The 57,671-nt window shown below is 64.6% G+C and carries 33 protein-coding genes and 1 pseudogene (1 of these 34 running past the window's edge); 24 read left to right on the top strand and 10 right to left on the bottom strand.

What is annotated here, in order from left to right; genetic code table 11:
* Nucleotides 1-1,425 carry the 5' portion of a serine/threonine-protein kinase gene (locus tag WD012_RS02615; RefSeq protein ID WP_339562229.1) on the bottom strand. The gene continues 9 nt to the left of window position 1, outside the view, so only the first 1,425 of its 1,434 coding nucleotides appear in the window; its start codon is at nt 1,423-1,425; its stop codon lies beyond the left edge, outside the window.
* Nucleotides 1,426-1,546: 121 nt separating this feature from the next.
* Complete coding sequence (locus WD012_RS02610) at nt 1,547-2,692, bottom strand: quinone-dependent dihydroorotate dehydrogenase (RefSeq protein ID WP_339562228.1); 1,146 nt, start codon at nt 2,690-2,692, stop codon at nt 1,547-1,549.
* A gap of 94 nt (nt 2,693-2,786) precedes the next feature.
* Between WD012_RS02610 and WD012_RS02605 the strand changes: the two genes are divergently transcribed.
* The 6 genes and pseudogenes from WD012_RS02605 to WD012_RS02580 all read left to right on the top strand — a co-directional run bounded on the left by WD012_RS02605 (nt 2,787) and on the right by WD012_RS02580 (nt 9,701).
* Nucleotides 2,787-3,563 carry a polyprenol monophosphomannose synthase gene (locus WD012_RS02605; RefSeq protein WP_339562227.1) on the top strand — a complete coding sequence of 259 codons (777 nt, stop codon included), beginning with the start codon at nt 2,787-2,789 and terminating at the stop codon, nt 3,561-3,563.
* 207 nt (nt 3,564-3,770) lie between these two features.
* A pseudogene (locus WD012_RS02600) lies at nt 3,771-4,553 on the top strand (DeoR/GlpR family DNA-binding transcription regulator); the annotation flags it as partial.
* 324 nt (nt 4,554-4,877) lie between these two features.
* Nucleotides 4,878-6,143 carry a galactose-1-phosphate uridylyltransferase gene (galT, locus tag WD012_RS02595; protein WP_339562226.1) on the top strand — a complete coding sequence of 422 codons (1,266 nt, stop codon included), beginning with the start codon at nt 4,878-4,880 and terminating at the stop codon, nt 6,141-6,143.
* A gap of 52 nt (nt 6,144-6,195) precedes the next feature.
* On the top strand, nt 6,196-7,485 hold the full coding sequence (gene galK, locus WD012_RS02590) for a galactokinase (protein ID WP_339562225.1): 1,290 nt from the start codon (nt 6,196-6,198) through the stop codon (nt 7,483-7,485).
* 511 nt (nt 7,486-7,996) lie between these two features.
* Nucleotides 7,997-8,269, top strand: coding sequence for an ACT domain-containing protein (locus tag WD012_RS02585; protein WP_015449974.1), 273 nt, complete (start codon nt 7,997-7,999; stop codon nt 8,267-8,269).
* 67 nt (nt 8,270-8,336) lie between these two features.
* Nucleotides 8,337-9,701 (top strand): PFL family protein, encoded by a 1,365-nt coding sequence (locus WD012_RS02580; protein WP_339562224.1) that lies wholly within the window; start codon nt 8,337-8,339, stop codon nt 9,699-9,701.
* 1,384 nt (nt 9,702-11,085) lie between these two features.
* Here the strand turns inward: WD012_RS02580 and WD012_RS02575 are convergent.
* Nucleotides 11,086-11,760 (bottom strand): tRNA (cytidine(34)-2'-O)-methyltransferase, encoded by a 675-nt coding sequence (locus WD012_RS02575; RefSeq protein WP_339562223.1) that lies wholly within the window; start codon nt 11,758-11,760, stop codon nt 11,086-11,088.
* An 81-nt stretch (nt 11,761-11,841) separates the two neighbouring features.
* On the opposite strand from WD012_RS02575, the gene WD012_RS02570 reads away from it, so the two are divergent.
* The 14 genes from WD012_RS02570 (at nt 11,842) to WD012_RS02505 (ending at nt 42,037) form a co-directional block, all read left to right on the top strand.
* Nucleotides 11,842-12,867 (top strand): HhH-GPD family protein, encoded by a 1,026-nt coding sequence (locus WD012_RS02570; RefSeq protein WP_339562222.1) that lies wholly within the window; start codon nt 11,842-11,844, stop codon nt 12,865-12,867.
* A 48-nt stretch (nt 12,868-12,915) separates the two neighbouring features.
* Nucleotides 12,916-13,578 (top strand): hypothetical protein, encoded by a 663-nt coding sequence (locus WD012_RS02565; protein WP_339562221.1) that lies wholly within the window; start codon nt 12,916-12,918, stop codon nt 13,576-13,578.
* A 1,102-nt stretch (nt 13,579-14,680) separates the two neighbouring features.
* Nucleotides 14,681-18,250 (top strand): DNA-directed RNA polymerase subunit beta, encoded by a 3,570-nt coding sequence (gene rpoB, locus WD012_RS02560; protein ID WP_339562220.1) that lies wholly within the window; start codon nt 14,681-14,683, stop codon nt 18,248-18,250.
* Between the two features lie 93 nt (nt 18,251-18,343).
* Nucleotides 18,344-22,414 (top strand): DNA-directed RNA polymerase subunit beta', encoded by a 4,071-nt coding sequence (locus WD012_RS02555; RefSeq protein WP_339562219.1) that lies wholly within the window; start codon nt 18,344-18,346, stop codon nt 22,412-22,414.
* Nucleotides 22,415-23,091: 677 nt separating this feature from the next.
* Entirely contained in the window at nt 23,092-27,543 is a 4,452-nt protein-coding gene (locus tag WD012_RS02550; protein ID WP_339562218.1) for a PD-(D/E)XK nuclease family protein, read from the top strand.
* Nucleotides 27,540-31,682, top strand: a complete 4,143-nt coding sequence (locus WD012_RS02545) for an ATP-dependent DNA helicase (RefSeq protein WP_339562217.1) — start codon at nt 27,540-27,542, stop codon at nt 31,680-31,682. Before WD012_RS02550 ends, WD012_RS02545 begins: the two co-directional genes overlap by 4 nt.
* A 142-nt stretch (nt 31,683-31,824) precedes the next feature.
* On the top strand, nt 31,825-32,766 hold the full coding sequence (locus WD012_RS02540) for a GNAT family N-acetyltransferase (protein WP_339562216.1): 942 nt from the start codon (nt 31,825-31,827) through the stop codon (nt 32,764-32,766).
* Between the two features lie 6 nt (nt 32,767-32,772).
* The gene (locus tag WD012_RS02535; protein WP_339562215.1) at nt 32,773-34,158 is read left to right on the top strand and encodes an MFS transporter; all 1,386 of its coding nucleotides are present in this window, start codon (nt 32,773-32,775) and stop codon (nt 34,156-34,158) included.
* Nucleotides 34,159-34,262: 104 nt separating this feature from the next.
* Nucleotides 34,263-35,015 (top strand): 4-hydroxy-tetrahydrodipicolinate reductase, encoded by a 753-nt coding sequence (dapB, locus tag WD012_RS02530; protein ID WP_339562214.1) that lies wholly within the window; start codon nt 34,263-34,265, stop codon nt 35,013-35,015.
* A 150-nt stretch (nt 35,016-35,165) separates the two neighbouring features.
* Complete coding sequence (dapA, locus tag WD012_RS02525; protein ID WP_339562213.1) at nt 35,166-36,071, top strand: 4-hydroxy-tetrahydrodipicolinate synthase; 906 nt, start codon at nt 35,166-35,168, stop codon at nt 36,069-36,071.
* A gap of 60 nt (nt 36,072-36,131) precedes the next feature.
* The gene (locus tag WD012_RS02520; protein ID WP_339562212.1) at nt 36,132-37,991 is read left to right on the top strand and encodes a ribonuclease J; all 1,860 of its coding nucleotides are present in this window, start codon (nt 36,132-36,134) and stop codon (nt 37,989-37,991) included.
* A gap of 449 nt (nt 37,992-38,440) precedes the next feature.
* Nucleotides 38,441-41,041 (top strand): aminopeptidase N, encoded by a 2,601-nt coding sequence (gene pepN, locus WD012_RS02515; protein ID WP_339562211.1) that lies wholly within the window; start codon nt 38,441-38,443, stop codon nt 41,039-41,041.
* Nucleotides 41,042-41,147: 106 nt separating this feature from the next.
* On the top strand, nt 41,148-41,669 hold the full coding sequence (locus WD012_RS02510) for a nucleotidyltransferase domain-containing protein (protein WP_339562210.1): 522 nt from the start codon (nt 41,148-41,150) through the stop codon (nt 41,667-41,669).
* A complete protein-coding gene (locus WD012_RS02505; protein WP_339562209.1) occupies nt 41,669-42,037 on the top strand; it encodes a HepT-like ribonuclease domain-containing protein in 369 nt (122 codons plus the stop codon). The genes WD012_RS02510 and WD012_RS02505 overlap by 1 nt, the downstream gene beginning before the upstream one ends.
* Nucleotides 42,038-42,197: 160 nt before the next feature.
* Here WD012_RS02505 and WD012_RS02500 read toward each other — a convergent pair whose 3' ends face one another.
* The 4 genes from WD012_RS02500 to WD012_RS02485 form a co-directional block, all read right to left on the bottom strand.
* Nucleotides 42,198-43,562 (bottom strand): aspartate aminotransferase family protein, encoded by a 1,365-nt coding sequence (locus WD012_RS02500; protein ID WP_339562208.1) that lies wholly within the window; start codon nt 43,560-43,562, stop codon nt 42,198-42,200.
* A 541-nt stretch (nt 43,563-44,103) separates the two neighbouring features.
* A complete protein-coding gene (locus WD012_RS02495; RefSeq protein WP_339562207.1) occupies nt 44,104-46,839 on the bottom strand; it encodes a bifunctional amino acid transporter/iron-containing alcohol dehydrogenase in 2,736 nt (911 codons plus the stop codon).
* Nucleotides 46,840-46,857: 18 nt separating this feature from the next.
* The gene (locus WD012_RS02490; RefSeq protein WP_339562206.1) at nt 46,858-47,460 is read right to left on the bottom strand and encodes a cytidylate kinase-like family protein; all 603 of its coding nucleotides are present in this window, start codon (nt 47,458-47,460) and stop codon (nt 46,858-46,860) included.
* Entirely contained in the window at nt 47,457-47,600 is a 144-nt protein-coding gene (locus WD012_RS02485; protein WP_339562205.1) for a hypothetical protein, read from the bottom strand. Before WD012_RS02485 ends, WD012_RS02490 begins: the two co-directional genes overlap by 4 nt.
* Nucleotides 47,601-48,185: 585 nt before the next feature.
* Between WD012_RS02485 and glmM the strand changes: the two genes are divergently transcribed.
* On the top strand, nt 48,186-49,586 hold the full coding sequence (gene glmM / locus WD012_RS02480; RefSeq protein ID WP_339562204.1) for a phosphoglucosamine mutase: 1,401 nt from the start codon (nt 48,186-48,188) through the stop codon (nt 49,584-49,586).
* A 1-nt stretch (nt 49,587) separates the two neighbouring features.
* The gene (locus WD012_RS02475) at nt 49,588-50,244 is read left to right on the top strand and encodes a peptide deformylase (RefSeq protein WP_339562203.1); all 657 of its coding nucleotides are present in this window, start codon (nt 49,588-49,590) and stop codon (nt 50,242-50,244) included.
* A gap of 289 nt (nt 50,245-50,533) precedes the next feature.
* Here the strand turns inward: WD012_RS02475 and WD012_RS02470 are convergent, their stop codons facing one another.
* The gene (locus WD012_RS02470) at nt 50,534-51,625 is read right to left on the bottom strand and encodes a hypothetical protein (protein WP_339562202.1); all 1,092 of its coding nucleotides are present in this window, start codon (nt 51,623-51,625) and stop codon (nt 50,534-50,536) included.
* Nucleotides 51,626-51,777: 152 nt separating this feature from the next.
* Here WD012_RS02470 and WD012_RS02465 point away from each other — a divergent pair, with 152 nt between their 5' ends.
* The gene (locus WD012_RS02465) at nt 51,778-52,818 is read left to right on the top strand and encodes an endonuclease/exonuclease/phosphatase family protein (protein WP_339562201.1); all 1,041 of its coding nucleotides are present in this window, start codon (nt 51,778-51,780) and stop codon (nt 52,816-52,818) included.
* A 192-nt stretch (nt 52,819-53,010) separates the two neighbouring features.
* Here WD012_RS02465 and WD012_RS02460 read toward each other — a convergent pair whose 3' ends face one another.
* Both WD012_RS02460 and xseA read right to left on the bottom strand, forming a co-directional pair.
* The gene (locus tag WD012_RS02460) at nt 53,011-53,316 is read right to left on the bottom strand and encodes an exodeoxyribonuclease VII small subunit (protein ID WP_339562200.1); all 306 of its coding nucleotides are present in this window, start codon (nt 53,314-53,316) and stop codon (nt 53,011-53,013) included.
* A 94-nt stretch (nt 53,317-53,410) separates the two neighbouring features.
* Nucleotides 53,411-54,751: an exodeoxyribonuclease VII large subunit gene (gene xseA / locus WD012_RS02455; protein ID WP_339562199.1), complete on the bottom strand. Its 1,341-nt coding sequence runs from the start codon at nt 54,749-54,751 to the stop codon at nt 53,411-53,413.
* Nucleotides 54,752-55,156: 405 nt separating this feature from the next.
* On the opposite strand from xseA, the gene nrdD reads away from it, so the two are divergent.
* Nucleotides 55,157-57,589: an anaerobic ribonucleoside-triphosphate reductase gene (gene nrdD / locus WD012_RS02450; RefSeq protein WP_422614339.1), complete on the top strand. Its 2,433-nt coding sequence runs from the start codon at nt 55,157-55,159 to the stop codon at nt 57,587-57,589.
* The last annotated feature ends 82 nt before the right edge of the window (nt 57,590-57,671 follow it).

Below are 57,671 nucleotides of genomic sequence, written 5' to 3'. Positions count from 1 at the left end.
AGTGACGCACGCGATCGCGGGAGTGTCGGACATCTGCCGGTTCTTGCGGACCAGACTCACCTGGATGCAGGTCTGCGCGCCATCCGAGGCGTCGACCTCGACGCTCGTGGACTCCGTGACCGCGCCGGTACCTTGCGCGGCCGCCGAACCGGACGCATCGCCGACCGGTGACCACGCGTACGCGTCACCGTCCTGCGGCGACGGATTCGTCCATGTGAACGTCACCGTATCCCCCGAGGCGGCATACGTGCCGGTCAGATGCTCGACACTGGGGACGCTACCGGAGGTGATCGCCGAATCCGGGCTGTCACCATGCCGCGTGGAAGCGCCGCCGGCCCCCGAACCGCTCACCTGCACCCTGGTGCCGTTGGACGCGGCATCCATATGCGGCGCCACCACGGTGGCAAACACCACCGCAAGCGCCGCGATCGCAGCCGCCGCCGCGAGCGCGACAGCCAGCGGCCTCGTCCACGACGGCCGGGCTTGCGGCTCTACGGCAGGCCTAGATACGGCAGCCGGCTGCCGCAGCAGGTCCGGCGGGAAATCAGGCACGCCTTCGACCGTGGTCCTGGTGGTGTGCCCGTACACCTCGCGCTGCACGCGCTGCATGGCGCGCGCGAATTCCAGCGCGGAATAATACCGGTCCCCGGGCGTCCGGCTCAACGCCTTGCGCAGCACCCGCTCCACCGGCGCGGGAATGCCGGGGCAATCGAACGCCGGCAACGGCTTATCCAGCACAATCGCCTGCAGCCGCTTCGCCCGGTGGGCCCCACGCAGATCGCCCAACAGGTCGGCATACGCGTACTCGTACGGTGACCTGCCCGTCACCAGCGCGAACAGCGTCGCCCCCAGCGAATAGATGTCGGACGATTCATTGCCGCCACCGCTGCGGGCAAGCACCTCCGGCGGCGCCCAGGCGATCGTGAACCCTACGCCAGGGCCTGCGTAGACCGACCCGGCGATGCCGAAATCCGCCAGCAACGGCATATGCTGCGCGTTGATCAGAATATTGCTCGGCTTGATATCACGGTGGACGATGCCCTTGCGGTGCGCGGTGAACAGTGCGCTCGCCAGATCGATGCCGACCGTGAGCATCTGGTCCGCGTCGAGCCGGTCATGGTCGAGAAACGTCTTGAAATTGCCGCCCGGAGCGTATTCGAACACGGTGTAGCCATGGCCGTCGGAGGTCACCCCGCTGTCGAACACGGAAAGGATGTACGGGTGCGCCGAAACCTGGCCCATGAAATTCGCCTCGGTACGGAAACTGGCGGCCGCCCGCGGGTCGAGTGTCCTCTTGCTGATCTTGATGGCCACCTGCCGGGTGGGGGAGTGCTGCTGGTAGAGGTACACGTCGGCTTCGGATCCGGCGCCCAGCCGTGTGATGGGCGTATACCCGGGGATATGGGCTGGGGCATGGGGTTGCATCGCCGGTCCCTCCTTGACTCTCCCTGACTCTATCTACTGTCCTCGCCGATCGGTGCCATGCTCGGCGGTCCCGTCTCGGGCGGTTTCGCGTCGGCGCCGTCGCGACCGTAACGCCGTACGCTCAGGCGTCGACGCCGACCGCCTCGCTGACGTGCTCGAAGCCGTCCTCGCGCAGCAGCTCGGCCAACCCGCGCTTGAGCACGGTGATCTGCTGCGGCCCGCGGTACATGAGCGAGGAGATGAACATGACCAGGCTTGAGCCCGCGCGGATCTTCTCGTACGCCTGCTTGGGCGTGAACACGCCGCCGATGCCCGCGATGGCGAAGCGGTCGCCGTATTCGCGGTAGGCCTGGCGGATCACCGCATTGCTCGCCCGGTACGTCGGTCCGCCGCTCAGTCCGCCCTTCCATGCCGCCGGGATCTCCATGCCGCTGCGGTCTTTCTGCAGGTTCGCGATGCTGACACCTTGCACGTTGTGCTCTGCCAGCACGTCAAGCAGCTCTCGGAATTGCGGCCATGTCTTGTTCAGCGGCATCTTGACGAGCACCGGCTGCGGGCGGTCGATCTTGTCCAGCGCGGTGAACAGCCGGTCGAGGTTTTCCGGCTCGCCGAATGGTTCGCCGACATGCGTGTTCGGGCAGGAGATGTTGACTTCGATCATCGCGGTGCGGCCCGCCGCCCGGCGCATCGAGGTGCAGTAATCCTCGATGCCTTCGTCGATGTCGCCGCACAGGTCGTCGTTCGTGCGGGCGATCGACACCGACACTTGCATGGTCTTCGCCTTGTCCCACGCGCGTTCGGCCCGCGGGATCACGGTCTGGCTGCCGTCGTTGGCGAGTCCGACATGGATCATCATCGAATCGTATTCCGGGAGCCGGTGGAACCACGGCCGCGGGTTGCCGGCGCAGGGGCGGGCGGTGGTCGAGCCGACCGTCTCGAACCCGAACCCGGCGTTGTCGAGGAGCACCGGCATGTCGCAGTTCTTGTCCAGCCCGGCGGACAGGCCGAAGGGATTGCCGAAATGCACGCCCATGACATCGGTTTCGAGGATCGGGTCGGTGTAGTCGAGCATTTCGCGCAGCAGCCACATCAGCGGCGGTATGTTGCGGGTGACCCGGCAGAATTCGATCATCTGGTCGTGGGCCGTGTCGGGCGTGTGGTTGAACACGAAGAACGGTTTGACGATGTGCTTGTAGCCGAATGTGAAGAGGTCGGTGGTCGCCTTGTTGACGGCGTCGTGCAAAGGCTGTTCGGAAACGTAACTCATAGTGCATATTGTGGCACTGTTGTCAGCGTGTTCGCAACAAACGCGGGTACAGTAAGCTCAAGGTCACAAGCCTGGATGGCATGAAAGGGGAAGCATGACGGCACTTGCGCAATCGGCTGCGGCGGTCGCAGGACGCGTGTGCGTGGTGATGCCCACGTACAACGAACGCGAGAACCTGCGCACTACGCTGGACGGCGTGTTCGCGTACAACCCCGATATCGACGTGCTGGTGGTCGACGACGGTTCGCCGGACGGCACCGGTGAGCTCGCCGAGCGCATGGCGGGGGAGAACAGCCGGCTTCATGTGATGCACCGCGAGGGCAAGGGCGGTTTGGGTCCGGCGTATCTGGCGGGTTTCGCCTGGGCGCTGGACCGTGGGTATGACGTGGTGTGCGAGATGGATATGGACGGTTCGCACCGGCCGCAGGATCTGGCGCGGATGCTCAAGGTGATGCGGTTCGACCGCGGCGTTGACCTGGTGATCGGCTCCCGGCGTGTGCCGGGCGGGCGCACGGAGGGGTGGCCGTGGTACCGCGACCTGATTTCCCGGGGCGGATCATGGTATGCACGCACGATGCTGGGGTTGGGCGTACATGACATGACCGCCGGGTTCCGCGCCTACCGGGCGGACCTGCTCAGGCGTATGGATCTGCGGTCCGTGCAGGCGAACGGCTATGTCTTCCAGATCGATATGACCAGGCGCGCCGCTGCGGTCGGCGGCAGGATTCTCGAGGTGCCGATCGTGTTTCCCGAGCGTCGCCGTGGCGTCTCGAAGATGGATTCGGCGATTGTCATCGAAGCGATGCGATGCGTCACCGTGTGGGGCGTTGAGCGGATGCGTGCCGCGCATGGTCGCCGTCCGGCGCGGTGACGGTACGGTATCGGTGCCGTGCCGTGCCGGCATGGTGCAGACATGGTGCCGACACGCCGGGCGTAGCCGTCTGCGTGCGTTCGGTTATGTTCGCATCTCCGCGCAATACGCGGAAAATTAGCGTTTTTGTTCACTTTTCCTGATTGATGGTGCGCTTGACGTTCATGTAAGTCACTTGTGTGCGCAAATATGTGCGATAATGTTCATATGATTTCGTCACAACGTCAGCATCTGATCCTCAGCAGACTACGCACCCGCGGCGCGGTGCGCATCACCGCGCTGTCCAAGGAGCTCGGCGTGTCAGCCATGACCGTCCGCCGGGACATCGCCGAACTCGCCGACAAGGGCCTGCTCAAACGCGTCCACGGCGGCGCGGTCACCACCAGCACCCTGCTGAGCGAACCCCTGTTTTCCGTCAAATCGCAGATGGATATCGGCCTCAAGGACGCCATTGCCCAAGAAGCGGTCAACTACGTGTCCCCGGGCGACGTCATCGCCATCGGCGGCGGCACCACGGCCTACGTGTTCGCCCAGCACCTGCTCGAATCCCAGCAGTCCAGCGGCATCACCATCCTCACCAACTCCATCCCCGTGGCCGAACTCGTCCAGGCGCTCGAATCCAAGGATGTCGAGGTGATCGTCACCGGCGGCGTCATCACCCGCTCCAACTCCCTGGTCGGGCCGATCGCGGACAAGGTCGTCCAGTCCCTGCGCGTGAACACCGTGTTCCTCGGCACGCATTCGGTGTCCATCCCACGCGGCTTCCTCATGCCCAACTCGCTGGAAGCGGCCACCGACATGGCCATGATGGACATCGCCGACCGCACCATCATCCTCACCGACCACACCAAATGGAGCAGCACCTCGCTGTCCCTGTTCGCCAGTTTCGACCAGGTCGACACCGTCATCACCGATGACGGGCTCGACCCCGATTCCGTCGCCAAAACCCGAGATCTGGTCAAGGAGCTCGTCCTCGCCAAGCAAGACGAACCCGATGACGCCGCCCGCCCGCACCACCATGCGCACCCGACGGAAAACAGCGTCGTAGCCGAGCACGTCGGCAGCCATGCCGCAGCCGGGGGAGCGGGATACGCCGCCCCGCTCGACGACGAAGACGATTTCGCCGCGCTTGCCGACGCCTCCCGCAACCGTTCCCCGCGCACCGGCCGTACGGCGGCCATGCGGGCGTCCACCGCAGACTGACCCTCGTCCGACGGCAGACGTCGCCGCCTGCCATCGGCACGGACCGGCATCCCGCCCGCCACGCCGGCCATGACACCATACCGGGCGCATCACCATCAAAGGAGACCCACGATGACCACCCCAGCACCATCCACATGGCAGTACTACCAGCCCGGCGCCTATGCAAACGCCAACATCCGTATCACGCCGACCACCCTCGCCGACGGGCGTGACTTCTTCTATCTTGACGACGACCCCGCATACGTCAGCGGCGAGAAAACCCGCGAATTGCAAGACCCGCGCCATCTCGCCTACCGGTTCGCCCCGCATCTGGACGCCGACGGCAACGAGGTGCCGTATGCCGCGCCGCAGATGCGCCGCGACCCGCTGACCGGCGATTGGATCCCCATGGCCACCGCGCGTATGAACCGGCCGATCACCGCGGGTCCGGGGGCCACCGCGAAGGGCAATCCGCTCGCCGCTCGCAAACCCGGCGACCCGTATCAGGACGGCGAAGTGCCCGACACGGATTACGACGTCGTCGTGTTCGAGAACCGGTTCCCCTCCATGGTGCGCGTGCCCGGCGTGCCCGACACGGTGACATATGTCGACGGCAACCCGCTGTGGCAGCAGAACATGGCCGGCGGCAGGTGCGAGGTCATCTGCTTCGACCCCAACGAACACGGTCTGCCCGCCGACTTGCCGGTGCGCCGGCTGCGAACGGTCGTCGAGGCGTGGGCCTTCCGTACCGCCGAGATCTCGCATATCGAGGGCATCGAGCAGATCTTCCCGTTCGAGAACCACGGCCAGGAGATCGGCGTCTCGCTCGCCCACCCGCACGGCCAGGTCTACTGCTATCCGTTCATCGCGCCCAAACTGGAGACCGAACTGCAGCACACCGAAGCGTATCATGAGCGTACCGGCGGCAACCTGCTGCGCGACCTCATGAACGCCGAAATCGAGGCGGGGGAGCGGGTCGTCATGCGCAACCACAGCTGGGTCGCCTACGTGCCCGCCGCCGCGCGCTGGCCCTTGGAAGTGCATGTCGCCCCGGTGCGCGACGTGCTCACTATCGACGAACTCGACGACCAGGAACGCTGGGATCTGGCGCAGATGTACTCCACGCTGCTCAAACGCGGCAACGCCTTCTTCGACAAGGGCGACGGCAAGGGCATGGATCTGCCGTATATCGCCGCATGGCACCAGGCGCCGATCCATGACGCCCGCCGTGCGAACTACCGGCTCAACCTCCAGTTCTTCTCCTTCCGCCGGGCGGCGAACAAGATCAAGTATCTGGCGGGCTCGGAATCAGGCATGGCGGCATGGGTGTCCGACACGACGCCGGAGCTCATCGCCAAGCGCTTCCACGAGCTCGGGCCCATCGATATCGACGACTGAACGCAACGCACCAGCAAACAACACCGCACAACACCATCCGAAAGGACCAATCATGACAACAGCAATCCAGCAGCATGCAACGAAGGATGCCGCCGGTGACATCCCGTTCATCGACGCGATGGGCGACACCGAAGGCGCACAGGCGGCACGCGACCTGTTCGAACAGGCATACGGCGAGACGCCGGAAGGCGTATGGGCGGCCCCCGGACGGGTCAACCTCATCGGCGAGCACACGGATTACAACGCCGGCCTGTGCCTGCCGATCGCGCTGCCGCACCGCACGTACATCGCGTTGAAACCGCGTGAGGACACACTCGTGCGCGTGGTATCGGACGTGAGCCCCGACAAGGTCGCACAGGCGAATCTGGACGGTCTCGCCGCCGGAGGCGTCGACGGGTGGGCGGCCTACCCGGTCGGTGTCGCATGGGCGTTGCGCGAGGCCGGATTCGGGCAAGTCAAGGGCTTCGACGCGGCCTTCGCCTCATGCGTGCCGCTCGGCTCGGGCCTGAGCTCCTCCGCCGCGATGACCTGCTCGACCGCCCTCGCCCTCGACGACGTGTACAGGCTCGGCTTCGGCTCCAGCGATGCCGGACGCATCACCCTGATCAACGCGGCCATCGCCGCTGAAAACGATATGGCGGGCGCCTCCACCGGCGGGCTCGACCAGAACGCGTCCATGCGATGCACGCCGGGGCACGCGCTGCTCCTGGACTGCCGGCCGGGCCTGAGCGCCCTCGAGAGCGTGTCTCAGCAGACCTTCGACCTCGACCAGTACGGGCTTGAGCTGCTGGTCGTGGACACCCAGGCACCACATCAGCTCAACGACGGGCAGTACGCCCAGCGTCGCGCCACCTGCGAGCAGGCGGCGGCCAGGCTCGGCGTGGACAACCTGCGGGTGATCGCCGACCAGGTCAGTGCCGCCGCCGACCCCGATGCCGCCCTGGCGGACGTGCTCGGCAAGCTTGACGACGAGGTGTCCCGCCGTCGTGTGCGTCACGTGATCACCGAAATCGGCCGTGTCGGGCGGTTCGTCGACGCGTTCGCCGCAGGGGATATCAAGCGTGCCGGCGAACTGTTCAACGCCTCCCACGACTCGCTGCGCGACGACTATGAAGTCACCGTACCGGAACTCGATGTCGCCGTGGACACCGCGCGGGCCAATGGCGCGTACGGCGCCCGCATGACCGGCGGCGGCTTCGGCGGCTCGATCATCGCGTTGGTGGACAAGGGACGCAGCCGCGAAGTCGCGCAGAAGATCGCCGACGCGTTCGCAGCGCATGGATTCCGCCAGCCGCGGGCGCTCGCCGCGGTCGCATCCGCCTCGGCGCATCGCGTCGACTGAGTGTTTGGTCGTGCCGGAACACCGTACAGCCGGCAACGGCCCCAGGTGACCGAATTCGGCCGGAAAATCCACGGTATGGACAGCAACCAAGGCCTGTCGGGGGATCCGGATGCCGCGCGGGTAAGGAGAACGTCGCAATCATGCGGTTTTCCCAGCGGCCTTCCCGCCGGCGGCTCCCAGCGGGCCACGGTTACTTTTCCATACGGTGTACATCGGTGCATGGAATCGCAGCCGCGGAGCGTAATCGGCCGTCGCGGCGGAACGGCCGGGTCTGGGGGATTCCAACAGTGGCGGAATATCAGGCCTCCTGTCCACGCCGCAATTCGGCAGCCGTCCCTGTGCTCTCCATGCCGCGAAGATCGACCCCTGAAATCACACCCGTGGTACCGTCCCCATCGGCATCCGGCATACCCAAACCGCCGGAACGGACACCGACAGGCATGATGACGGGTGCATTCCCTATACTTGTATCCATCTGGATACCATCGCACCGATTTTCCAAGGGAGATCCATGAACAAGGCAATCATCACCGTCGTAGGCCAGGACACCGTCGGCATCATCGCCCGCGTCTGCACATACCTTTCCGGTCACCATGTCAACGTCCTCGACATCTCGCAGACCATCATCGACGGGTTCTTCAACATGATGATGATTGTCGATTACAGCAACGCCGACAACGAATTCGGCACCATGGTCAACGACCTCGACAAGCTCGGCGAGGAGATCGGCGTGCGCATCCGCTGCCAGCGCGAAGAGATCTTCACCAAGATGCATCGCGTCTGAGTCCAGCCATCACGCGGATCGCCGCGCAAGAACGCAACCGAACGAATCGAAAAGGACAGACACGACCATGCTGAATATCATGGAGGTCCACGAGACCAACAAGATGATCGAGCAGGAGAAGCTCGACGTGCGCACCATCACCATGGGCATCAGCCTGCTTGACTGCGCGGCCGACACCGTGGACGAGGTGTGCGACAACATCTACCGCAAGATCACCACCTACGCCAGGGACCTGGTCTCCACCGGCGAAGCCATTGAACGCGATTACGGCATCCCGATCGTCAACAAGCGCATCACCGTCACACCGATCTCGCTGGTCGGCGCGAGCGCCTGCAAGAGCTCCGAGGATTTCGTGCGCATCGCCCACGCGCTTGACAAAGCCGCGAAAACCGTCGGCGTGGATCTCATCGGCGGTTACTCCGCGCTCGTCTCCAAATCCATGACCCCTGCCGAGGAGATGCTCATCCGATCCCTGCCGCAGGCGTTGAGCGAAACCGACATCGTGTGCTCCTCGGTGAACGTCGGCTCCACCAAGACCGGCATCGACATGAACGCGGTCTACCTGCTCGGCCACATCGTCAAGGACGTCGCCTACGCCACCCGCGAGACCGACAGCGATGGCTGCACCAAGCTTGTGGTGTTCTGCAACGCGCCGGACGACAACCCGTTCATGGCAGGCGGCTTCCACGGCGTCACTGAAGGCGACGCGGTCATTAATGTCGGCGTTTCTGGCCCCGGCGTGGTTTCCCGCGCGCTTGACGAGGCCAAGGGCAAGGATTTCGAATTCCTGTGCGAAACCATCAAGCGCACCGCCTTCAAGATCACGCGCGTCGGCCAGCTGGTCGCCCAGGAGGCGTCGCGCCGGCTCGGTATCCCGTTCGGCATCATCGATCTGTCGCTCGCCCCGACCGCCGCTGCCGGCGATTCCGTCGGCGAAGTGCTCGAGAAGTGCGGGCTTGAGCAGGTCGGCGCGCCCGGCACCACGGCGGCGCTCGCCATGCTCAACGACCAAGTCAAGAAGGGCGGCATCATGGCGTCCTCGTACGTTGGCGGCCTGTCCGGCGCGTTCATCCCGGTGTCCGAAGACAAAAACATGATCGACGCGGCGGCGTCCGGCTGCCTGCGCATCGAAAAGCTCGAGGCGATGACCTGCGTATGCTCGGTCGGCCTCGACATGATCGCGATCCCGGGCGATACCACGCCGTCCACCATCTCCGGCCTGATCGCCGACGAGGCGGCCATCGGCATGGTCAACCAGAAGACGACCGCCGTGCGCGTGATCCCGGTCATCGGCAAGGGTGTCGGCGAATCCGCGGAATTCGGCGGGCTCATGGGCTACGCGCCGATCATGCCGGTCAACACCGCCAGCTGCGAGGCCTTCGTGTCGCGCGGCGGCCGAATCCCGGCGCCAATCCACAGCTTCAAGAACTGAGCTGGAACAAGGTTCCATCCAGCGATATCTGGTGTGTCCGCAACGGGCCGTGCCACCGGTTTCAGCCCGGTGCGCGGCCCGTTCGCGATACGGGCTGATGGTGCAAAGCGTGGGTTGTAAGCCGACACGTGTGTCTGGTGGTGGGGTGTGTGGGAGCCGGGAGTTATTGTTCCGGTCTCCGTGCACGTCGTGTGTGCCGTGGCAAGCGCGGCTGAACAGATCTTGATGGAAGGTGGCCGTATCGGTCTGTGTCCTGCGGTGTGCGCATGCCGGGGCATACGAAAGCCGGCATTACGGCTCCCGGGCGGGGCTGGAGGTTTTCTATCTGGTGCGTGATGCGTGCCGGGTCGTGCGCGGCGCGGCATATTCGAGCCGCCCGCATGCTATGAGCCGCTACGGGGCCGCTGGTTTCGGACACGCATTCTGGAAAATACCCAGATATTTCAGACGGGGTGCGATTCGTCGGTCCGCTTTCACCTTCTGCCGACGCTGAGGGGTGCCTGAGCATCGGCAGAAGGTGAAGAGCGTGGGGATTTCGTTGCGCGAACACGGAACAAGTCGTGTCGATATACGGTTCATCTGCGCCAACGGGGGTCGCTGGAAATCCGTTGCGGGAAATCTGTGGTGAACCGGCCTTAGACGAATAATCTCCCGCTTCCTGGCGGGAGATTACTGCGAATATGTCATTCTGCTGTTGTTCTCCCGCGAACCGTTTCTGGGTTGAATTTCAAGAATCGCGGAATTTCAATGTTTCTGATGGGAAATCATCCGTGGAGAGGGCGGATTCTCATAAACTCCCATGGGTTGTGCGGGAACATAGCCACGGATTGCGAAATCCGCGATTTCTCCCGGGAGAACAGTCGGGGATTTCGCAACCCGTTGACTTCTCCCGGGAGAAAGCGACCGGCATGCCGATTCCGGTCCGGACTCCCACCAGTGCCCTGACAGCGGTAGTCTCCTAGTGAAGACGGCACCGCTGCGAAGTGCCGACACGGCGGATGCACTGGGGATCGGGACGATTGATCAAGCTCATGCAATCACGCGCTGGGGTTGTGTTGTTCTGTTGTCGGCTTCGCCGGCTGTTTTTCTGCTTCTGCCCTCGATACAATCGGGCCTCAGCGGCGCTACGAAACGGCCCACTGGGCCATTTCGCTTACGCGCCGGGCTTGTATTATTTTTTGGTGCGCTTCGCGCCGTTTTTTCTGCTTCGGGCCTCGATACAATCGGCCCTCAGCGGCGCTATCAAACACCCCCTGGGGTGTTTGATTTACGCGCCGGGCTTGTTTTGTGATTTTGTCGGCTTTGCCGGCTGTTTTTTCTGCTTCGGGCCTCGATACAATCGGCCCTCAGCGGTGCTACGAAATGGCCCATTGGGCCATTTCGTCTACGCGCCGCCCTTGAATTTGAGTTGGCGCCAGGCTTCGTAGATGGCTATGGACGCGCAGTTGGTCAGGTTCAGGCTTCGCAGGCTCGGGCGCATCGGCAGTCGCACCTGCTCGGCGACATGCGGGCCGAACATGATATCCGTCGGATCGGGAATATTGCCCGGCTCAGGGCCGAACAGCAGAATGTCCGTCGGCCGGTACTCGACCTCCGTGTACAGCTTCGTCGCATGCGCCGTAAACGCGATGATCCTTGAATTCGGCATCGATTCAACCAGATTGTCAAAATCCGGGTGCAGCACCACATGCGCCATGTCATGGTAATCAAGGCCGGCGCGGCGCAACTTCGTATCATGCAGATTGAATCCAAGCGGCTCAACCAGATGCAGGATCGTCCCCGTCACCGCGCACAGACGGATCGCCGACCCCGTATTGCCGGGGATACGCGGCGAGTAGTAGCACAGGTGCGGCGTGCTCGTCTCGGCCTTCGCCGCATCCTCGGCGCTCATCATCGCATCCGTCACATTGATCGGATTGCCGTGCGCGTCGGTGACGAGCTCATCCGGCCCATAATTCGACTTGCGATACCCGTATTCGAACATCGACTCGACCTTCGCCTCCGGATCCGCCGACGAGCCGGCGGCCTGAGACTGCTGCGGATTGGCTTCATGTGTCATACGCTCCAACCTAACCCGCTCAACCGACAGCCACGCCACACGCCAACCACACCCCAGCCGGATGCTAAGATACGGCACACGATGAACACCAACCGACCTGACACCCCGCATACGCCAGACGCACCATCCGGCCGCGCCAAGCCGGCCGCCGCAGACCACACGCCCCAAATCCACCACACGCCCCAAATCCAGCGCACGCTCGCCCTGTGGTGGCACGCGAATGCCCGCGACCTGCCATGGCGGTTCGGCCGTACCACCCCGTGGGGCGTCCTCGTCAGCGAGGTCATGAGCCAGCAGACCCAGATGAGCCGGGTCGTGCCCTACTGGACCGCGTGGATGCGTCACTGGCCGGACCCGGAAGCGCTCGCCGCGGCATCCACCGCGGAGGTCATCACCGCTTGGGGGCGTCTCGGCTATCCGCGTCGTGCCTTGCGCCTCCAGGAGTGCGCCCGCGAGGTCGCCACGATGTATGGCGACCAGCTGCCTCGCAGCTACGACGAGCTGGTCGCGCTGCCCGGAATCGGCGATTACACGGCGAGCGCGGTTCTGAGCTTCGCATTCGGCGAGCGGATCGCCGTCATCGATACGAATATCCGGCGTGTCCTGACGCGGCTGTTTGTCGGCGAGGAATCCTTGGGTGGTTCCACGTCGGCGAAGGACCGGGACCTGGCTTCGCGCGTGCTTCCCGAAGACCGGGCGGCCAGCGTCGTATGGAACGAGGCGGTGATGGAGCTCGGCGCGCTGGTGTGCGCGGCAAAATCGCCGGCTTGCGAGACCTGCCCGGTCGCGTCGGTCTGTGCATTTCTTGCTGCCGGACGCCCGGGGCTGGGGCAGCGTCGTACCCGGCCCCGGCAGCGGTTCGCTGGCACGAATCGGCAGGTGCGTGGCATTGTGCTGGCCGCATTGCGAGCGCTGCCCGGGGACGCCCCGGTGTTGCCGCGCGCACGGGTGGCGGCGCTATGGCCTGACCGGGTGCAGCTTGACGCGTGTGTCGCCTCGCTTGACGAGGACGGGCTCATCGAGATCATCGGTGATGAGGGGATTCGCCTGCCCGCCGGGCGTGCCGCCGATGCCGACACCCCGCAGTCCGATGCGGCGTCCGCGTGACACGTCACCGCCGGCATGATTGCACTGGGCATGATTACACTGGGACGTATGTCATCGAGCAGCCAGCGCACCCCCAGCAAGCCGCGGAATCGTCGCCCCCGTCGCAAGCTGTCCAAACGACAGCGGCAGATCTACCGCAGGCGGCGTATCGTCGCGCTTATCGCTCTGGTGCTGGCACTCGCGCTGACCGTGTTCTGCGTGTACAGTCTCGGGCGCGGCATGATGGCCATCGACGCGGCGGTCAGGCATGACGATCTGATGGCGTTGTCGCGCAAATCCGTGCCGACGCCCATGCGCAAAAGCACGGTGAAGGACTGCACGGCGTCGGATGTCAAGCTGTCGCTCCAGTCGGATTCGCAGTCCGTGGCCGTCGGAGGGGCCATGAAATTCACCGCGACCATCACGTATCTGCAGAAAGGCAAGAGCAGCTGCTTGATCGACGCGGCGGATGATTCACGTGTCCTGACCATCAAGTCGGGCGACGATACGGTGTGGCGCTCCGATGCCTGCGATGTCGATTCGCGCAGGCTGCTGCTCGCGGTGGGTGACACCGATACGCAGACGATCACGTGGAACACGAACCGCATCGGGGGCTCCTGCGCCGAGGATTCGACGCTGCCGAAGGTCGACGCCGGCACGTACACCGCGCAACTGTCCATGAAGGACCACCCGAAGATCGTGAGCAACAAGGTGACGGTCACTGTTGAATAGGCACTGCTGAGTAGACACTGTTGATAGGTGCTGCCGAACAAACGGACGGGCTTTCCGGGTTTGGAGGCGTGTAATCGGGCGGCTTGTGAATCCGACCGATGATGGTTGCGCCGGCATACGCAGCGTGGCGTATGTGCTGTGAGACCGGTCGGGGGAGCGGCCGGTGCGCGATGTGCCGGGTTGTGTATGCGCCGGCACGCGGGATGTGCGGTTTGCGGGTGTGGGGGCGGCCTATGGGGTCTGATCCGCTGGAGGGTGTATGTCGTGGCACCCATGATCCGCAGGTTCAGGGCGTGAATCGGCAGGCCGGACGGTGATAGGCCGGGTTTCGTATGTGCGGGTATGCGCGGATGGCGGTGGTATCTGATGGCGTGTCAGACCGATGCGACTTGTGTGAGGGTCTGCTCACACGGTGGGCGTTTCGGTGGTCATGGAACGGTGATTCGACTGGGTGGAGTGCGGCTGTGTGAGGATTGGTTCACACAATGACAGAATCGGTCGCAGTAGAGCGGCAGTCCGGTTGGGTAGGGGGGCTGTTATGTGAGGATTCGTTCACATGATGACCTGGTAGGCGGTCTTGGGTCGGTGGTTTGGCTGTGCCGGGGGCGGTTGTGTGAGGATTGGCTCGCGCAATGGCGGAACCGGTCGCGATGGAGTGGCAGTCCGGTTGGGTAGGGGGCTGTTGCGTGAGGATTGGCTCGCATGGTGGCGGGTTGGCTGGCTGGTGTTGGCCGGTTTGGTGGCCCCTGTTGGTCATTGTGCGAGGATCGGCTCACACACGATTGGCCTCGACACGACCAGCCCGTCGCCCGGGCGCTCGCCTCGGCCTCGCCCTTGTCTCTGCCTGCCCCCATCCTGTCTCGTCCCCGTCCCGTCTGACTTTTACCAGGCCCGGCCCCGAATCCGCCCTCGCGCCCATCCGCCCGGCCAAGCGTGTCGTAGTTGCGACAGGCGTCATTATCGACTAAAGTATGGAATTTGCGTAAAGTGTGTCATATTGCGGGCACGCTGACAGTGAAGAAGCGCCCGCGAACAGCATATAGTGGCCGTCCGCCAGCGTTTCCGGGGAACCAACGACAAAGCGAGCGATAAGGAACGTCCATTGGCTGCTGAACAAGCTACGACGAACACCACCAAAGTCATCGCACGTGCCGACGAGCATGACATCAAACTGCACAAGGCGTCGGATCGCGTGAATTTCGGCTCCATCCGCGAGCCCATCGATGTACCCTACCTGCTGGGCGTGCAGACCGACAGCTTCGACTGGCTGATCGGCAACGAGCGCTGGCAGAAGCGCGTCGAGGAAGACGAGAAGAACGGCACCAACACCGTGCCGCACGTTTCCGGTCTTGACGAGGTCTTCCAGGAGATCTCCCCGATCGAGAACTTCGCCCAGACCATGAGCCTGACCTTCTCCGACCCGTACTTCGAGGAGCCGCGCCACACGATCCAGGAGTGCAAGGAGAAGGATTACACCTATTCCGCGCCGCTGTACGTGAACGCCGAGTTCGAGAACGGCGACACCGGCGAGATCAAGAGCCAGACGGTCTTCATGGGGGACTTCCCGCTGCAGACCCCGCACGGCACCTTCATCATCGGCGGCACCGAGCGCGTCATCGTCTCGCAGCTCGTGCGCTCCCCGGGCGTGTACTTCGACCGCCAGCAGGACCGCACCTCCGACAAGGAGGTCTTCGGCGCGAAGATCATCCCGAGCCGCGGCGCATGGCTCGAGTTCGAGATCGACAAGCGTGACGTCCTCGGCGTGCGCGTCGACCGCAAGCGCAAGCAGTCCGCGATTGTGTTCCTCATGGCCATCGGCATGACCAAGCAGGAGATCGCCGACTCCTTCAAGGACTACCCGCTCGTGATCGACGCCCTGGCGAAGGAAACCTCGATCAACACGCAGGACGAGGCCCTGGTCGACCTGTACAAGAAGATCCGTCCGGCGGACACCCCGACCCCCGAGGCCGGCAAGAACCTGCTGGATTCCTTCTACTTCAACACCAAGCGCTACGATCTGGCGCGCGTCGGCCGCTACAAGATCAACCGCAAGCTCGGCCTCGAGCGCGACTACAACGACCGCAGCCTGAGCCGCGAGGACATCATCGCCACCATCAAGTACCTGGTGACCCTGCACTCCGGCGCCAAGACCTTCCCGGGCATGCGCGACGGCGAGCCGGTCGACCTGCGCGTGGACGTGGACGATATCGACCACTTCGGCAACCGTCGTATCCGCCAGGTCGGCGAGCTGATCCAGAACCAGCTGCGCACAGGCCTGAGCCGTATGGAGCGTGTCGTGCGCGAGCGCATGACCACGCAGGACGCCGAGGCCATCACCCCGCAGTCGCTGATCAACATCCGCCCGGTCAACGCGACCATCAAGGAGTTCTTCGGCACCTCCCAGCTGTCCCAGTTCATGGACCAGAACAACCCGCTGGCCGGCGTGACCAACAAGCGCCGTCTGTCCGCCCTGGGCCCCGGCGGCCTGTCGCGCGACCGCGCGTCCATGGAAGTGCGAGACGTGCACCCCTCCCACTTCGGCCGTATGTGCCCGATCGAATCCCCTGAAGGCCCGAACATCGGCCTCATCGGCTCGCTGGCGACCTTCGGCCGCATCAACCCGTTCGGCTTCATCGAGACCCCGTACCGCAAGGTCGTCAACGGCCATGTGACCGACGAGGTCGTCTACATGACCGCCGACCGCGAGGCCGAGCACGTGATCGCGCAGGCCAACCAGGAGCTTGACGAGAACGGCAACTTCGTCTCCAAGGAAGCCCTCGTGCGAGACGCGCAGGGCGAGGCGGAGGATGTCCCGGTCGAGATGGTCGACTACATGGATGTCTCCCCGCGCCAGATGGTGTCCGTCGGCGCCTCCCTGATCCCGTTCCTCGAGCACGATGAAGGCCACCGAGCGCTCATGGGTACCAACATGCAGCGTCAGGCCGTCCCGCTGGTCAAGTCCGAGCGCCCGCTCGTGGGCACCGGCTCCGAATGGCGTGCCGCGGTCGATTCAGGCGACGTGATCCTCGCCGAGAAGGACGGAGTGGTCACCTACGTGTCCGCCGATATCATCCGCACGATGAACGACGACGGCACGCAGTCCAGCTACAAGCTCGCCAAGTTCCAGCGTTCCAACCAGACGACCTGCTACAACCAGGTCCCGCTCGTCAAGCACGGCGAGCGCGTGGAGAAGGGCACGGTCCTCGCGGACGGCCCGGCCACCGAGAAGGGCGATCTGGCACTGGGCAAGAACCTGCTCATCGCATTCATGCCGTGGAACGGCTACAACTACGAGGACGCCGTGATCATCTCCCAGCGTCTGGTGCGTGACGACACCCTGTCGTCCATCCACATCGACGAGTTCGAGATTGACGCGCGCGAAACCAAGCTGGGCGCCGAGGAAATCACCCGCGACCTGCCGAACGTCGGCGAGGACGCGGTGGCGAACCTTGACGAGCGCGGCATCATCCGCATCGGCGCCGAGGTCGAGGCCGGCGACATCCTGGTCGGCAAGGTCACCCCGAAGGGCGAGACCGAGCTGACCCCGGAGGAGCGCCTGCTGCGCGCGATCTTCGGCGAGAAGAGCCGCGAGGTGCGCGACACCTCGCTGCGCGTGCCCCACGGCGAGACCGGTACCGTCATCGCGGTCAAGGAGATCACCCGCGAAGACGCCGAGGAGGACGGCGACGAGCTGCCCAACGGCGTCAACCAGATGATCCGCGTGTACATCGCGCAGCACCGCAAGATCACGCAGGGCGACAAGCTCTCCGGCCGCCACGGCAACAAGGGCGTCATCTCCCGGATCCTTCCGGAAGAGGACATGCCGTTCATGGCGGACGGCACGCCGGTCGACATCATGCTCAACCCGCTCGGCGTGCCGAGCCGAATGAATCTGGGCCAGGTGCTCGAGCTCCATCTCGGCTGGATCGCGCACGCGGGCTGGGATATCAGCATCGACCCGGATGTCGAGGCCGCCTGGAAGAAGTACGTGCCGCAGGGCGCTGAGAAGGGCGCGCCGGGCACCCCGGTCGCGACCCCGGTCTTCGACGGTGTCCGTCCTGATACCTTGAAGGGCCTGCTCAAGTGCACGCTGCCGGACAAGGACGGTAACAAGCTCGTGGGCGAGGACGGCAAGGCGCAGCTGTTCGACGGCCGCACCGGCGAGCCGTTCCCCAAGCCGATCTCCGTAGGCTACATGTACATGCTCAAGCTGCACCACCTGGTCGACGACAAGATCCACGCGCGTTCCACCGGCCCGTACTCGATGATCACGCAGCAGCCGCTCGGCGGCAAGGCCCAGTTCGGCGGCCAGCGCTTCGGCGAGATGGAGGTGTGGGCCCTCGAGGCCTACGGCGCCGCCTACACGCTGCACGAGATGATGACCACCAAGTCCGATGACGTCGACGGCCGCGTCCGCGCCTACGGCGCCATCGTGAAGGGCGAGAACCTGCCGCCGGCAGGCATCCCGGAGTCCTTCAAGGTGCTGCTCAAGGAAATGCAGTCGCTCGCCCTGAACGTCGAGGTGCTCAACGCCGACGGCCAGGCGATCGACATGCGCGAGGAGGACGACGACCCCGCTTCCAACTCGAACGACCTCGGCTTCAACATCGGTGCCCGCCCGGACGCCTCCGCCAAGGAGGACCAGGCCGCGGAAGAGCCCGAGTACAAGTGACGACACAGCCGTCCGCGTCCCGCCTATAGCGGGCCGGGGCGCGGACGGCTCCCGCAAACGTGATGGAACCAATTTCAAAGACAGGAATCAAGAGTGCTGGACGTCAACGCATTTGACAAGCTTCGCATTGGCATGGCCACCGCCGACGACATCCGCGGCTGGAGCTATGGCGAGGTCAAGAAGCCTGAAACCATCAACTACCGTACCCTCAAGCCCGAGAAGGACGGTCTGTTCGGCGAGCAGATCTTCGGCCCGACCCGCGACTGGGAGTGCGCGTGCGGCAAGTACAAGCGCGTGCGCTTCAAGGGCATCGTGTGCGAGCGCTGCGGCGTGGAGGTCACCCGCAGCCGCGTGCGCCGCGAACGCATGGGCCACATCGAACTGGCCGCGCCGGTCACCCACATCTGGTATTTCAAGGGTGTTCCGAGCCGTCTGGGCTATCTGCTGGACATCGCCCCGAAGGACCTCGAGAAGGTCATCTACTTCGCGGCCTACATGGTCACCGAGGTCGACGAGGAGCAGCGTCACCAGGATCTGCCTGACCTGCAGGCCGAGTTCGATAACGAGATCGCGAGCCTCGAGCGGCGCCGCGAAAGCGAGATCGACGCACGCGCCAAGAAGGTCGAGGAGGATCTGCACGCCCTCGAAGAGGCCGGCGAAGCCAAGGGCAGCGCCCGCGCCAAGCTGCGCAGCAGCGCCGAGCGCGACCTGGCGGCGATCCGCCAGCGCTACGACGACCAGATCCAGCGTCTGACCGCCGTGTTCGACCGTTTCAAGAGCCTCAAGCCCGGCGATATGGAAGGCGACGTCGACCTGTGGCGTGAGATGAAGGACCGCTACGGCGACTACTTCGACGGCTGCATGGGCGCCGAGGCCATCAAGAAGCGCCTGCAGGACTTCGACCTGAAGGCCGCTGCCGAGGAGCTGCGCGAGGAGATCGACAAGGGCACCGGCCAGCGTAAGGCCCGCGCGCTCAAGCGTTTGAAGGTCGTCAACGCGTTCCTGACCACCGACAACAAGCCGGAGGCCATGGTGCTCGACGTGATCCCGGTCATCCCGCCGGATCTGCGCCCGATGGTCCAGCTGGACGGCGGCCGTTTCGCGACCTCCGACCTCAACGACCTGTATCGTCGCGTCATCAACCGCAACAACCGTCTCAAGCGCCTCATCGAGCTCGGCGCCCCGGAGATCATGCTCAACAACGAGAAGCGCATGCTCCAGGAAGCCGTCGACTCCCTGTTCGACAACGGCCGTCGTGGCCGCCCGGTCACCGGCGCCTCGAACCGCCCGCTCAAGTCCCTGGCCGACATGCTCAAGGGCAAGCAGGGCCGCTTCCGCCAGAACCTGCTCGGCAAACGCGTCGACTACTCCGGCCGTTCCGTGATCGTCGTCGGCCCGAGCCTGCGCATGCACCAGTGCGGCCTGCCCAAGCCGATGGCGCTCGAGCTGTTCAAGCCGTTCGTCATCAAGCGTCTTGTGGACCTCAACTACGCGCAGAACATGAAGAGCGCGAAGCATCTGGTCGACCGCGCCGACCCGGCCGTGTGGGGCGTGCTCGAGGAGGTCATCTCCGAGCATCCGGTGCTCCTCAACCGTGCGCCTACGTTGCACCGTCTGGGCATCCAGGCCTTCGAGCCGATCCTGGTCGAAGGCAAGGCCATCCACCTGCCGCCGCTCGCCTGCGCCGCGTTCAACGCGGACTTCGACGGCGACCAGATGGCCATCCACCTGCCGCTGAGCGCCGAAGCGCAGGCGGAGGCCCGTACGCTCATGATGGCGTCCGACAACATCCTCAAGCCCGCCGACGGCCACACCGTCACCATGCCGAGCCAGGACATGATCCTCGGCCTGTACTATCTGACCACCGTGGTCGAGGGCGCCAAGGGCCAGGGCCGTGTGTTCGGCTCGCTGGACGAGGTCATCATGGCGCTGGACAAGCATGACATCGACATGCAGGCCGAGGTGCTCATCCGCATGCCGAAGGACTTCGTGCTGCCGACCGGCTGGGAGCCGGGCGAGCTCAAGGTCACCGACCCGGAGCCGGGCAGCCCGGATGTCGTCAAGGAGGAGCGCTTCTCCGACGGCACCTACCTGTTCGCCACCTCGTACGGACGCATCCTGTTCAACGGCACCCTGCCGGTGGACTACCCGTTCATCAACGAGCAGGTCCCCAAGGGCCGCCTCGCCAAGATCGTCGACGACATCGCCACCCGTTACTCCACGCAGCAGGTCGCCGCGTCCCTCGACGCGCTCAAGGACCTCGGCTTCACCCGCGCACCGTGGTCGGGCGTCACGATGGCCTTCTCCGACATCGTCGAGCCGCCGGATCGCGAGACGATCATCAAGGATTACGAGGACCAGGCCGCGAAGGTCAACTCCCAGTTCGACCTCGGTCTGTTGACCGACGAGGAGCGCCGCCAGGAGCTCATCAACCTGTGGACCGAGTGCACCGACAAGGTCGCAGGCGCCATGCGCGACAACTTCCACGATGACAACAACGTGAACATCATGGTCCAGTCCGGCGCACGAGGCAACTGGATGCAGATCCGCCAGATCGCCGGTATGCGAGGCCTCGTGGCCAACCCGAAGGGCGAGATCATCCCGCGTCCTGTCAAGTCCAACTACCGTGAGGGCCTGTCCGTGCTCGAGTACTTCATCTCCCAGCACGGCGCGCGCAAGGGCCTGGCCGATACCGCACTGCGTACCGCGGAATCCGGTTACCTGACCCGTCGTCTGGTCGACGTCGCGCAGGAGGTCATCGTGCGCGAGGAAGACTGCGGCACCAAGCGCGGCCTGCCCATGAAGGTCGCCGAGCGTGACGAGAACGGCAATCTCGTGCTCGTCAAGGCGGCCGACGGCGGTCCGTACTCCCGCCTGCTCGCCGAGGACGTGCTCGACCCGAAGACCGGCGAAGTGCTGTACAAGCGCGACGAGGCCATGTCCATGGACGTGCTGCGCGACATGGTTGCCCACGGTGTGGAGGAGGTCAAGGCGCGTTCCGTGCTCACCTGCGAATCCAAGCGCGGCGTGTGCGCGAAGTGCTACGGCTGGTCGCTGGCCACCAACACGCTGGTCGATGTCGGCGAGGCCGTCGGTATCGTCGCCGCCCAGTCCATCGGCGAGCCTGGTACCCAGCTGACGCTGCGTTCCTTCCACTCCGGCGGTGTCGCTTCGGCGTCCGATATCACGCAGGGTCTTCCGCGTGTCACCGAGTTGTTCGAGGCCCGTACCCCGAAGGGCGAGGCGCCGATCACCGAATATGCCGGCACCGTCAAGGTGCAGGACACCGACCGCGGCCGCCAGGTCACGCTGTCCCCGGATGACGACAGCGTCGAACCGATCGTCTACCCGGTGTCTCGCCGCGCCCCGCTCATGGTCAAGGACGGCGACCACGTGGCCGCCGGCACCCAGCTGTGCGAAGGTTCCGTCGATCCGAAGAAGATCCTGCGCATCCTCGGCCCGCGTGCCGCCCAGGTCAACATCGTGGAGGAAGTGCACAACGTGTACCGCTCCCAGGGCGTGGACATCCACGACAAGCACATCGAGGTCATCGTGCACCAGATGCTGCGTCGCGTGACCGTGCTTGACGCCGGCGACACCTCGCTGCTGCCGGGCGAGCTCGTTGACCGCCAGAAGTTCCAGGAGATCAACAAGCAGACCGTCAAGAACGGCGGCAAGCCGGCCACCGGCCGTCCGGAGCTCATGGGTATCACCAAGGCTTCGCTCGCCACCGACTCGTGGCTGTCCGCCGCATCCTTCCAGGAGACCACGCGTGTGCTCACCGAGGCCGCCCTGAATGAGAAGGAAGACGATCTCAAGGGCCTCAAGGAGAACGTGATCATCGGCAAGCTGATCCCGGCCGGTACCGGCCTGGCGCGTTACCGTAACGCGACGGTCGAACCGGACAAGGCGATCCGTGACACCATCTACCCGAACTTCGGGCTGGGTGGCGACACCGACGCCCCGCTCGACTTCGGCGACGAGAACGGCGACATCGACCTTTCCGGCATCGATTTCGGCGACATGAAGCTCGGCGATGACTTCAACCCGGACGACTTCAACCCGGACGACTTCCTGGATGACCAGGGCGGCCAGGAGGATATCGACGGTGAGGTCGACGGCGACGGGCCGGACAACACCGGGGATGACGATACGCAGGCCTGACCCCATTCAGGCTTTCGTTCCGGCTGACTGATGCATTCGGGCCGGGCGGTTGCGGGATTGCGCAGCCGCCCGGCCCGAATGCTGTCTGTGCGGTGTCGGTGGTGTCGGTGGTGTCTGGGGCCGGGACCTTCCACAGTTGCGAAATTGCCCGCCGAATGCAATGGTGCGGAAAGGATACCGTGGGGTGGCGGGGAGCGGTCCGATGGTCTGGGATGCCTGCGGCATGGGGAACGTTGGAATTTCGCGGTTGTGGATTGAGCTCGCCTCAGTCGGATGGCGTTGCTCGGGCACGGGGCGTTCCACGGGTGCCATCACGCCGGTCGATTCGTTTCGTGTGGAAATGATACCGTGGCCGGTGGCGTCTTGGATCGGATGATGGGGGATCGGCACGGATTCAAATCGGCGGGATTGCGCGGTTTTGAATGATCGGGTTCCATCCGTGGCCGTGTGGTAGGCGCTTCGGGACTCCACGGTCGCGATTCGGGATGCAGGAATCAAGAGCGTGGAAAGGATACCAAAGGGTGTTGGTATCGAAAGGCCCGGCTGGGCAGGCTGGAAGGGCGTGCGATGGGCCGGACCATTGGAACCATGCGGCATCGGCGACTGGCCCATCCCGGATGCCGCCAACGCGCGACGGGGCGGTGGCCGCGGCGTGTCGGCCGCATATCATGGGAACCATGGACGGTACATCGAAACAGGACGGCACGGTCTTCGGCAGGGGGACGACCTCGTACAAGGCGTTGGCGCAGTCATTGCTTGACGACACGCTGACGGTTGACGGGCAGGGGCAGCCGACCCGTACGCTCGTGGCGCTGGGGGCGCCGTGCACCGGGAAAACCACCTTCGCACGGGACATGCTGCTCGCGGGCATCCGCCGCTTCGGCGGCACCCGCGTGGCGATGACGGTATCCGGCCGTGTCATGGCGGACCGGCTCGGCAACGATATCATCCGCGAGCTCGGGGCGGTGTCCCAGGCACGCCCGGTGACCACGATGTCCGCACTCGCGTTCAGGGCGATCACGGCTGTGAGGTCGGCAGAAGGCAAGGCGTTGCCGCGGCTCCTGAACGGCGCCGAACAGGACGCGTTGCTGCGTCTGGTGGTCGCCCGGCATATCGAGCATGCCCGCAGCGGCGACGAATGCGACACCTGCGCCCTCCTGCGCGAATACTTCGCCCAAGACCAGTGGGCGGACATGGTCTGCGGCCCGGTGCCCCCGGCGGCGGCGCCCGGCAACGTCCCGACGCCACGCCCGCTGCCGGACACGACATCGCTGGCGATGTTCACCAAAGGCATCAGCGACGCATTCATCATCCAGCTGCGCGATATCATCTCCCGGATCAACGAGCTCGGCCTGCGCTCGCAGGACGAGCGGCCGCTGATCGGGCGTCTGCACTCGATCGCCGGGGCGACAGGGACTTCCGGCGCGGGTATGGAACCGCAGGCGAAACGGCTCGATGTCCAGTGGCGGCTGGCTTTCGCGTTGCGTCGGGAGTATGCGACGGCGGTGGGGGCACACTATCCGGGCCAGTACCGGCTTGACCCGTCCATGCTGCTGGTCGAGGGCACACTCGCGGTGCCGTGCCTGGGCGAGGAGGACCTTCCCGAGCTCATCGTGGTCGATGACGCGCAGGATCTGACGCTTGCCGGACTCGCGTTCCTCGAGCAGGCCGTCACCGCCGGGTCGCGGCTGCTTGTGGTCGCCGATCCCGACGAATCCGTGCAGGCGTTCCGCGGATCCCACCCTGAATACGTGCTCAAGCGGCTTCTGGCATCCGACGGGGCGTTCCATGCCGCTTGCACGGCTCTGGACCGTCCGCGACAGGCGACATACCGTGATTTGGTGATCGCCCGCGTCGGTCTTGATATCGATTCCGACGAGCATTTCGATCTGCCGGTCGCGCAGCGTCCATGGAAAAGCGCGGTACTGCCGGGCAGCTATCCGATCTGCACGGTCAACACACAGGCCGGGGACGGCGATATCGAGGACACCACGCGTGACGGCAGCGTGGACACCCGGTTGTACGCCTCCTCGAACGATGAACTCGAATCGACGGTCACCGCCATCAAGGCCGAGCATCTTGACCATGGCCGCCCGTGGAACGATATCGCCGTCATCGCGCACGACAACGCGACCGTCCGTACGTTCGGTGAACGGTTGCGGCGCGACGGCGTTCCCGTACGGTATTCGTCGGTGACCAGGCCGCTCAAGGACGAGCTGTTCGTCCAAGGCCTGTTCGCCCTGGTCGAACTCGCCCAGATCCGCATGCTCGGGCCCGCGGCGGTTACGGACCCGAGGTTCGCGGGAACAGCCGATATCATGTCCGACGATGGGGATGCCGCCGCTCGCCTCGCCTCATTCGTCCGTTCCCGTGTGCGCATGGCGATGGGTTCCCCGCTGATTGTCGCACGCCGGGGGAGGGAGCAGTTCCCGGCCCGTCTTGAGCCGGTGGAACTGGCCATGCAATCGTTGGTCTCGCTGTCCGCCATCAGCGGGCAACAGCCGGACGGTGCCATCGGCGACGCCCCATCCGACGGGCAAGCCGACGATTCCGCCTTACGGCTGCTGCAACAGCGGTGGGAACGCCTGCACATGGCGCTGTCCCGGGCACAGAGCAGCCAGAGCAGCCAAGACAGCCAGGATAGTCAAGACAGTCGCAACAACCAGGGCGATGCCGCCGCGCAACGGCGGGAGCCGATCGCGCAGTCCGGCGATGAGACGGAACCACAATCGGGAGTACCCGTTCACGGCATTGAAGATCGTGCCGAGGAGGCTCCCACATTGACGCTCGACGCGATGTACCTGCTGCTCGCCTGCCCGCAACCGTTGGACACGGCCGGGCAGATGCACGGTGACACCACCGGTACGGATGCCGATCTCATGCTCGACACGCTCGGCTCGCTGTCCCGCCATGACGCGGATATCCGCGCGTTCGCGGCAATGTGGCGCACGGTCGGGGCAATCGCCTCACGCATCGCCAAGCTTGCCGACACACGACCGGTGTACGTGCTCGGGGCGGCATGGGATGAATGCCGCGTCGCCACCGCCTGGCAGACCGCGGCGCTCATCAACTCGCAGGAGGGCCGTGCCGCCAACGACCGGCTGGATGCGGCGATGCGCCTGTTCGACTATGCCTCCGGTACCGGGGCCGGCCAGGATATCACCGCGTTCTTCCGCGCTGTGCGCTCGATGCGCATCGAAGCGGATTCACTGGCGAAGGTCGCACCCATCGACCAGGCGGTCACTCTGACCACGCCGGCCGGCTCCGGCGGAAGGCATTGGCCGTTGGTCTGGATCGTCGCCGTGCAGCAGGACGTGTGGCCGAACCTGGTGCCACGCAACACGATGTTCGGTGGCGAGGACCTCGCCGACCTCATCCTGCACGGTACCATCCCCTCGCTCGATCACGCGCCGCATCGCGATGCGCGGCTCACCACCGTCCTGCACAGCGAGCAGCGCGGCCTGCTGGTCGCCCTGACCCGGGCGGGCGAACGCGTGACCGTCACCGCGGCCGCGTCGGACGATCTTATCCCATCGGACTTCCTTGTACGCTACCTGCCCGAACGCTTCGATGCGCACCAGGCCGCCGGCCCGGTCGGTCCTGGCGTGTCCCCGTCGCCGGAACATGCCGCAGACGGCCAGGTCGCGCCGGATATCGCCGGCATGTGTACCGACGTGCGCGGGCTGGTCGCGGCGGCACGCATCACGCTCGCCCGCAATACCGGTGACAGCGAGCGCGAGCGGCAGGCCCGCGAGGACGCGTATCTGGCCTTGGAACAGCTTGATGACGCCGGCGTCTCATCCGCCGACCCGCGCAACTGGTCCTTCCTGACCGTGGCCCCGACCATGCCGGGGCCGGCCGGGGACCATGCCGCGGCATCGTCGGCGCAATCGGACGGCGACCGCGACAACGGCGCAGCACCGTCCGCAGGGGATGAGGTCAGGCTGTCACCGTCCTCGGTGGACGGTTTGTGGGCGTGCCCGGTGTGCTGGATGATGGACCACCAGTTCGCAGGGCCCCGCCCCGGCGGCGTGCAGGCGAGCATCGGCACCATCGTCCACCAGATCGCCCAGGAAGCCAGCCAGGAGGGGCTCGACAGGCCCGACTACCATGCCGACACGCCGGCTGATGAACGTATCGCCGCCATCAGGGGGCGCATGATGGCCCGCTACCGTCAGTTGCGTGTCGACCCGGCGACCGTCAACAATCCCGCCGACCGGTACACCCTGCTGTACAAGGACGCGCAGGTCGATACCATGCTGGGCAATATTGCCTCGTATTTCGTGCAATCCAATAGCGCGGACTACCTTCAAGGCAACAGCGACAACATCAAGGTCGGCGTCCTGGATTCGGCGGAATGCGAGAAGGAATTCGACGCGCGGTTCACGCTCGATGACATCGCGGCCGCATACAACCGGATGCCGTCCGTCCAGGTGTCGATGACGTCCGAGGCGATCGGCGCCATCATGGGGGCCATGGTCGGCGGATGGCCCGAAGGCATGGACGACGATCTGGCGATCCGTCTGACCGGGCGCATCGACCGCGAGGAGCATCGGCATACCGATGACGGCGACCAGGTCAGGCTCGTGGACTATAAGACCGGCAAAAAGCCCGATGTGAAAGGGGTGTTCAACGATTTGCAGCTGGTGTGCTATCAGCTCGGGCTCGCCTTCCCGGTCGGTGGCGGCGGACTGGGACAGGCCGGCAGGCCGCCGGTCGCGCAAAGCGTCCTGTTCCATGTCAACGAGTCGCCGGCCCCGGCGACAAGCTACGCGCCGGAAAGCCTCTACCAGCCGCCGCTGTTTCTTGACGGGCATCTCAACGACCAGCCGTTCAACCCCCGCAGGGGATACCCCCATACCGGCCGTCTGTACGACTCCGCCGACATCATACAGCCCGACGCCGTGCCTGACAGGCTATGGAAGGACTTTACCCACGTGACGGAGAACACCCAGGCCGCCTGGGCATTGGCCATGATCGCCCGCGTGTTCTACGCGGGGGCGGCGGTGCGCTCCGAACAGATCGTCGCGCACCCGCAGAACACGCATCTGAAATATTGCGACGGCCATGGCATCTGCCCGGCGTGCGCAGGACAGATCGACACCGTGTTTGAAACGAGGACAGCATGAGCGGGACGAATACAGGCGCGGCAATCCGCCTGAGCGAGGAACAGGGCAAGGTCGCCAACGCGCCAGCCGACGACGACGTGCTGGTCGTCGCCGGCGCGGGCAGCGGCAAGACCACGACCATGACCGAGCGTGTGAACCATCTCATCGCCTCCGGCGTGCCGCCGGAGCGGATCCTCGGCCTGACATTCACCAAGAAAGCGGCCGCGGAACTGTCCGGTAGGGTTTCCAGCGGCGCGTCAGGTGGCACCGGCATGCTGCTCAAACCCACCGTCATGACCTATGATGCGTTCTTCCAGTCGATTGTCCGGCAATACGGCCTGCTGGTCGGTTTCGACCAGGACGCGCAACCGTTGAGCGACGCCGGGGCGTTCCAGCTGGCCTCCAACGTGGTCGACGCCCATCTCGATCGGCTGTTCGCCGCCGTGGGACAGGTCACTGATGGCGACACCGACGGCGATCCGGCAGGCGGCGACACCCCCGACGGTACGCAGCAGGGGGCGTTCACCACGCTCGTGGGCCGGTTGCTCAACCTGTCGCACGCCATCAGCGGGGCGATGATCGGCGGGGACTGCGATTCGCTCGCCGAAGCGGTGCGTCGCATCAGACGCTGGGACGACGCGTTCATCGACCGGTTGCAGCGCATCACCGACGCCGATACCGCGGAACGCGCCGTGACCATTCCTGTGGGCGATCCGCTGGAACACGGCGCCCCCAAACCGCCCAGGAGGCTGAAAAAGGACACCGATGAAACCTACGCCGGCAAGGTCAGGCAATATCAGGCGACATTGCGCAACCAGCGTGACGATTCCGCGCTGTTCCATTGCGCACAGCTGCTGGCCGTGACCCGGCAGCGCAACGTCCTGCTCGACCTGGTCGAAGCGTACGAACAGGCCAAACGCGAGGCCGGCATGGCGGAATTCAGCGACTTCACCATCGCCGCCTACCAGCTGGTCAGGAGATTCCCCTCCATCGGCCAGCAGTACCGCCACCGCTACACGCACGTCCTGCTCGACGAATACCAGGACACGTCCACCACGCAGGCCGAACTCATCGCCGCCCTCTTCCACCCCGATACCGCACCTGCATCCGGCGCCCCGGCGCCTGACACCGCTGCGGGCCGGTCAGCGGTGACAGCGGTAGGCGACCCCTACCAATCGATCTACGCGTGGCGTGGGGCAAGCCCGGGCGCGCTGCGTATCTTCCAGCGCGCGTTCGGCCTGGAGCAGCCCGGGTACCGGCCGTTCCCGATGACCATCAGCCGCAGGAACCCGCGTGCGGTACTGCGCATGGCCAACAACCTCACCCTGGAACTGCGCCGCCCGCACCGCAGGCCGAGCAGCTCGCGCATGGCCGAAGTCGAGGTCCTTCCCCTGAACCCGGCGCCGGACCGTGACGAGATCGGCACCGTCGGCGTCCAGGAATACGAGACGCTCGGCCAGGAGATCGACGCGGTGGTACGGTTCGCGAAACTCGCCATCGCACGCCACACGCCGCACGGTGCCGCCGACCAGGCACGCCCCCATGTCGCCGTCCTGTTCCGCAGCAAGCAGCGGATGGCCCAATACGAGCAGGCCCTGCGGCATGCCGGGCTGAGCGTGCAGATGGTCGGATATTCCGCGCTCCTGGAACGTGCGGACGTGCGTGACGTCCTCGCCCTCCTGCACGTGGTATGCGACCCGACCGACTCGCAGTCGCTCATGCGCCTGCTGGCGACACCGCGGTTCCACATGGCGGCCGGCGACCTGACCGCATTGTCCGCGCTCGCCAACCGTCGGGACACCGACCTTCGATATCAGGCGCTCATCCAGGCCGGCTATGCGACCGGTGGCGAAGGGACGCATGAGCGCGCGGCCATCGTGCGTGAGCATCGCGAACAGCTGCCGCACATGGTCTACCTGTCCGATGTGGTCTGTCAGGCGCAGACGGCGGACGACCTGTCCGGCGCCGGGCTGGGCGGTGCCGCGGTGGACGCCGTACTGCACGCCGGGCGTATCCTGCGCCAGGTGCGGCAAGCCATGGACCTGCCGCTCGACCACGTGGTCCGTGCGGCGGTCCGCGCGCTCGATCTTGACATCGACACCGTGCTCGCCCAGGCGTTCGCCTCCCCGGACGCTCCGGTCGATCCGTCGCTCGCCCACGCCCCGGTCGAGTCGATCATCGACCTGGTCGGCACCTACACCCAGGAAATCACCCAGGGCAGGCAGATCACCCTGCGCGGCTTCGTCGCATGGGTCGATTCGCTGCGGCAGGTGGACGACCCGACCGCGGCCATCGCCACGGAGCCGGTCGACGTCATCCTCATGACGGTCCATCAGGCCAAAGGCCTGCAATGGGATGCCGTCGCCGTCGTCGATGTCAACGAGAAGACCTTCCCCAGCAACCAAGGCGACTATCTCAGCGTCAAACCCGCGGACGACGGCACGACCGCATCCGGCTCGCAGGATGCGTCCGGGCCATGGCAGCCGCCAGAGTACACGGAACAAGCCAACACGTGGCTCGACTGCGCCGACATGGTGCCCGCCCCCGTGCGCGCCGACGCCGACATCCTGCCGCGCTTCCCGCACGACGCGACGGTAGGTGGCGACCCGGTCGAGGCGCTCGACGTCTTCGATGACACGCTCACCGTCGCAGACGAGGTGTTCGGCACCGGACGCGACCTGCCGTTGGACGACATGGACACCGTCGACAGGAACCGGCTGTTCCTCACCCAACGTGAGGAATACGGCCGTCGCCTCCACGAGGACGAGCGTCGCCTGGCCTATGTGGCCGTCACCCGGGCCAAACACGAGGTGCTGGTCACCGCAGCGAAGTACAGCACCGCCGACATGGTCGCCTCAGGCGGCAGGGCTACCCCAGGTTCAGTGTTCTGGCGGGAGATGTACGACTCCATGCTTCATGACGCGCACGCAGCCGTCTTAGGCGCCGCATCAGGCATCGCGGCGCTGCCCTCATGGGCGGACAGCCGCAAGCTCGACGCGGACCCCGGCACGGACACCGAGGACGGGCGGCCCCACTCGCTGGCATCGGCAGGCCAGGACCTGCCCACGGGCTTCTTCATGGGCGATGACGCGCGGACCTTCGAAGACACGGTGGTCGGCCAGGCATGGCAGACGCCGGTCGAACTGACCCACACCGATGAGCACCTGCCATGGCCCGGCGAGCTGGGCGAACAGACGCGCCAAAGGCTCGACCGGTCGGCTCAGGAGGCGCTCGACTGGATCTGCACGGAGCGCGGCAAGTCCCAGGAACCGCGGGAAATCAAGGATACCGACGTGCTGTCACGCAAGACGCGCGCCCTGCTCGACGACATCGACCTGCAACCGCAGGAATACCAGCTGGACATCGACCGCAACGGCCTTGACGAGCAGGTCAGGCAGGCCGCGCAACGCCTCATGGCCAACAGCCGGCGTTCGGTCACCTCGCTGCAGGCCCAGAGCGGACAGACCGACAGCCACAAGCTGCAGCAATACTGGCGTGGCATGGTCCGCCCGATCCCGCATGTCGCCTCGCCGGATGCCGAAGCCGGCACCATGTTCCACGCGTGGGCCGAACGGTTCATCAACGCCTTCAATGACATGGTCGACCCGGACGGCACCGCGGATACGCCTGCACTTGGCGCGATGGTTTCACGCCAAGCCATGGTCCAGGATCTGCAAGCGCGGGAGCAGAAGCTTTCCGGCACCGACGCTGGCGCATCCGTTGACAGGCGGCTCGCCGTATGGGAACGTCGGCTGGTCGAATCACGGTGGGCGTTCCGCCGCCCCCAGTCGGCGGAACGCCAGATCGTCGTCTCGCTGCCGCAGCTGGACGACATCATCGTCCACGGCAAACTCGACGCGGTCTTCTACGGCGGCCTTGACCCGCAGGAGCGCGCAAAACGGTTCACCATCGTCGACTGGAAAACAGGCGCCAAGCCGCGCAAGCCGGCGGATATCAACGAGAAGCTCGCCCAGCTGGATATGTACCGGCTGCTGCTTTCGCGTATCGAGAACGTCCCGTTGGACACCATCGACGCCACCCTGTACTATCTGAATGAGCCCCAAGAGGCTGACCGCGAGCTTCACGCGCGCGGGAAAACAGAACAGGATATCCTTGCCGAGCTGAGCTCCGGAATCCCCGAAGAATCTGACAACGACTGACCTGCGCGAGGGCGTGGGTGGCGGTCCACGGACTTGAAAACGCGTCCGGGACGGTCATGCCAGCGGGGCCGCGACCCTCGAGCAGCATGTGTGGGCGGGCACACGTGCCGGATGCTGATTCGAAGTGAAAGTGAGGAATATCATGGGCGCGACCCGCGACCATACCCAAAGTGCCAAGACATCATCCCGTAACCGTACCGATGGTGCATGTACCGACCAGCGCAACCACACGTCACGCTCCCATTCGCCGCAGCCCATCGTCGTGCAGCACGCCCAGCGGCCCCATGCCGGATCCGCCGCATCCGCGGCACCCACCCCAAGCTTTGCGACCGCCGTTGCCGCCGCTGCTACTGTCGCGCAGGCAACGGAAGGCATGGTGACCTACCGGCCGCTGGAGGCTGCGGATCTGCCGTCGATCATCGACGAATACGACCAGACCTGGGGATTCCGTCCCCTGTCCGCGCGCCGTCCGTTGTCGCAGATGGTCTCGAAACGATTTGTCGTGCACTATCTTGAAGGCACCACCCGCGCCGAAATCGCCGAACTTGACGGCCAGGTCCTCGGCCTGACCTTCGCCCAGGTCGAGGGCGAACGCCCGCTCTACCCGCAGGCCCGGGAGACGCTCGCGGACATCGATGACTTGCTGCGCGCCGACGACACCGGCTCGGTCGCCCTGCGTGAGGTCACATACTGGCATCGCGCCGAAAACCGTCTTGAACGCATCAGCCAGATCGGCAACGTCACCCAGGCCGAGCTCCGATTGTTCCTCGTTTCGCCCAAGGCGCGCGGCCATGGCGTGGGCGGAGGTCTGTGGCGGCGTCTGATGGCCTACTTCCAGCGTCAAGGTGTCAAACGCTACTTCCTGCATACGGACAACAGCTGCGATGTCGGCTTCTATGACCACCAGGGGCTGGTGTGCAACGCGAAACGCATCGCCGCCGACCATCCGGAAGACCATGTCGAGAAGATGTACGGGCGGATGAACGACCTGTATATCTATTCCGGCGAACCGTCCCGCACCGTACGGCACCGTCGGCGCGGCGGCAGGCCCGCCGCGGTCGTGCAGCCGAATCGGGGTGAGTGATTGGCTATGACGCCGCCAAGCGCCACACCCGCATCCGACCATGCCGGTTCGCCATATGCACGGCTGTTCCGTTTGCCGGGCGCGAAAGCCTTCTGCATCTCCGGGGCGATTGCACGCCTGCCGATCTCCATGATGAGCCTGGGTATCGTGCTCGCGCTCAACCACCTGTACGACAACTGGACGATCGCCGGCACCATGAGCGCGGTGTACATCCTCGCCGTCTCGGCGGTCACCCCGTTCTATGCGAGACTGTTCGACCGGCTTGGCCAGCGGCGTGTCGGATTCCCCGTCCTCGCCCTGCAGGTGACCAGCATGCTCGTCTTCGCGTTCGCTGCGATGGCCCGCGTGCCGATCGCCGTACTGTTCGTCCTGGCGGTCATCATGGGACTGTGCCAGTTCTCCATCGGCGCGCTCGTACGCACGCGATGGGCGTACGCGCTACGCGGCAACCCGGACGCGTCATTGCTGAACACCGCCTACGCGCTGGAAGCCGCCGTCGACGAGGTGGTGTTCATCCTCGGGCCGATTCTCTCCGCATTTCTCGCGACTTCCGTGAGCCCGGTATCCCAGCTGTTCGTGCCCGCCATCGCGGCCGGCGCCGGGGGAGCGGTGTTCTTCTCGCTGCGCAACACCGCGCCGCCCGTCATCGAAGTGGTCGAGGTCACGCCCGCGCCCGCCGATGACGCCGACGTGCTACGCGCCTCCAGCCGTGGGCCCGAAACAGCGGAAAGCGCGATCGCCCTGGACAGCGGTGGCCTGCGCCCTCCTCACCGCCGCAACCGCAGCGTGCTCACCTACCCGGGCATCGGTCCGCTGCTGGCGGTATTCATCGTGTTCAATGTCAGCTTCAACGCCTTCGACGTGTCCATGACCGCCGACTACAAGACACTCGGCAACGAGCAGTTCCTCGGATTGCAGCTCGCCATGTTCGCCCTCGGTTCGTGCATCGGCGCGATCATCTTCGGCACGCGCAAGCCCAAAGGCTCGAACTGGTCGCATATGGTGGGGTTCCTGTGCCTGCTGACCTGCGGGTACATCCTGTTCCGCCTGAGCATGGACCATCTCATCCTGCTCGGCGCGCTCGAGATCCTCGCCGGCCTGTGCGTCTCGCCGCTGTTCGCGACCGGGAATCTCATCGTCAAGGACATCGTGCCGGAAGGCTCGCTGACCGAAGGCCTGTCATGGGTGACCACCGCCGGAACCGTCGGCACATCGCTCGGCTCGACCATCGCCGGCGTGGTCGTCGACCATGCCGGGCCGCATGCCGGGCTCATGATCCCATGGATCGCCACCGCGTGCGCCATTCCGATCGCGCTGCTCGGATGGCGGCTGTCGCGGCAGGGCGGCGACAAAGCCAACAAAGCCGCCGAAGCCGTCGAAGCGTCTCTTTAGATTCATAAGCGTAGGTATCCGCAAGGGTTTGATTGATGGTGACATCAGGCGGTCTGTCACGCTTTGCGGCGTCTAGGTCGCCCGGAATCAGGCAAGGAGCAAACATGATCAAGGTTTCCGTCGTCGGCGCCAAAGGGCGCATGGGATCGCACGTGGTCGAAGCGGTGAACGCGGCAGAGGACACGAGCCTCGCGCTCGCGCTCGACGCAGGCGACGACCTCACGCAGATCACCCCTGAAAACACCGATGTCGTCGTCGAGTTCACCGTGCCGACTGTCTCGCTGGACAACGTACTCGCGCTTGTCGCCCAAGGCGTCGACGTGGTCGTCGGCACGACCGGTTGGATCGACGCGAAACTCGACCGGGTCCGCGAGGCGCTCGCCAGCGCGCCACGCGAAAACCAGAGCGTGTTCATCGCCCCGAATTTCGCGATCTCCGCGGTTCTGGCGGACTATTTCGCGAAGATGGCGGCACCGTATTTCGAATCCGCCGAGGTCATCGAGCTGCATCACCCGAACAAGGTGGATGCGCCTTCCGGCACGGCGATCCACACCGCGCACGCAATCGCCGACGCGCGCAAGGACGCCGGCCTTGGCGACGTTCCCGACAACACGCAGACCGACGGCGGCTCCCGCGGCCAGGTGATTGACGGCATCCACGTGCACGCCGTGCGCCTGCGTGGCCTCAACGCCCACGAGGAGGTCCTGTTCGGCAACGCCGGCGAGCAGCTGACGATCCGCGCGGACAGCTTCGACCGCATCTCCTTCATGCCCGGCGTCCTGCTCGCCGTACGCAAGATCGCCTCGGGCTCGTACCCCGGACTGACCGTAGGCCTCGACCACTTCCTCGACCTGTGACCCCACCTCCCTCACCCTCTGCCGACGCTGAGCGTTCTGCCAGCGTCGGCAGAGGGTCATGGTTCTGTTTCCGCCAACGCTGAGGGGTGTGTCAGTGTCGGCGGCAGCGGGGCTCGGGTGCGTCCCGCCCCAGCGGTACGGTTACCAAGTATGAGTGACACCACCATGCATCTTCTTGATCCGGCGCCGTTCGGGCGCATTCTTCCTGCGATGGTCACGCCGATGAAATCCGACGGTTCCATCGATTACGAGGCGGCCCAGAAGCTCGCCAAGCAACTGGTCGCGGATGGCGCCGATGGTCTGGTGGTCAACGGTACGACCGGCGAATCGCCGGTCACCCACATGGAGGAGAAAGTCGAGCTCGTCACCGCCGTCAAGGAAGCGGTCGACGTGCCGATCATCTCCGGTGCCGGCTCGAACGACACCGCGCACACCGTCCGCATGGTCGAGCAGACCCAGGAAGCGGGCTGCGACGCCGTGCTCGTGGTGGCACCGTACTATTCCCGCCCTTCGCAAGAGGGCATCTTCCGTCACTATCAGGCGGTCAACGAGTCGGCGGACAAGCCGATCATCATCTATGACGTCCCAGGTCGCACCGGCGTGCATATCCAGCTGGAAACCTACCGTCGCATGGCCGAATTGGACCATGTCAAGGCGGTCAAGGACGCGACCGGCGACATCGCGGGCGCAGTACGCAAGCGTCTGGAAACCGGTCTGACCTGGTATTCCGGTGATGATGGCCTGTTCCTGCCGTTCCTGTCCGTCGGCGCTGTCGGCATCATCTCGGTCATCGCCCACGCGGCGGCCGGCCCGATGCGCGACCTGGCCAACGCGTTCGACCAGGGCGACATCCATACGGCGCAGAAGATCGCCGTCCAGCTGTCCCCGCTCGTCGAATCGCTCAACGGCACCGGATTCCAGGCGGTCATGGCCAAGGCCGCGTTGAAGGTCCGTGGCGTGCTGGATTGCACGACCATGCGCCTGCCGAACGTCGGTCCGGGCGAACCGGAGCTCGAACGCGCGCGTGAAGGCATGCGCGCCGCCGGCCTCATGTGACGGGCACTACCTCGCCCACGTACAGGCGCGGGCACCAAGTAACAGAAACCCAACGAGGAAATGGCAAAAGAACAAGAACAGAACAAGAGCAATTCCCGCAGGCGCGGCCAGCATACCGGCCGCCGCGCCCGCACATCGTCGGCCCGTAACGCCGGCCGCACGACCACGCGCCGTGGATCGCGCCCCCAGGAGCTCGCCACGGCCCCCCAGCAGGATGACGTGCTGATCGCCCCGCCGAAGTACCGCAAGGGCTCGATGCGTATCGTGCCGCTCGGCGGTCTCGGTGAGATCGGCCGCAACATGAACGTGGTCGAATACAACGGCCACCTGCTGCTCATCGACTGCGGCGTGCTCTTCCCTGAAGAGGAGCAGCCGGGCGTCGACCTGATCCTGCCTGACTTCCACTACATCAAGGACCGTCTCGACAAGGTCGAGGCCCTGGTGCTCACCCATGGTCACGAGGACCATATCGGCGGCGTGCCGTACCTGCTGAAGCTCCGTCCGGACATTCCGCTGATCGGTTCCAAGCTGACGCTTGCCTTCGTGGAAGCCAAGTGCAAGGAACACCACATCACCCCGACCATGATTGAGGTCAAGGGTCGTGACAAGATCAAGGCCGGCCCGTTCAACCTCGAATTCGTGACCGTCACCCATTCGATCCCGGATGCGCTCGCCGTGTGCGTGCGCACACCCGCCGGCTCGCTCATCGACACCGGTGATATCAAGCTCGACCAGCTGCCGCTCGACCATAAGATCACCGATCTGGTGGAGTTCGGCAAGCTTGGCGAGCGTGGTATCGACCTGCTCATGATGGATTCCACGAACGCCGAGGTCCCCGGGTTCGTGCGCCCCGAGACCACGATCGGCCCGGTGCTTGACCGGGTGTTCGCCGAGGCGACCCGCAAGATCATCGTCGCGAGTTTCTCCAGCCACGTGCACCGCGTGCAGCAGGTGGTCGACGCCGCCCACAAGTACGGCCGCAAGGTCGTGTTCGTGGGCCGTTCGATGGTTCGCAACATGTCGATTGCAGCGGATCTGGGCTACCTGCACATTCCCGAGGGCACGGTCGTCGATCTCAAGAAGGCCAAGGACATCCAGGACGATAAGATCGTCTATATGTGCACCGGTTCGCAGGGCGAGCCGATGGCGGCGCTCGGTCGTATCGCCGACGGCAATCACCGTGACATCACCGTCAACGAGTTCGATACCGTGATTCTGGCCAGCTCCCTGATTCCGGGCAATGAGAACGGCGTCTACCGTGTGATCAACAAGCTCGTCCAGCTGGGTGCGCGCGTGGTGAACAAGGACAATGCGGCGGTCCACGTGTCCGGCCATGCGAACGAGGGCGAGCTGCTGTACCTGTACAACATCATCAAGCCGAAGTGTGCGATGCCGATTCACGGCGAGAACCGCCATCTGGTCGCCAATGGTCTGATCGCCGTCAAGACGGGCGTCGCGCCGGACAATGTCGTGCTTGCGGAGGACGGCGACGTCGTCGACCTGTACCACGGCAAGGCCGCGATTGTCGGTTCCGTGCCGTGCGGCTACGTGTATGTCGATGGCGATTCGGTCGGCGAGCTGACCGACGAGGACCTTGAGAAGCGCCGCATTCTCGGCACCGAGGGCTTCGTCTCCAGCTTCGTGGTGGTCAATACCGACACCGCCGACGTGCTGTCCGGCCCGAAGATCTATCTGAACGCCGTGGCCGAGGACGAAAGCGAGTTCGAGAAGGTCCGCCATCAGATCGTCGAACAGCTGCAGGATGCGATGATGCAGGGCACCCGCGATACTTATAAGCTCCAGCAGATCATGCGTCGCACGCTGGGCAGCTGGGTCGCCCGCCAGCTGCACCGCAAGCCGGTGATCGTGCCGGTGGTCGCCGATATCGCACAGCGTGACGAGGACAATCCGCTGCGCTGAGCCGGAAGCCGCATCGCATCGGATTCGCGAAGCGCCGCACCCGCCGAACCGTGGGGTGCGGCGCTTCGCGTATATCGGCCGGGGCTATGCGGGGCCGGCAAGGCGAATCCGCCGTCTGTACGCTTCCGTCCGGTCCGTCTCCGGTCGGCCCATCCGCGAATACCATCCGGTCGCGACGTTCAACCCGTATCACACCCGGCCGTGTCGGATAATGGACATTTCCCGCACCATGGCGTAGAATCGTGACGTTATCGAAATGCAGTGCCATCGGCACTGAAGAGCGAACAGGATGCGGCGCGGCGTGGCTCACACGTCGCGCCGCACTGTCTTGTCACGAATACGGCATCAAGCGCGAGAGGTCCGACGCATACAGCCTACACTCACGGCGAACGCATCACGTCGGGCGGGAAATCCGCGGATACGCACACGCCGTAGAAGGAAGGAACGACATGCCAGGCGCGAACCTCACCAGGGAAGAAGCCCAGGAACGCAAATCCACCATCAAGGCCCCCATCCATTACACGGTCGACCTCGACCTGACGCAAGGCGCGGAAGACTTCGGTTCGACCACCGTCATCACCTTCGGCGCGAACACGGGCGCGAGCACGTTCCTTGATCTGATCGCCGACGAGGTCACCGCGATCACCCTCAACGGCAAGACGCTCGACCCGTCGATCGTCTACCGTGACCACCGCATCGCGCTGACCGGGCTCCTCGAACACAACGAGGTCACCGTCACCGCCCGCTGCCAGTATTCGCATACCGGCGAAGGCCTGCATCGCAGCGTCGACCCGTCCGACGGCAATGTCTACCTGTACACCCAGTTCGAGGTGCCGGACGCCCGCCGCGTGTATGCGGTCTTCGACCAGCCCGACCTCAAGGCGATCTTCGACTTCCATGTGCTTGCCCCGCAAAGCTGGATCGTCACCTCGAACATGCCGGTCACGTCCACCGAGGACGTGGACCGTCTCACCGCCGACGGCACGCTCGGTGAGCATCCTGCGGAAACCTCGCGCAAGTGGACCTTCGAACCCACCCCGGTGATGAGCTCGTACCTGACCGCGATCTGCGCCGGTCCGTACGCGCAATGGCATGCCGAATACTCCAACGAGGACGGCCGCACCGTCCCCATGGCCATCTACTGCCGCCAGGCGCTCAAGGACGCGCTCGACAAGGACGCCGAGTACCTGTTCGACATCACCAAGAAGGGCTTCGCATTCTACGCCAAGACCTGGGGCGTACCGTACCCGTACGCCAAGTACGACCAGATCTTCGTGCCGGAATACAATGCGGGCGCGATGGAGAACATCGGCATGGTCACCATCCGCGACCAGTACGTGTTCGAATCCAAGGTGACCGATGCGTACGCCGAGCGCCGCGTGGTCACCGTGCTGCACGAGCTCGCCCACATGTGGTTCGGCGACTATGTGACCATGAAATGGTGGAACGACCTGTGGCTGAACGAATCCTTCGCCGAATTCATGTCCACGCTCGCCACCGCCGAGGCGACCGAATGGCATGACGCGTGGGCTACCTTCAGCTCCGGCGAGAAAAGCTGGGGCCAGGCGCAGGACCAGCTGCCGACCACCCACCCGATCGTCGCCCCGATCAACGACCTCAACGACACCTACGTGAACTTTGACGGCATCACCTACGCGAAGGGCGCGTCCGTGCTCAAGCAGCTTGTCGCCTATGTGGGCCGCGACAAGTTCTTCGAAGGCATCAACCACTATCTCAACAAGCATGCATACGGCAACGCGACACTCGCCGACCTGCTCGCCGAACTGGAACAGACCTCCGGGCGCGATCTCAAGGCCTGGAGCAAGCTGTGGCTGGAAGCCGCGGGCATCAACACCATCAGCGCCCGCGTTGCCGAGAACCCCGACGGCACCATCGCCACGCTGACCCTCGACCAGAGCGCGCCAGCCGAACACCCTGTGCTCAGGCCTCACCGTCTCGCAATCGGCTTCTACAACGAGAACGCCGACGGGCAGATCGTGCGCACCGACCGGTTCGAACTCGACGTGACCGGCGAGCATACGACCGTCGAGAAAGCCGCCGGCAAGAAGCGTCCGGCGTTCATCCTCGTCAACGACGATGACCTGACGTACACCAAGTTGCGGTTCGACGCGCAATCCCTCGAATTCGCGGCCGGCAACCTGTACCGCTTCGCCGACCCGCTCGCGCGGTCCGTGGTGTGGCTGTCCCTGTGGGATACGACCCGTGACGGCGAATTCCCGGCCGAACGCTTCATCAAGACGAGCCTTGATGCGCTGGCGACCGAACACGAGTCCACCACCTTCCGCTACGCACTCGCGCAGGTGTCCACGACGGCCCACCACTATGTCGCTCCCGCCCGCAGCGCCGAAGTGGCGAAGAGCACCGCGGAGCGCCTGTGGGAGCTTGCCGGCAAGGCGCAGGCCGGGTCCGACGAGCAGTTCCAGCTGGTCGGCGCCTACCTCACCTACGGCGTGGAAGGCGACGAGCGGTTCCTCGCCAACGCCGAAGGCCTGCTGGACGGCAGTGTCAGGCTTGAAGGGCTCGACATCGACAACAACATGCGCTGGACGATCCTCAAGGCGCTCGCCGGCGTCAACGCCATCGACAACGCGCGCATCGACGAGGAGCTTGCCAGGCGCGACACGACCGAGAACCGCGAGTTCGCCTACGGGGCCCGCGCGAGCCGCGCGACGGCCAAGGCCTGGGCATGGGACCAGGCGCTGCACAACGCCGACCTGACCAACATGCAGCTCGAAGCGGTCGCCGCGGGCTTCGCGTCCACCCCGCGCGAGGATCTCGCCAAGCCGTATGCCGCCGAGTATTTCAACCAGGTGGACTGGGTGTGGAAGAACAAGACCTTCCACATGGCCGAGGCCCTGCTCGAAGGACTGTACCCGTCCTATGCGGATCCGGCGGAACTCGTCCGGCTGGGCGACCAGTGGCTCGGCGAGCACGCCGATGCGCCGCGTGCGTTGCGCCGCATCATCATCGAGAACGTCGAATCCTCCCGCCGCGTGCTCAAGGTGCGCGCCTACAACGAGGCGCTGTGACCCGCTGACGCAGGCACGCTGAGGGCCGGCCGGCTGCTGTATTGCACCGGCCGGCCCTTCCGATAACCTGAAACGACGTATATAGCATATATGCTATAGTGGTGCTATGGACACCATTGACGCATTGAAGGCCCGCCGTCTTGAGACGGGGTTGAGCCAGCAGACGGTGGCGTCGCGGATGGGCACCACGCAATCGGCATTATCCCGGGCGGAACACGGCGGCAATCCGACCCAGGATTTCCTGCAACGGTATGACGAGGCCCTTTCCGATCTCACGGCGACATCAAGTATCACGGTGAAGTCCGGCAGTACCGTCGATACCGCGACGCTGAAGCTGATCACCGGTGCCATCGCAAAGAAATACGGTCTTGCACAAGTGTATCTGTACGGTTCATTCGCTCGTGGGGAGGCGGATGACGATTCCGATATCGACTTGCTGTATGTCTTGCGGGAGGCAAGCCGATTCGGCATGGGCGACCTTGCGCGATTGAAGAATGAACTGGAGCGGTCGTTTGGTAGGGAAGTCTCGCTGACCTCGCTTGCCTCATTGCGTCGGCACGCGCAGCGCAGCCGCGCAAGCAGACGGTTCTACGAGCATATTCAGCGTGATATGGTTCGGGTGGTGTGATGCATCGACGACATACCGACCAGCGATTCAGGGATGACACGAATCTTATCCGTCTCGCGGAACATCTGGCCCGCGCAAGCCGTGATGCCAGCGCGGTTGCTTCGGCTCGGGAGCTGGAAACGGATTACATGAGGTTCAATTCGGTCGCTATGGATATGGTCCAGGCCCAGGAGGCTGCGCGGAAGCTGTCCGACGGGTTCCTCGAGGAGGTCCCGCAGCTGCCGTGGCATGAACTGCGGGGATTGCGCAATGCCATCGTCCATGAATACGACGAAATCGACCCTGACGCTCTGTACGTATCCGCCACGGTGGATGTTCCGCGGCTGCTTGCCCAATTGCAGCCGTATCTTGACGCCATCGAGGATTGAACGCCGGTGTCGGCAACGGGGTTCTTGCAGACATACAAGTGGCGGGCCATCCGACCGTTGCGATAGGATGACCCGCCACTTACGTGTTACGTTATCGAGGCGATTGCCACAGGCGAATCCGCCGAATCCGCGGAATACGTATGGCAACCACCTGCGCCGCTTACTTCGCGAGCGCCGCCTTGAGGGACTCCTCGAAGATCTCCAGACCGCGCTTGGTCTGCTCATCGGTCATGACGAGCGGGGCGAGGAAGCGGATGACATTGCTGTCGGTGCCTGCGGATTCCATGAGCAGGCCGCGCTGCAGGGCTTCCTGGATGAGGTCGGCGACGAGCTTGGTGGCCGGCTCCTTGGTCTCGCGATCCTTGACGAATTCCACGCCGATCATCGCGCCGAGTCCACGGACATCGCCGATGACGTCGTACTTTTCGGCCATCGCCTTGAATCCTGCGGTCACCTGCTCGCCGATGTGGCGGGCCTTGGCCGGGAAGTCCTCTTCCTTGTAAATCTTCATGGCGGCGATGCCGGCCGCGCAGGACAGCGGGTTGCCGCAGAAGGTGCCGCCGATGGTGCCCGCCGGAGCGGCGTCCATGACCTCGTCGCGGCCGGTGATCGCGGAGATCGGCATGCCGCCGGCGAGGGACTTCGCGGTGGTCACGATGTCCGGCGCGGCGCCCGCCTCGGCCCAGTATTCGGAGGCGAAGTACTTGCCGGTACGGCAGTTGCCGCACTGGACTTCATCGGCGATGAGCAGGATACCGTTCTCGTCGCAGATCTTGCGCACGGCCTTGACCCATTCGATCGGGGCGGGGATGAATCCGCCTTCGCCCTGGAGCGGTTCGACGAGCAGACAGGCGACTTCCTTCGCCGGGATGCCCTGGTCGAACACTTTCTTCAGGCCGTCCACGTAGTAGTCGATGGCTTCCGCCTCGGAGTAACCCTTCGGCGCGCGATACAGGTACGGATACGGGGCTCGGGCGATGTCCGCCGGGAACGGGCCCATGCCGCGGGAGTAGGCCTTCTTGGCGGTAAGAGCCATGGTCAGGTTGGTGCGGCCGTGGAATGCGCCGGAGAAGCAGATCACGCCCTGGCGGCCGGTGTAGGCCTTGGCGATCTTGATGGCGTTCTCGTCACATTCGGCGCCGGAGTTGGCGAAATAGGTCTTCTTGTGGTCGCCGCGACACGGAATCGTGTTGTTCAGGCCTTCTGCGAGATCGACATAGCCTTCATGGCCGATGACGGTGAACAGCGCATGGAAATACTTGGTGGCCTGATCCTGCACGGCCTTGACAAGCTCAGGACGGGAGTACCCGATGTTGAGCACGCCGACGCCGCCGATCCAATCAAGGAACTTGTTGCCGTCGATGTCTTCGAACATGGCGCCTTCGCCACGCTTGATGCACACCGGATACGTGTTGATGCACATGCCGGCGGGAACGTTCGCGTTGCGCTTTTTGAGGAATTCTTGGGTCTTGGGGCCCGGAACGCTTTCAGTGACAATCTGGGGCATATCTTCGGCCAATGTCATCGCGGTATCTCCTTGACTATGTATTTCGCAACAACGGTGGCGGAATACTGCGGATTTCGTCGCCGTCTTACCTGACAAGGAAATGTTTAACACCCGCGTGTTGCCCACGGTTCGTTATCCCGAAACGGGGTCGTTGCTTTGCTGAAACAGGCGTGCTTTATTCGTAACATTCGCGTCTTAACGACAATCGGCGATAGCTGGTTACGCCCTCGACATGGGGCTGACAGGTGTTGGAATTCCGGGGATTGCAGGATTGCCTGTGGAATGCCGGATGCGTTGCTGCCATGGTGTTTGGCCGCGGCGCATCCTTCGGACGATCCCCGATACCCGTCTGCGGCCTGTCCACAACGTGGACATTTCCACGAGATGTCCAGGAGGGAACCGATGGGAGCCGATAGGAGCCGCTCACATGGCTTGAGCGGTATCGCACGTGATGGGATACGTGCGGCACATGCGCGACGGCCGCCGCACAACGGATGCATACGCATCGTCATGCGGCGGCCATCGTCTGAGGGGGTCGCCCAGGTCTCGCCTTGACCGGTCACAGCGCCTTACGGTACAGCTCGGCGATATCTTCCGCGCCGATCTCGGTACGCGTGTTCGCGATATTGGCGGGGGAGACCTTCATGGCATTCTCCGTGAGCCACGGGATGTCGGATTCGCTGATGCCCAGTGCGCTCAGCGTCACATCCAGCCCGATGCTGCGTTCGAAGCCGCGGATCTTCTCGGCGCAGTCCTCGGCCGTGTACCCGCCCATCAGCCGCGCCAGCCTGCCGAACTTGAAGCGGTCGCCCTGCCATGTGGCATCCACGACGGTCGGCGCGATGGCTGCCAGCCCCTTGCCGTGCGTCACGTTCTTCAGCCCGCTGACCGGGTGTTCCATGGCGTGCGTCAGCGTGATGCCCGCCGTACCGATTACCAGGCCGCCGATTGTGGCCGCCTGGGACATGTGTTCCCAGTCCTTGAGCGTGCCCGTGCCGGCGACAAGCCGCGGCAGGCTCTCAAGAATGAGCGGAATCGCGTAGAGCGCGAGCGCGTCAGTGAACGGCTGCGCGTTCTTGGCCGTGTACGCCTCGAAGCAGTGGCAGAAGGCGTCGAAACCGACCGCCGCCAGCTGGCCCTTGGGCATGGTCATCATCGCCTCAGGGTCCACGATGGAGCGTTTCGCCATGATCGCCGGGCATCGCAGCGACTTCTTGTCGCCGTTCTCCGGGTTCGTCAGCACCGCGAAGCCGTTGGCCTCGGAACCGGAGCCGCACGTCGTGGGGATGAGCATGAGCGGCAGCGCAACGTCACTGGACTTGCGCCCGTAGATGTAATCGTTGATGTCGCCGTCGTTCTTCGCCATGAACGCGATGCCCTTGGCGCAGTCCATCACCGAGCCGCCGCCCAGGCCGACGACCATGTCATAGCCGCCGTCCTTCGCGAGGCGCGCACCCTCCTCGACCGTCGTCGTCAGCGGGTTGGCCGACGCCTTGTCGAACAGGCCGGTGGTGATGCCCGCCGCCGTGAGCGAATCGTTGACCTTGTCGTACACGCCGGTCTTCTTGGCGCTGGAGCGGCCGGTCACGATAAGCGCCCTGGAGCCGAGCGGCTTGGCGAGTTCACCGGCTTTCGCCAGTGTGCCCGCGCCGAAGGTGAGATTGACCGGGGCATAGTAGCTGAACGTGCGTGCCGTAGGTTCGGCTGCGGTAGCCGTGGCCGCCGCAGTGACCGCTGACACCGCCGCGCTGACCTCCGCCTGGCCGATGGTGGCGACTTTGGCGGCGGATGCGGCCCCGACGGCCTCGCCGGCTGCGATGGAGGCGGCGGCGGAGCGTTCGCGGGCGTAATCCTGGTCAAGCTCGTCATTGGCGACTTCGACCAGCGTGCCGAACTTCTTGCCATAGCGCGCCTTGCACGCGAAGTAGAAGACCACGCCGAGCAGCGCCCAGCCGCCGACGAACGCCCACTCGGTGGGAACGAGGGCCGCCGCGCTGCCGGGGATGCAGTACATGACGACCATGAAGCCGGACATGACGATGGCCATGAAGCCTACGAACTTGTAATGCTTCACCTTGTACGGGCGGGGCATGTCGGGCATCTTCCTGCGCAGGATCACGAAGGAGATCGCGACCATGCAGTAGGCGACGCAGCACGCGAGGTTGCCGGCGTCCACGATCCACACGAGCATCTTGCGACCGAGCAGCGGGGCGAGGCAGCTGAGCAGACCGATCAGGCCGATCGCCACCCACGGGGTCTTGTACTTCTTGTGCAGCTTGCCGAACACCGGCGGGATCATGTAGGACTCGGCCATGGAGTACATGGCGCGGCTGCCGCCGATCATGAAGGAGTTCCACGAGGTCACCACGCCGCACAGGCCGCCGATGATCAGCACTTTGGCCATGACATCGGTGTGGAAGGCGCGGGCCATGGCGTCCGCGGTCACCAGGCCGCTGCCGGAATTCTCGGACTGCGCGATGGCCGCGGGGTTCAGCACGTAGCCGACGGCGAAGATGATCAGCACGTAGAACGCCACGGCGAGGAGGATCGACAGGAGCAGCATCTTCGCGATCTTCTTGAGCGGCACGTTGATTTCCTCGGCCGCCTGCGGAATCACGTCAAAACCAATGAAATAGAACGGCGTCATCATCGCGACGCGCAGGATATTGCCGAATACGCTCGCGGTGTTGCCGCCGACGAACGCCTGTCCTTCAAGGTTGGACGGGGTGCCGCTGATCACGGAGCCGGCGATCAGCAGGATGCCTGCGCCGCCGATGACGCAGGTGAGCACGGTCTGTACGATCGCCGCCGTTTTCGCGCCGCGGATGTTGATGTACGTGATGAACACGGCCATGATGATGGCCACCGCAAGCCAGGAAGCGTAGATGTCGAATCCGGCGACCGTGTACAGGTATCCTTGCAGGAAGCCCGGGAACAGGTAGGTGATGATCGTCGGCATGGCGCACGCCTCGAAGCATACGACGCTCACATAGCCGAGGATGATCGCCCACGTGCACACGAACGACCCGGTCGGCCCCATGGCGCGGTAGCTGAATACGTGTTCGCCGCCGCAGTCCGGCATGGCGGGTGTCAGCTCCGCGTAGGTCAGGCCGATGAAGAAGATCATGACGCCGCCCAGCACGAAGCCGAGCATGGCGCCGACCACGCCGCCGCGGTCGATCCAGTCGCCGCTGGAGACGACCCAGGCCCATCCGATCATGGCGCCGAAGGCGATGACGAGAATATCCCAGACGTTGAAGACCTTGTCGAATTCCGATGCTTTCTTGTCAGCCATCTGTCTCACTCCCTCTCGTCACTCGCCCAGCATCTCGACGAGCGTCAGCAGATATTTCGCGGTCTTGTCCCAGCCCAGCAGGCTGGTGTCGAGCAGCAGGTCGCGCTGGCTGCGGTCGCCGCGGTGGGTGCCGGTGATGTACTTGTGCCGCGAATGGTTGAGCTCGTCGTTGTATTCGACGATTTCCTTGGCTTTCTTGGCGTCTACGTGGTCCTGTTCCATGATGGATTCGATGCGTACGTCCTTCGGCGCGTACAGGAACACGTCGAGCACGTCGTCGCGCTCACGCAGCAGATAGTTGGCGGAACGGCCGATGATGACGCATGACGACTTCTCGGCAAGGTCATTGATGACCTCGGACTGGGTGAAGATGACGCGGTTGCTGAGGTTCGCGTAGCGCGGGCCGAGCGATGTCTCGAACGCATACTGGACGTTCGTCTTCTGGTCGGCCTGTTCGACGAGGCCGCGGCTGACGCCCAGCTGGTTGACGACCTTGTCGACCAGGTCGCGATCGTAGTATTCGATGCCGAGCGCGTCGGCGAGCATCTTGCCGATCTGCGGGCCGCCGGCGCCGTATTCGCATCCGATGGTGATGATGATGTGGTCCGGGTTGAAGTTCATCGTGCCGTCTCCTTGCTGTCGGCGGTGCATGCGGCCCGCGCGCGGAACGCGGTGCGCGTCGCATGCGGGGTGTTGGCGGTGTGTGGGTGCTCCGCGCGGCTGCCGCCCTGTGCCGGGGCTTCGATGCCTGCGAATCTCATGCGAATCCTCTTTCTGTATATACCGTCACGCGTGGCGGATATATGCGGCGGATCCAACCGGTTCCGCAGGTCCCGCGAACGTGCCGTACGCCATGGATATGGGAGATTCCGCTTGTCTGTGCCGTTCTTGTGGATCGGTGGAGGACTTGTGAAATCTGTCCTTTTGTTATAAAAGCGAAAGGTTTCGTGTGTTTCCCGCCATTCATGCGCCGATTACGCGGACGGAACACGGGCGTAACATTCGGCGTGCGCAGTTGCGTGATTCGTTGTCCCGGCGGTCGTTGTGCGTATCGGCACGGTTGCCGCAATGGGGAAAGGACGCGAGCGGAGCGTTCCACATTCCGGACATGTTGATCGATTCGTGGATGTTCCTGAGCGGTAACAAGGTGTCGCATTTGTCCAGACGAGCCGATTGTCGCCGTGGACATTTCCGCGCCGGTGTTCCCTCACCGGTGACGTGGAAGTGGCCGGGCGGCGCCGATTGCGCGGATACCGTGCTATAACCGCGCGGATGGCGCAGTTGGGAGCACGGGTAGGTACGATGGAACTCAGCATATTCATGTCAAAGAAGCGAGGACTACAACCATGCCGAAAATGTTCGGAACCGATGGTGTGCGCGGGCTGGCGAACAGGGATCTGACCGCCCGACTGGCATTGGATCTGGGAGACGCCGCCGTCCGCGTGCTCGGCCAGGCCGATGCGCCGCAAGGCAAGGGCGACGGTGACCATACCGAGGGACGGCGTCGCGCGTTGGTGGGGCGCGACACCCGTGTCTCCGGCGACTTCCTGTCGTCTGCATTGTCGGCGGGTATGAGCGCCGGCGGCTTCGATGTCATCGACGTCGGCATCATCCCGACGCCGGGCATCGCGTTCCTCACCTCCGTACTCAACGTCGAGATGGGCGCGGTGATTTCCGCATCGCATAACCCGATGCCCGATAACGGTATCAAGTTCTTCGCGCGCGGCGGCTTCAAGCTGCCCGACAGCAAGGAGGACGAGATCGAGGCCGTGCTCGGCAAGGACTGGGACCGCCCGACGGGCGCCGGCGTGGGCCGTATCAGCCATGACACCGTGACCGCCACGAACCTGTACATCGACCACCTGGTCTCCACCATCGCACCGGTCGTCGGACCGGACAAGACCCAGCCGAAGCCGCTCGCCGGCCTGCGTCTGGTCGCCGACTGCGCCAACGGCGCCACCTCCGTGGTCGCCCCCGAGGCGTTGCGTCGCGCGGGTGCCGAGGTCATCGTCATCAACGCGTCGCCTGACGGGTACAACATCAACGACCGTGCCGGTTCCACGCACCCCGAGCAGCTGCAGGCCATGGTCAGGGCCACCGGCAGCGCGATGGGCGTCGCCTTCGATGGTGACGCGGACCGCTGCCTCGCCGTGGACGAGGACGGCAATATGGTCAACGGCGACCAGATCATGGGTATCCTCGCGCGCGCCAAGAAGCGCGAAGGCAAGCTCAACCACGACACGCTCGTGGTGACGGTCATGAGCAACCTCGGCCTCAAGCTCGCCCTCAAGGACATGGGCATCAAGACCGTGCAGACCAATGTGGGCGACCGGTACGTGCTCGAGGAGATGCTGCGCGGCGACTATTCGCTGGGCGGCGAACAGTCCGGCCATGTAATCAACCGCGAGTTCGCCACGACCGGCGACGGTACGCTCACCGCGCTGACCCTGTGCAACGAGGTCGTCAAGTCCGGCAAGGGCCTCAAGCAGCTTGCCGCCGACTTCCCGCAGCTGCCGCAGCAGCTGGTCAACGTCCGGTGCGCCAACAAGCAGGCGGTCACCACGAACGCCGCCGTGCAGAAGGCCGTGGAGAAGGAAACCGAATTGCTGGGGGAGACCGGCCGTGTGCTGCTGCGCCCGAGCGGCACCGAACCGCTGGTGCGCGTGATGGCCGAGGCCGCCACCCAGCAGCAGGCGGACGAGGTGTGCGACCGTCTCGCCAAAGTCGTCGCGGAGGAGCTGGCATAACATGTTCACACGAGGTTCGAGTATCGACTTGGGGCTCAACCGGGCTGTCGAGAGCCTGCTGAGATCCGGGGGCAGCGAAGGGATCCTCCCGATCGTGCAGGTCGGGGAACCGGTGCTGCGCCAGCCGACGCGCCGGTACAACGGCCAGTTGAGCAAGAGCACGCTCACCAAGCTCGTCGAAACGATGCGTACGACCATGATCGAAGCGCCCGGCGTCGGCTTGGCCGCCCCGCAGATCGGTCTGGGACTCGCCTTGGCGGTGGTCGAAGACCATATCGGCGACGACTTGGATGATCCGCGGGAGATCTCGGAATTCCCGTTCCACGCGATCATCAACCCGTCCTACCAGCCGATCGGCACGGAAACGCGCAGCTTCTACGAGGGCTGCCTGAGTTTCGAAGGCTATCAGGCGGTCCGCAAGCGTTGGCGGAATATCACCGCGCGTTGGCAGGACATGGACGGCACATGGCATGAGGAGCAGCTGCACGGCTGGCCGGCCCGCATCTTCCAGCATGAGACCGACCATCTCAGCGGCGAACTGTATATCGACCGTGCACAGATCCGCTCGCTGGCCACTGACGAGAACGTCGAGGACTACTGGTGCGACGACCCGGTCCCGATCGCCGCGGCGAAGGAACTCGGCTTCAAACTCAACTGAGCCAAGCGACACCATCGGCAATCAGACACGTGCGATTCGCGACCTTCCGCCGACGTTGACTGCATCGTAAGTGTCGGCAGAGGCGGAACAATAACCCTCTGCCGACGCTTAGAGTCATCTCAGTGTCGGTGGAAGCAGAGCCATAACCCTCTGCCGACGCTGACGGGGCCCTCAGTGTCGGTGGTCGGTTTGGTGCATTCGGCCGTGCCGGTTTTAGGGGTCGCCGTGCCTATGATCATGCACACGAGACAGGTCGTCGCATAGCAACACGCGCGTCTTGCCACACGGCTTACTGCCCGTGCGCGAGCTCGTATTGCGCCAGATCGAGAATGGTGTGCCAGTCGTCCGGTGCCAGCTGCGGCGGGATCAGCGCCATCTGCTGATACGGGTCGTCGGCGAGCACACGAGCGGCGAAATCGCGAAGCCGCCGCCATTGCCCGCGCCTGATGAGCTGGGCCGCGTACGCGTCAGCCATCGGTTCGATGTCGCTATGCTCGCTGAGCATGCTGTCGGCCTGTTCGTCCTCGCCGCAGATACGCAGGACGTCATGGCGCAGCATGAGCATCGAGATGTCGAACTGCTCACGGATGCCGCCTGCGGACACGTCGACCAGATTCCCCTCGGAATCCATCATAAGATTGCCGGCGGGATCATCCTTGTCGTTGGAACGGATATCGCGCTCGACCGATGTCATGGTCGCCTGGGCACGGTCGATCGCATCATAGACGAATACCCGCGTGTCGTCCCATTGGGCGAATGGCAGCGAGCACGCGATGAGCTGGACCATCTGCACCGGGTTGAACCGGAAATCCTCGCGGCACGCTGCCGATATGATTTCGTCGAGCGCCTGGCCGCCGGTGACCGGATCGGCATGCTGGGCCACGCTGTCGAAGTAGATGCGCGTCTCATCGATCAGGCGCTTGAGATAGGAGAGCCCTTCGCCTTCCCGGTCGGCGATGCTGCCGAGGAACGAGGATGTCGTGGTCAGTGCGGTGGCAAGATTGCCGGCCGCGTCACGCCACCTGGTGCTCATGAGCGCGTTCCCGACCACCGCCTCGACACCGCAGAGAGCACCGGTGCTGTAGTAGAAGGTCGGCATGTCCGTCCGGTTGATGCCGTCGGCCCCGTCGGCCTGCGGGGTGGGGCTGAGCGAATCCATGGCGCGTAGATACCAGCGGATCGGCGCGTCGATGATCTGCTTCGCCTCTTCGGGGGGAGCGACGGGTATGTTTTCGCGTTCGGCGTCATCGCCTTGAGCGTCGTCGTGGATGGAACGGTCCCACAGGAAGGTCGGCCCCTGCAGGCCGGAATGGCTCAGCAGGTCGTTGGCGAAGTCCCGTAATGCTTCAAAATGCTGGGGTGGTGTCGTGGGGTCGCTCATGCCGGTCCTTCTCGTGTCGGTTGGTTCAAGCATAACCGACTGGTGAGCATTGCGCGATGGTTCGCTCGCCTGTGATGGCAGGCGGGCGCCAGCGCATTACAGTGGTGAGGATACACGTGGTGAGGGTCCACGACAAGGAAAACGGAGATGTGATGGCTGGAATAACCAATTCGTCGGCGTCTGTTGCCGGAGCCAAACACCGGCATGTGCTGCTCGGCGTGTGCGCCGCGTTGCTGATGATCGTGTCGGCGCTCGGCACCGCCGCGCGTGCGCTTCCCGCTGATCTGCAAGCGTTGCCGTACGTGCCCGTCATCGTGTCGCTCACGTCGTGGTTCGCGGTCCTTGCCGCGCTCGCGCTGGTGCTGGCACTGGTGTCGAACCGCTGGTTCGTGGCGCTGGTCGCATTGGCGTGTGTCGCGGCGCAGGTGTGGTGGCAGGCGCCGTTCTTCCGGCCGCAGGCTGCGCTGTCGGATGCGGCGGTGAGTGCCGTCGGGCAGGCGCATGCCATCACCGGCGACCATTATGCGAGGGTGATGACGCTCAACGTGTTCAAGGGGCAGGCCGACCCCCAGGCGGTGGTCAACCTGGTCCGCGACGAACGTGTTGAAGTGCTCGCCTTGCAGGAGACCACGGACGCGTTCGTCAAACAGCTGGAAGCGGATGGTATCGGCGATTATCTGCCGTATTCGCAGGTCTCATCGTCCGACGGCGTGTATGGCAACGGCCTGTGGTCGGCGGTCGCACTTGACGATCCCGTGGATGACGAGGTCCATTCGAGCGCCTCGTTCATGCCCGCGGGGACGGTCGATATGGGCGGCGTGCAGGTGCGGTTCATTTCCGTGCATACCACGTCACCCCAACCGGGGTATTGGTCCCAGTGGAACAGGGCGTTGAACGAGCTGTCCCTCATGCGGCAGAAAACCGGCACGGCGTACGTGATGATGGGGGATTTCAACGCCACGTATGACCATGCCGCGTTCCGCAATATCCTCGGATCGAGGTTCTCCGATGCCACGCGCCAGGCCGGTCACGGTCTCGTGCTGACGTGGCCGACGAATCGCACCGGGGTACCGGCCTTCGCGGGCATCGACCATATCCTGATCGACCAGGGCATGGTCGCCGGGCAGGTGCAGGCCCGGCATGTGGCGGGTTCCGACCACGCCGCGTTGCTCGCCACATTGCAGGTCGGGTGACCGATCTGACCGGCGTTCGGCGGCACGCGGCGGCAATGCAGACCGACGCCGGTTCATGCTGATGCGGCAGGACTTCAACGACCGCCTGAGCAGCAGCCCGCAATCGCCGGTATCGTTCGCGTTGCCGAATGTGCTGTCCGCCTGGGCGATTGGCCGTGTTCGGCAAGAGCTCAGGCGGACGGTCTGCCGGGCTTACTCGAGGTTGGACTGCGTGCCGGCGGTGTCCGCCGAGGTCTGCTGCTGGGCCTGTGCGGCGTCGAGCTTGGCGCGCACCTGGTCGAGCAGCGTCTGGGCGCGCTTGGCGAGCGCCTCGCCGAGCTCCCACTGGCGCATGGACTGGTCGAGGTTCAGGCCGCCGGCCTCGAGCGCCTGCACGGCCTGGATCAGCTGGTCGCGTGCCTCCTCGTACGACATGGATGCGATGCGCTCGTGCTCCTCCTGGGTCAGGCTCGAGGCGGGGGCTTCGGCGTTCTGGGGCTTCTGTGGTTCTGATGTCATCGGTGTTCCTTCCATGGCTGTGGATGTGTCGGTTGTTTCGCGGTTGGTGTTGTGAATAGGGGGTGTGCGACGGCAGCGTGCGACGGTGGCTGTATCACTCGCCGGTATCGCCGGCGGGGGCCTCGCTGTTGCCGGTCTCGCTGTTGCCGGCCTGCCCGATGGTTTCGGCGAGCAGGGTGCCGTGATGCAAGGTGATGGCAAGGCGTTCGCCCGCCCTCGCGTCGGCCGCGTTGTCAAGCACATGACCGTCGGCGGTCTGCACGACGGCGTACCCGCGGTTGAGGGTCGCCTGCGGGCTCATGGCGGTGAGGCTGGCGTGCAGCTTTTCGACGCTCATGCTGGCGTCGTCGACAATGCGGGTCAACCCGTATCTCATGCGTTGCACGGCGTCGTCAACCAGCCGCTGATGCGGTTCGAGCATGGTGCTCGGGTTGGTCAGGCTCGGCCGGTTCGCATAGCCTTCGATAAGCCGCTGCTCGTTGCCGACCAAGGCGTCCATGCGCAGGTTCATGCGTTGCCAGGCATTGGTGATGAGCTGCCACTGCTCACGCACATCCGGCACAACCTTCTTTGCTGCATCCGTCGGCGTCGAGGCGCGAAGGTCGGCGGCCAGATCGATGAGCGTCCAGTCGTCCTCGTGTCCGATGGCCGAGACGATGGGCTTGCGGCATGCCGCCGTGGCACGTACCACGCTTTCGTCGGAGAAGCCGATGAGGTCCTCGAAACTGCCGCCGCCGCGTGCGACGATGATGACGTCCACGCGCGGGTCGTCGTCGAGCTTGCGGATCGCCTGCACGACTTCCGGCGGGCATTGCGCGCCTTGGACGTGCACGTGCTCGACCACGAAGTCCACCGCCGGCCAGCGTAGGTTCACGTTGGTGATGACATCGCCTTCGGCGCGCGCCTGGGGTGCGCAGATCAGGCCGATGCACCGGGGGAATTCCGGCAGTTCAATCTTGTTTTCGGCATCGAACAGGCCTTCGCCCTTGAGCCTCTTGCGCAGCTCGTCGATCTGCGCCTTGAGGTCGCCGGCCCCGACGCGGCGGATGTCGTCGGCGACGAAGCTCAGGCGAGTCGCTTTCACCCATACTTCCGGCTTGCCGTGGACGACGACGCGGTCGCCTTGCCTGAACTCGCGGGCCATGGCGACGAAGTTCCTGAACCCCATGACGGACATCGAGATGTCCTGGGTGTTGTCGCGCAGCGTGATGTAGCCGGACGTGCTTCGCCGCATGTTGATTTCGACGATCTGGCCTTCGACCCACGACGCCGGCCAGCGCTCGACCGCGTCATGGTATTTCTGGCTGACCACGCTGACCGGCCACGGGTTCTCCGCGGTGGTGTCGCGCGCCAGTCGTGGCAGCTGGTCGAGCGGCTTGGGCGCCTGTATGGCCCCGGGGGCCGCATACCCCTGGTTGTACCCGAATCCTTGCATAAAACTCCTCTGTGCCCTGCTGCGGCGTCCGTGTGTTCGCCGGCCGCCCGTGTGTTCGCCGGCCGCCCGTGCGGCCTGTCCTGTCCGGCGTTCCCCGTGGACTGGCGCAGTCCTCGCCGGGTGCTGATAGCCTTAACTGTCGCTCATCGAACGGACAACAGCGACCACTCGCGGGCGCGTATAGCACGTTTTATCCGTCCGCGATGGCGTGTCGTGAACGACACGCGGGGAGGGTGAAGTTATCTTCATCACATTTGTCTCCATTTTGGCGGAACCATGCGGTTTGCTACTACATCTAGGACAACGTCGCATATTCGTGCACTAGATATCGTGGTACAGTCGATGGGGCAAATACAGAACGAAGAAGGCCGGGAGGAGCCCGGCCAAGGGAAAGGACGGAACCCAATGGACATGCAGGTTCTTGATGCGCCGCTGACCGCCGCCCCGGAAAGCGACACAGAGAACACCGTCGCGGAAGGGAAGGCAGCCATGGGCAAGGTGCTCGTCGAGAAGCGTGACGGCCGAATCGTCGAATTCGACCCGATCAACATCATCAGCGCCGTCAAGTCCGCCTTCAAGGATCTCGACAAGGAGATCGGCCCGGAGGAGGAGCAGCTGATCCGCGACCTCGCCAACCAGGTCGAAGGCGAGATCAAGGAACGCTACAACGGTCCCGCCAAGATCGAGGACATCCAGAACCTGGTCGAGCACGGTCTCATCGAAGATCATCTGTATGAGGTCGCCCGCAACTACACGAACTACCGTCTGAACAAGGACATCGAGCGCGCCAAGGCCACCGATATCAACGAAGCGGTCAGCCGTCTGGTCAACCGCGACGAATCCCTTGTGCGTGAGAACGCGAACAAGGATTCCAACGTCTATGCCACGCAGCGCGACCTGCTCGCCGGCGCCGTCTCCAAGGCGTCTGCGTTCTCCATGCTGCCCGACGCCGTGTCCAACGCCCATATGAAGGGCGACATCCACTTCCATGACGCCGACTACTCGCCATTCACCGCGATGACCAACTGCTCGTTGCCGGACTTCGGCGACATGCTCGCCCACGGGTTCGAGCTCGGCAACGCGATGATGGACTCCCCGAAGTCCATCGGCACCGCCGCCACGCAGATCACGCAGATCATCAAGGACATCGCGGGCGCCCAGTATGGCGGCCAGACCGTCAACCGCGCCGACGAGATGCTCGAGCCGTATGCGAAGCTCGACTATGAGAAGCACCTGAAGATGGCCCACGCCATGTTCCCGGACGATATGCCCGTCGACGCCGCGCAGACCGTCGTGCGCGGGCTCAAGGCCCAGGAGCCGTCCGGCCTGCACTTCGAGAACCGCGCCCCGCTGCCCGACGACGTCCCGTTCGACGCGGATGCCGACCCGATCCAGCAGATCCGTGAGATCTACGCGAAGATCATGACCCGCAAGGCGATCTACGACGCCATGCAGACCATGGAATACCAGATCAACTCCAACCGCGTGTCCAACGGTCAGACCCCGTTCGTGACCGTCGGCTTCGGCCTGGGCACCTCGTGGTTCGCCCGCGAGATCCAGCGGTCCATCCTGCTCAACCGCATCCGCGGCCTGGGCAAGGACCGTCACACCGCCATCTTCCCGAAGCTCGTGTTCACCATCAAGCACGGCATCAACGCCGACCCGGGCGACCCGAACTACGATATGAAGCAGCTGGCGCTCGAATGCTCCACCAAGCGCATGTACCCGGATGTCGTCTTCTACGACAACATCGTCAAGATCACCGGCTCCTTCAAGGCCCCGATGGGCTGCCGTTCCTTCCTGCAGGGCTGGATCGACCCCAAGACCGGCAAGGACGTCGAGGACGGCCGCATGAACCTCGGCGTCGTCACCGTCAACGTGCCACGCATCGCTCTCGAATCCCACGGCGACAAGGACCGCTTCTGGAAGCTGTTCGACGAGCGTATGGAGATCGCGCACCAGGCGCTGCAGTTCCGCATCATGCGCTGCAAGCAGGCCACCCCGGTCAACGCGCCGACCTTGTTCCGCTACGGTGCCTTCGGCCGCCTCGGCGCCAACGACAACGTCGACCAGCTCTTCCGCAACGAGCGCGCCACCGTCTCCCTGGGCTACATCGGCCTGTACGAGGCGACAGCGGTGTTCTACGGCAAGGACTGGATGCGCGACCACAGCTGGGACCCGGAAGGCAAGGAGTTCGCGCTGTCCATCGTCAAGCGCATGAACCAGCTGTGCAAGCAGTGGTGCAAGGCCGAAGGCTACCACTATTCGGTGTACTCCACGCCGGCGGAAAGCCTCACGGACCGCTTCAACCGCATGGACCGCGAGAAGTTCGGCCGCGTCGAAGGCGTGACCGACCACGACTTCTACACCAACTCCTTCCACTACCCGGTGTGGCTGTCCCCGACGCCGATGGAGAAGCTCGACTACGAGAAGGACTTCCCCTACTACGCGTCCGGCGGCTTCATCAACTACTGCGAGTTCCCGTGCCTGCAGGACAACCCCAAGGCGCTCGAGGCCGTGTGGGATTACGCCTACAAGATCGGCATCGGCTACCTGGGCACCAACACGCCGATCGACCACTGCTTCGTATGCGGTTTCCAGGGTGATTTCGAACCGACCGAAGAGGGCTTCAAGTGCCCCGAGTGCGGCAACTCCGACCCCGACAAGTGCAACGTGACCAAGCGTACCTGCGGATACCTGGGCAACCCGGTCCAGCGCCCGATGGTGCACGGCCGCCACGAGGAGATCGCCCACCGTGTCAAGCACATGAGCGGTGAGACCGGCCATGTGACACTCAAGGACGGTTCCGAGCGCGAATGGTTCGAGGAGACCAAGTAACCCGGAGCACATAATCCGGACAACCCGGACAACACCGGGGCATAGGCTGTCGGGCGGATTCCGGCGGCAGCGAACCGGGAAA

The organism is Bifidobacterium thermophilum (assembly GCF_037482445.1).
GTDB lineage: Bacteria > Actinomycetota > Actinomycetes > Actinomycetales > Bifidobacteriaceae > Bifidobacterium > Bifidobacterium thermophilum_B.
The sequence above is the reverse complement of the archived record's forward strand: the minus strand, read 5'-3'. Positions and strand labels throughout refer to the sequence as shown.

Excerpts from the sequence above, each read along its gene's own strand:
- WD012_RS02505 (WP_339562209.1), top strand. The coding sequence starts at position 41,669 with ATGCATCGACGACATACCGACCAGCGATTCAGGGATGACACGAATCTT.
- WD012_RS02485 (WP_339562205.1), bottom strand. The coding sequence starts at position 47,600 with ATGAGATTCGCAGGCATCGAAGCCCCGGCACAGGGCGGCAGCCGCGCG.
- pepN (WP_339562211.1), top strand. The coding sequence starts at position 38,441 with ATGCCAGGCGCGAACCTCACCAGGGAAGAAGCCCAGGAACGCAAATCC.
- WD012_RS02510 (WP_339562210.1), top strand. The coding sequence starts at position 41,148 with ATGGACACCATTGACGCATTGAAGGCCCGCCGTCTTGAGACGGGGTTG.
- glmM (WP_339562204.1), top strand. The coding sequence starts at position 48,186 with ATGCCGAAAATGTTCGGAACCGATGGTGTGCGCGGGCTGGCGAACAGG.
- WD012_RS02520 (WP_339562212.1), top strand. The coding sequence starts at position 36,132 with ATGGCAAAAGAACAAGAACAGAACAAGAGCAATTCCCGCAGGCGCGGC.
- WD012_RS02470 (WP_339562202.1), bottom strand. The coding sequence starts at position 51,625 with ATGAGCGACCCCACGACACCACCCCAGCATTTTGAAGCATTACGGGAC.
- xseA (WP_339562199.1), bottom strand. The coding sequence starts at position 54,751 with ATGCAAGGATTCGGGTACAACCAGGGGTATGCGGCCCCCGGGGCCATA.
- WD012_RS02540 (WP_339562216.1), top strand. The coding sequence starts at position 31,825 with ATGGGCGCGACCCGCGACCATACCCAAAGTGCCAAGACATCATCCCGT.
- WD012_RS02575 (WP_339562223.1), bottom strand. The coding sequence starts at position 11,760 with ATGACACATGAAGCCAATCCGCAGCAGTCTCAGGCCGCCGGCTCGTCG.
- WD012_RS02565 (WP_339562221.1), top strand. The coding sequence starts at position 12,916 with ATGTCATCGAGCAGCCAGCGCACCCCCAGCAAGCCGCGGAATCGTCGC.
- WD012_RS02500 (WP_339562208.1), bottom strand. The coding sequence starts at position 43,562 with ATGACATTGGCCGAAGATATGCCCCAGATTGTCACTGAAAGCGTTCCG.
- galT (WP_339562226.1), top strand. The coding sequence starts at position 4,878 with ATGACCACCCCAGCACCATCCACATGGCAGTACTACCAGCCCGGCGCC.
- WD012_RS02580 (WP_339562224.1), top strand. The coding sequence starts at position 8,337 with ATGCTGAATATCATGGAGGTCCACGAGACCAACAAGATGATCGAGCAG.
- WD012_RS02550 (WP_339562218.1), top strand. The coding sequence starts at position 23,092 with ATGGACGGTACATCGAAACAGGACGGCACGGTCTTCGGCAGGGGGACG.
- galK (WP_339562225.1), top strand. The coding sequence starts at position 6,196 with ATGACAACAGCAATCCAGCAGCATGCAACGAAGGATGCCGCCGGTGAC.
- WD012_RS02465 (WP_339562201.1), top strand. The coding sequence starts at position 51,778 with ATGGCTGGAATAACCAATTCGTCGGCGTCTGTTGCCGGAGCCAAACAC.
- WD012_RS02490 (WP_339562206.1), bottom strand. The coding sequence starts at position 47,460 with ATGAACTTCAACCCGGACCACATCATCATCACCATCGGATGCGAATAC.
- WD012_RS02545 (WP_339562217.1), top strand. The coding sequence starts at position 27,540 with ATGAGCGGGACGAATACAGGCGCGGCAATCCGCCTGAGCGAGGAACAG.
- nrdD (WP_422614339.1), top strand. The coding sequence starts at position 55,157 with ATGGACATGCAGGTTCTTGATGCGCCGCTGACCGCCGCCCCGGAAAGC.
- WD012_RS02605 (WP_339562227.1), top strand. The coding sequence starts at position 2,787 with ATGACGGCACTTGCGCAATCGGCTGCGGCGGTCGCAGGACGCGTGTGC.
- WD012_RS02460 (WP_339562200.1), bottom strand. The coding sequence starts at position 53,316 with ATGACATCAGAACCACAGAAGCCCCAGAACGCCGAAGCCCCCGCCTCG.
- dapB (WP_339562214.1), top strand. The coding sequence starts at position 34,263 with ATGATCAAGGTTTCCGTCGTCGGCGCCAAAGGGCGCATGGGATCGCAC.
- WD012_RS02495 (WP_339562207.1), bottom strand. The coding sequence starts at position 46,839 with ATGGCTGACAAGAAAGCATCGGAATTCGACAAGGTCTTCAACGTCTGG.
- WD012_RS02570 (WP_339562222.1), top strand. The coding sequence starts at position 11,842 with ATGAACACCAACCGACCTGACACCCCGCATACGCCAGACGCACCATCC.
- WD012_RS02475 (WP_339562203.1), top strand. The coding sequence starts at position 49,588 with ATGTTCACACGAGGTTCGAGTATCGACTTGGGGCTCAACCGGGCTGTC.
- WD012_RS02585 (WP_015449974.1), top strand. The coding sequence starts at position 7,997 with ATGAACAAGGCAATCATCACCGTCGTAGGCCAGGACACCGTCGGCATC.
- dapA (WP_339562213.1), top strand. The coding sequence starts at position 35,166 with ATGAGTGACACCACCATGCATCTTCTTGATCCGGCGCCGTTCGGGCGC.
- WD012_RS02610 (WP_339562228.1), bottom strand. The coding sequence starts at position 2,692 with ATGAGTTACGTTTCCGAACAGCCTTTGCACGACGCCGTCAACAAGGCG.
- WD012_RS02535 (WP_339562215.1), top strand. The coding sequence starts at position 32,773 with ATGACGCCGCCAAGCGCCACACCCGCATCCGACCATGCCGGTTCGCCA.